The 57,671-nt window shown below is 50.4% G+C and carries 42 protein-coding genes, 5 tRNA genes and 1 riboswitch; of the genes, 44 read left to right on the top strand and 3 right to left on the bottom strand.

Going from position 1 to position 57,671, the window contains the following annotated elements:
• Positions 1–15: 15 nt before the first annotated feature.
• The 33 genes from QOL74_RS12550 (at position 16) to QOL74_RS12390 (ending at position 40,090) form a co-directional block, all read left to right on the top strand.
• Positions 16–426: a hypothetical protein gene (locus QOL74_RS12550; RefSeq protein ID WP_283409835.1), complete on the top strand. Its 411-nt coding sequence runs from the start codon at positions 16–18 to the stop codon at positions 424–426.
• A 161-nt stretch (positions 427–587) separates the two neighbouring features.
• Positions 588–1,871: a tRNA nucleotidyltransferase/poly(A) polymerase-related protein gene (locus tag QOL74_RS12545; protein WP_283409834.1), complete on the top strand. Its 1,284-nt coding sequence runs from the start codon at positions 588–590 to the stop codon at positions 1,869–1,871.
• Positions 1,872–1,945: 74 nt separating this feature from the next.
• Entirely contained in the window at positions 1,946–3,268 is a 1,323-nt protein-coding gene (locus tag QOL74_RS12540; protein ID WP_283409833.1) for a GGDEF domain-containing response regulator, read from the top strand.
• 194 nt (positions 3,269–3,462) lie between these two features.
• Entirely contained in the window at positions 3,463–5,901 is a 2,439-nt protein-coding gene (locus QOL74_RS12535; protein WP_283409832.1) for an ATP-dependent helicase, read from the top strand.
• A gap of 66 nt (positions 5,902–5,967) precedes the next feature.
• A complete protein-coding gene (gene ligA / locus QOL74_RS12530) occupies positions 5,968–7,977 on the top strand; it encodes an NAD-dependent DNA ligase LigA (protein WP_283409831.1) in 2,010 nt (669 codons plus the stop codon).
• A 70-nt stretch (positions 7,978–8,047) separates the two neighbouring features.
• A complete protein-coding gene (locus tag QOL74_RS12525) occupies positions 8,048–8,353 on the top strand; it encodes a thiamine-binding protein (protein ID WP_283409830.1) in 306 nt (101 codons plus the stop codon).
• The gene (locus tag QOL74_RS12520) at positions 8,325–9,128 is read left to right on the top strand and encodes an ABC transporter permease (protein ID WP_283409829.1); all 804 of its coding nucleotides are present in this window, start codon (positions 8,325–8,327) and stop codon (positions 9,126–9,128) included. Before QOL74_RS12525 ends, QOL74_RS12520 begins: the two co-directional genes overlap by 29 nt.
• Positions 9,125–9,877, top strand: coding sequence for an ABC transporter ATP-binding protein (locus tag QOL74_RS12515; protein ID WP_283409828.1), 753 nt, complete (start codon positions 9,125–9,127; stop codon positions 9,875–9,877). The genes QOL74_RS12520 and QOL74_RS12515 overlap by 4 nt, the downstream gene beginning before the upstream one ends.
• Positions 9,878–9,918: 41 nt before the next feature.
• Complete coding sequence (locus tag QOL74_RS12510; RefSeq protein ID WP_283409827.1) at positions 9,919–10,848, top strand: ketopantoate reductase family protein; 930 nt, start codon at positions 9,919–9,921, stop codon at positions 10,846–10,848.
• A gap of 37 nt (positions 10,849–10,885) precedes the next feature.
• Positions 10,886–11,581: a TIGR01906 family membrane protein gene (locus QOL74_RS12505; protein WP_283409826.1), complete on the top strand. Its 696-nt coding sequence runs from the start codon at positions 10,886–10,888 to the stop codon at positions 11,579–11,581.
• On the top strand, positions 11,578–12,564 hold the full coding sequence (locus QOL74_RS12500) for an AIR synthase family protein (RefSeq protein ID WP_283409825.1): 987 nt from the start codon (positions 11,578–11,580) through the stop codon (positions 12,562–12,564). The genes QOL74_RS12505 and QOL74_RS12500 overlap by 4 nt, the downstream gene beginning before the upstream one ends.
• A gap of 138 nt (positions 12,565–12,702) precedes the next feature.
• Positions 12,703–14,928, top strand: a complete 2,226-nt coding sequence (locus QOL74_RS12495) for an N-acetylmuramoyl-L-alanine amidase family protein (protein WP_283409824.1) — start codon at positions 12,703–12,705, stop codon at positions 14,926–14,928.
• Positions 14,929–14,973: 45 nt separating this feature from the next.
• Positions 14,974–15,495, top strand: a complete 522-nt coding sequence (locus QOL74_RS12490) for a DUF2179 domain-containing protein (RefSeq protein WP_283409823.1) — start codon at positions 14,974–14,976, stop codon at positions 15,493–15,495.
• A 41-nt stretch (positions 15,496–15,536) separates the two neighbouring features.
• Positions 15,537–16,298 (top strand): ribonuclease PH, encoded by a 762-nt coding sequence (rph, locus tag QOL74_RS12485; RefSeq protein WP_283409822.1) that lies wholly within the window; start codon positions 15,537–15,539, stop codon positions 16,296–16,298.
• Complete coding sequence (locus QOL74_RS12480; protein ID WP_283409821.1) at positions 16,295–16,909, top strand: XTP/dITP diphosphatase; 615 nt, start codon at positions 16,295–16,297, stop codon at positions 16,907–16,909. Before rph ends, QOL74_RS12480 begins: the two co-directional genes overlap by 4 nt.
• 18 nt (positions 16,910–16,927) lie before the next feature.
• Positions 16,928–17,437 carry a metallophosphoesterase family protein gene (locus QOL74_RS12475; RefSeq protein ID WP_283409820.1) on the top strand — a complete coding sequence of 170 codons (510 nt, stop codon included), beginning with the start codon at positions 16,928–16,930 and terminating at the stop codon, positions 17,435–17,437.
• Between the two features lie 68 nt (positions 17,438–17,505).
• A tRNA-Gly gene (locus QOL74_RS12470) sits at positions 17,506–17,579 on the top strand.
• Between the two features lie 64 nt (positions 17,580–17,643).
• Positions 17,644–17,719 (top strand) — tRNA-His (locus tag QOL74_RS12465).
• A gap of 4 nt (positions 17,720–17,723) precedes the next feature.
• Positions 17,724–17,799, top strand: a tRNA-Gln gene (locus tag QOL74_RS12460).
• Positions 17,800–17,828: 29 nt separating this feature from the next.
• Positions 17,829–17,903: transfer RNA gene (locus tag QOL74_RS12455), tRNA-Gly, on the top strand.
• 10 nt (positions 17,904–17,913) lie between these two features.
• Positions 17,914–17,990 (top strand) — tRNA-Arg (locus tag QOL74_RS12450).
• Between the two features lie 497 nt (positions 17,991–18,487).
• Positions 18,488–19,519: a S66 peptidase family protein gene (locus QOL74_RS12445; RefSeq protein WP_283409819.1), complete on the top strand. Its 1,032-nt coding sequence runs from the start codon at positions 18,488–18,490 to the stop codon at positions 19,517–19,519.
• Positions 19,516–21,249, top strand: coding sequence for an ABC transporter substrate-binding protein (locus QOL74_RS12440; protein ID WP_283409818.1), 1,734 nt, complete (start codon positions 19,516–19,518; stop codon positions 21,247–21,249). The genes QOL74_RS12445 and QOL74_RS12440 overlap by 4 nt, the downstream gene beginning before the upstream one ends.
• A gap of 144 nt (positions 21,250–21,393) precedes the next feature.
• On the top strand, positions 21,394–22,362 hold the full coding sequence (locus tag QOL74_RS12435; protein WP_283409817.1) for an ABC transporter permease: 969 nt from the start codon (positions 21,394–21,396) through the stop codon (positions 22,360–22,362).
• A gap of 11 nt (positions 22,363–22,373) precedes the next feature.
• Positions 22,374–23,252 (top strand): ABC transporter permease, encoded by an 879-nt coding sequence (locus QOL74_RS12430; protein ID WP_283409816.1) that lies wholly within the window; start codon positions 22,374–22,376, stop codon positions 23,250–23,252.
• Between the two features lie 3 nt (positions 23,253–23,255).
• On the top strand, positions 23,256–24,221 hold the full coding sequence (locus QOL74_RS12425; protein WP_283409815.1) for an ABC transporter ATP-binding protein: 966 nt from the start codon (positions 23,256–23,258) through the stop codon (positions 24,219–24,221).
• On the top strand, positions 24,214–25,230 hold the full coding sequence (locus QOL74_RS12420; RefSeq protein ID WP_283409814.1) for an ABC transporter ATP-binding protein: 1,017 nt from the start codon (positions 24,214–24,216) through the stop codon (positions 25,228–25,230). The genes QOL74_RS12425 and QOL74_RS12420 overlap by 8 nt, the downstream gene beginning before the upstream one ends.
• On the top strand, positions 25,223–26,671 hold the full coding sequence (locus QOL74_RS12415) for a Sapep family Mn(2+)-dependent dipeptidase (RefSeq protein WP_283409813.1): 1,449 nt from the start codon (positions 25,223–25,225) through the stop codon (positions 26,669–26,671). Before QOL74_RS12420 ends, QOL74_RS12415 begins: the two co-directional genes overlap by 8 nt.
• Before the next feature lie 61 nt (positions 26,672–26,732).
• Positions 26,733–27,464 (top strand): DUF1003 domain-containing protein, encoded by a 732-nt coding sequence (locus QOL74_RS12410; protein ID WP_283409812.1) that lies wholly within the window; start codon positions 26,733–26,735, stop codon positions 27,462–27,464.
• Between the two features lie 306 nt (positions 27,465–27,770).
• A complete protein-coding gene (locus QOL74_RS12405) occupies positions 27,771–30,449 on the top strand; it encodes a cation-translocating P-type ATPase (RefSeq protein ID WP_283409811.1) in 2,679 nt (892 codons plus the stop codon).
• Positions 30,450–30,755: 306 nt separating this feature from the next.
• Positions 30,756–34,931 (top strand): PAS domain S-box protein, encoded by a 4,176-nt coding sequence (locus QOL74_RS12400; protein ID WP_283409810.1) that lies wholly within the window; start codon positions 30,756–30,758, stop codon positions 34,929–34,931.
• Between the two features lie 341 nt (positions 34,932–35,272).
• Positions 35,273–36,403 carry a response regulator gene (locus tag QOL74_RS12395; RefSeq protein WP_283409809.1) on the top strand — a complete coding sequence of 377 codons (1,131 nt, stop codon included), beginning with the start codon at positions 35,273–35,275 and terminating at the stop codon, positions 36,401–36,403.
• 15 nt (positions 36,404–36,418) lie between these two features.
• Positions 36,419–40,090, top strand: a complete 3,672-nt coding sequence (locus QOL74_RS12390) for a response regulator (RefSeq protein WP_283409808.1) — start codon at positions 36,419–36,421, stop codon at positions 40,088–40,090.
• A 156-nt stretch (positions 40,091–40,246) separates the two neighbouring features.
• Here QOL74_RS12390 and mscL read toward each other — a convergent pair whose 3' ends face one another.
• Positions 40,247–40,636, bottom strand: coding sequence for a large-conductance mechanosensitive channel protein MscL (mscL, locus tag QOL74_RS12385; protein ID WP_283409807.1), 390 nt, complete (start codon positions 40,634–40,636; stop codon positions 40,247–40,249).
• Positions 40,637–40,753: 117 nt separating this feature from the next.
• Entirely contained in the window at positions 40,754–41,794 is a 1,041-nt protein-coding gene (locus QOL74_RS12380; protein WP_283409806.1) for an oxidoreductase, read from the bottom strand.
• A gap of 525 nt (positions 41,795–42,319) precedes the next feature.
• Between QOL74_RS12380 and QOL74_RS12375 the strand changes: the two genes are divergently transcribed.
• The 10 genes from QOL74_RS12375 to QOL74_RS12330 all read left to right on the top strand — a co-directional run bounded on the left by QOL74_RS12375 (position 42,320) and on the right by QOL74_RS12330 (position 54,811).
• On the top strand, positions 42,320–43,498 hold the full coding sequence (locus QOL74_RS12375; RefSeq protein ID WP_283409805.1) for a sugar ABC transporter substrate-binding protein: 1,179 nt from the start codon (positions 42,320–42,322) through the stop codon (positions 43,496–43,498).
• A gap of 130 nt (positions 43,499–43,628) precedes the next feature.
• Positions 43,629–45,167, top strand: a complete 1,539-nt coding sequence (locus QOL74_RS12370) for an ATP-binding cassette domain-containing protein (RefSeq protein WP_283409804.1) — start codon at positions 43,629–43,631, stop codon at positions 45,165–45,167.
• 28 nt (positions 45,168–45,195) lie between these two features.
• On the top strand, positions 45,196–46,380 hold the full coding sequence (locus QOL74_RS12365) for a sugar ABC transporter permease (RefSeq protein ID WP_283409803.1): 1,185 nt from the start codon (positions 45,196–45,198) through the stop codon (positions 46,378–46,380).
• 290 nt (positions 46,381–46,670) lie between these two features.
• Positions 46,671–47,405: a YczE/YyaS/YitT family protein gene (locus QOL74_RS12360; RefSeq protein WP_283409802.1), complete on the top strand. Its 735-nt coding sequence runs from the start codon at positions 46,671–46,673 to the stop codon at positions 47,403–47,405.
• A gap of 90 nt (positions 47,406–47,495) precedes the next feature.
• Positions 47,496–48,722: a M20 family metallopeptidase gene (locus QOL74_RS12355; protein ID WP_283409801.1), complete on the top strand. Its 1,227-nt coding sequence runs from the start codon at positions 47,496–47,498 to the stop codon at positions 48,720–48,722.
• 110 nt (positions 48,723–48,832) lie between these two features.
• Positions 48,833–50,305 carry an APC family permease gene (locus QOL74_RS12350; protein ID WP_283409800.1) on the top strand — a complete coding sequence of 491 codons (1,473 nt, stop codon included), beginning with the start codon at positions 48,833–48,835 and terminating at the stop codon, positions 50,303–50,305.
• Positions 50,306–50,358: 53 nt separating this feature from the next.
• Positions 50,359–51,000, top strand: coding sequence for a cyclase family protein (locus tag QOL74_RS12345; protein WP_283409799.1), 642 nt, complete (start codon positions 50,359–50,361; stop codon positions 50,998–51,000).
• 295 nt (positions 51,001–51,295) lie between these two features.
• A complete protein-coding gene (locus QOL74_RS12340; protein WP_283409798.1) occupies positions 51,296–52,687 on the top strand; it encodes a methyl-accepting chemotaxis protein in 1,392 nt (463 codons plus the stop codon).
• Between the two features lie 210 nt (positions 52,688–52,897).
• Positions 52,898–53,986: a GGDEF domain-containing protein gene (locus QOL74_RS12335; protein WP_283409797.1), complete on the top strand. Its 1,089-nt coding sequence runs from the start codon at positions 52,898–52,900 to the stop codon at positions 53,984–53,986.
• Between the two features lie 21 nt (positions 53,987–54,007).
• Positions 54,008–54,811: a DUF4412 domain-containing protein gene (locus QOL74_RS12330; protein WP_283409796.1), complete on the top strand. Its 804-nt coding sequence runs from the start codon at positions 54,008–54,010 to the stop codon at positions 54,809–54,811.
• Between the two features lie 106 nt (positions 54,812–54,917).
• Here QOL74_RS12330 and QOL74_RS12325 read toward each other — a convergent pair whose 3' ends face one another.
• A complete protein-coding gene (locus QOL74_RS12325; protein WP_283409795.1) occupies positions 54,918–56,444 on the bottom strand; it encodes a stalk domain-containing protein in 1,527 nt (508 codons plus the stop codon).
• A 157-nt stretch (positions 56,445–56,601) separates the two neighbouring features.
• Positions 56,602–56,691, bottom strand: a riboswitch (cyclic di-GMP riboswitch).
• Between the two features lie 573 nt (positions 56,692–57,264).
• Between QOL74_RS12325 and QOL74_RS12320 the strand changes: the two genes are divergently transcribed.
• Positions 57,265–57,588: a hypothetical protein gene (locus QOL74_RS12320; protein ID WP_283409794.1), complete on the top strand. Its 324-nt coding sequence runs from the start codon at positions 57,265–57,267 to the stop codon at positions 57,586–57,588.
• Positions 57,589–57,671 lie beyond the last annotated feature (83 nt).

Raw genomic sequence — 57,671 nt, 5'->3', positions numbered from 1 at the left:
AAGGAAGTGCTGCCAATGAACACCACCTTATCGTCGCGTCCGGTGACAACGTTTAAATTGATATTGATCCTGTTACTGGTGGTAACGCTGTTCACCTTCGCGGGCTGCCGTCAGGCCGTTGAACCTGAACCGCCTTTAGTGGAAGAACCTGAACCGCAAGATGAAGAAACAGAAGTTCCCGAAGGCGAAGAAACATCAGAGTCAGAGCTGATCCAGGCTGAAGGACGGTACGTGGGGTTCGCAGATGCCCGATCCCTTGAAATTGAATTGGTGAACAGTGAGCATGACTTTATGGTTTTTCAGCTGTCTCAGACAGTACAGGCACAGTTGGAAAACAATGAACCTGAGCCTGGAACACCCGTTGTTATTGTTTTCACACTTTCTGTTCAGGGTCAGCCTGTTATTGAATCGCTGGAAATCAAATAGTTGTATCACATTGACCTGCATGGCAGCTTTCACATCATGTATTAGCATATGTTAAATCGTCATCCTCCCGCAACCTGTTGTCGGGAGGATTTTTTACAATACCGTCGCCTATATGCTGCAAAAAATTGCAGCACATGAGCTCTGGCGCCAGGAGGGTACTAATGAAAACCAATCCCACAGATGCTTCGATACTGATGCCCTTGTTTCGCCATTTGATTGCAGAAGGAGCCACACCGCTGCTGGTGGGCGGGTGTGTGCGTGACCAGTTGCTTCATCGTCAGGTGAAAGACCTTGATGTGGTGATTTTTGGGTTGAATCATGCCCGGCTGCGTGAGGCGCTGGATCCCTTCGGTCAGGTACTCTTCTATGGAAAAAGCTTCCCCATTTACCAGATCAGAGGACTGGCGGTGGAGTTCTCACTGCCACGCACCAACAGTGACGTCGAAACAGCCATGCCGCTGGAAGAGGCTGTTGCCATTGATGCCCGCCATCGTGACTTCACTGTCAACGCCCTCTACCGTCATCCCCTCACCCAACAACTCATGGACCCCCTCTCCGGTTTGGCAGACCTGCAGGCGCGACGGTTACGCATGACCGCGTCCGGCTGTCTGCAAGAAGACCCCCTGCGGGTTTACCGGGCGTACCAGTTGATTTCCAGACTGGGACTCACCATCGAACCTGAAACACTGGCAGCCATGAAATCAACCACTACCAGCCATCTGCCACTGGAGCGAATCATGGAGGAGCTGGATAAATGGTTACTGGCAGAAGACCCGCTGAAAGGCTGGGAAGCCATGCTGGCTACTCATCGACTACCCGTGCCACAGGCCCCAACATCTTTTGAACCGCTTTTTCCGGTGACGGGATGGCGCCATCAAATTCCGGCGGTGCTTGCTGCTGCCCTGCCCCTGCGGCATACCGTTTCCGACAGCCGATTGTTGATGTGGGCTGTGCTCATGGCCCCCATGCTGGCAGCAGAGCGCCTGCCGACCGCTGAGGCAGTTAAAAGAAGGGATACATTGGTTCAATGGTTTCAAAACCTCAGTCGGCATCATGGGCGAACAAACCAGTTGAATGGTCTCTTTCAAGCCTTGAATGATTTTCTCCTTTTATCCCATCAACAGCCGGGTGTGATGCGACTGTGCCTCTTAACTGAGCCCTCCCTGCTGGAAGCCCTGCTTCATGCCCTTCAACCTCTCTGGCATAACAAACATCACCGGTGGGAAATGATGGCTGCCCTCCGACGTTTCCAAAAATGGCGGCCGGAGGCACTCCCCAAGCCCTGCATATCTGGCAATGATTTGAAAGAACTGGATTACCCTGCCGACAGCACCATGGGTACCTGGCTGGCGGTTGCTTATCAAATGCAGCTGGAAGGCGTGGAAAAAGAAGCAATCCTTCATTTTTTTAATTGCTGGAAAAAATCACAAAATGAGTTACAATAGAAGGATACAAGTATGGTATGATAGATCAAACATTTAGGGTAAACGCAAAGCCTTGTGGAGCGGGGGTGTTAAATATGGCCCGGTCAGGAAAAATTTTCATCGTGGAAGACAGTCCCCTGGACGTGCAGATCACAAAAGACGCACTGCTTCAGCGGGGCTATCGTGTCGTGGGAGTGGCTCACTCTGTGGAAGAAGCCATGCCGATGATCATGAAACGAAAACCGGATCTGGTGTTGATGGACATCACGTTAAAAGGTGAAAAGGACGGGATCTGGGCAGCCGGCCAGGTGCAGAACACCCTTGAAATACCGGTGCTGTTTGTATCGGGGCTGCTGAATGAAGATATGATGGCACGTGTTCTGGCGGCAGAGCCCAGTGGCTTTCTGGTGAAACCCTTCAATGAAAAAGAGTTATACATCAACATAGAGCTGGCCCTGTACAAGTCTGAGATGAAACGACAGTTGAGAAAAACTGAAAAACGATTCCGCTCCATGATCCAGGTAATGCCTGACATCCTGATTTTTTTAAATCACGAGGGGGTGCATCTGGAGATGTTCACCTCTGACACATCCCTCCTCATTAAAGATGCTGAATGGCAGAAAGGCCGCCGGTTACATGATGTTTTTCAGGAGGCCCTGGCAGAGACGATTCTGACAGCCATTCACACAGCATTGGAAACTGATGAAATGCAAACCATCGAATACAGGCTTCTCCTCAATGAGAAAGATGTGTATTTCGAGATGCGCATCATAGCCAGCAATGAAAATGAAGTAATGGCCATTGTCCGGGACATCACCCAGCGAAAGCGGACAGAAGAAGAACTCGTCTTTCTTCGTTTTCGAGACCGGCTCACCGGGCTTTATAACCGGGATTTTTTTGAAGAAGAAATTGACAGGCTGGATACCGAACGCCAATATCCCCTGAGCCTGATCTTGTGCGATATCGACGGTCTGAAACTGGTGAATGATGTGCTGGGACACCTGGAAGGCGATAAAGTGGCCGTCAGAATTGCCGATATTTTGAAGGACAGCTGTCGGGAAGAAGATATTATTTGCCGCACCGGCGGTGATGAGTTTACGGTGCTGCTGCCTCAAACTACCGAAGCAGATGCCCGGAAAATCATGCGTCGCATCAAACGTAAATGTGAGGAAGGGATGAAAAAAGGGTGCCTCACCAGCCTTTCCCTGGGAGCCAGCTGTAAAACCTCTCCCGGAAAGAAACGGTCTCAGCTGGTGAAGGAAGCGGATGATGCCATGTACCTGAATAAAATGACCAACCGGGAACAGCGCCTCAATGAGTTGCTGGAAATGATGCGAACGCATCCCCGCTACAATATGGAAGCAGATGAAACATACTGGAACCGAATCAACCGCTACAGAGACGGTGTCAGCAAATAGACATGGTGATTCATCAGACTCCTGACTGCTTCATTCTCAGCATCTTCAAAGACCCTCTCACCGGGGTCTTTTTGTTTGGGACTGATCACGCATTTCACAGGGGGGATGTGCTATACTGTAGTATGGAAAGAATCGCCATTGATGCTGATTGGACAGCAACGTGGATGGCAAAAAAGTGATAAGGAGAGTTGTATATGAGTGAATCATCATGGCAGCAGACTTTTCAAAGACTGCGCAGCCAGTTTATAGAGGCCCAATACCCTCACCTGAATGAAGCCCAGCGAGAGGCGGTGATCCACGTCAAGGGCCCGTCGCTGGTGCTGGCCGGTGCCGGTTCCGGGAAAACCACCATGCTGGTGAACCGCATTGGCCATCTGATCCGCTTTGGCCCGGTCTATGAAAACGAGACATTGCCGGTAAATGTGACAGAAAATAACGTGAAGGAACTGGAGCAGTGGATGACGGCCAATGCCGAAGACCTGGGGGCTCCCCTGCCGCTGCCCCTCTCCCGCCTGCTTGAAAACGAAGGTGTGGACCCTTATCGAATCCTGGCCATCACCTTTACCAATAAAGCCGCCCGGGAAATGAAAGAGCGGGTGCAAAAACGGTTGCAGGGAAGATATGACGCCATGTGGCTCAGCACCTTTCATGCCGCCTGCGCCCGTATGCTGCGCCGGGATATCGAGCGCCTGGGCTACGGGCGTAATTTTGTCATTTACGATACTCAAGACCAGCGAATTCTTATGAAAGAATGCCTGAAAGACCTGAACGTGAATGAAAAGCAATTTGCCCCCGGGATGGTCAGCGGCTGGATCAGCAAACAAAAAGACCAGATGCTGACGCCGGAGGACTGCCTGAAGGCGGCAGGCAGCGACTACTGGAATCGCCAGATGGCACTACTGTATCAACACTACGAGAAAAAGCTGAAAAGCAATAATGCCCTGGATTTTGATGACCTGATTCTCAAAACCCTCGCTCTTTTCAAAGAAGCGCCAGAGGTGCTGGCCTATTATCAGAACCGGTTTCAGTATGTTCTGGTGGATGAGTTTCAGGATACCAACCGACCCCAGTACCTGTGGGTGAAAGCCCTTGCAGGTGCCCACGGCAATCTGTGTGTGGTGGGAGACGACGACCAGTCCATTTATGGCTGGCGCGGTGCCGACATCGGCAATATTCTGGGATTCGAAAAGGATTTCTCCAACACCCGCACGGTGAAGCTGGAACAAAATTACCGCTCCACTGCCACCATTTTGGAGGCGGCAAATACCGTGGTGGGCAACAATAAAATGCGGAAAGACAAAAAGCTGTTCACTGAGGGAGAAACGGGAGAATTGCTGATTTACCGCAGGTGTGGCAACGAATACGAAGAAGCTGCCTATCTTGCCGGTACCATCAGAAAATTACTGGACGAGGGCCACGCCAGCAGTGAAGTGGCGGTGCTGTACCGTACCCATGCCCAGTCCCGCGTACTGGAAGAAGCTCTCCTGAAGCAGCAGATTCCCTACCGCATTTATGGCGGCACCCGGTTCTATGACCGCAAAGAGATTCGCGATATTCTGGCATATCTAAAGGTAATCGAAAACCCCAGTGATGAAATCAACCTGAAGCGCATTGTCAACGTTCCCCGTCGGGGAATTGGCGACAAAACAGTGGAAGCCATGGAAACCGTTGCGGCTGCCAATGAAGTGGCTGTCTTCGATGTTCTTAAAGATCCCCGCCTGTTGCTGGAGGCTGGTGGGCGTGCAGTGAAAAAACTGACAGAGTTCACAGGTTTGCTTCAGGGATGGATTGATCTGAAAAACAGTATCACTGTGACTCAGCTGACCCAGCTGATTTATGATGAAACCGGCCTGGTGGAACAATTAAAACGGGAAAACTCAGTGGAATCAATGGGGCGGGTGGAGAACCTGCTGGAGTTTCTGTCGCTCACCAAAGAATTTGACGAAACCTCAGATGAAAAAACCCTGGAAGCATTTCTGGCAGGCACCTCGCTGGAAGCGGCTGTTGACGGCCTTGATGAAAGTGACACCGGCGTCCTTTTGATGACCCTGCACAGCGCCAAGGGATTGGAGTTTCCCATTGTGTTCATGCCGGGGATGGAAGAAAACATTTTTCCCTCGTCCATGTCCCTGAATGAAGGGAATGAAGAAGAGGAGCGCCGCCTCTGTTACGTGGGAATCACCCGTGCAGAAACAAAACTGTACCTCACCAATGCCCGGCAGCGCACCATTTTTGGACGCCTCAGCACCAATCCCCCCTCCCGGTTTCTGGAAGAAATTCCTGAAACCTGTCTCCATCTGGAGCAGGAGGAAAGTCTGGGGAGCAGTTCTGCACCTGCCCGAAAAGAGCGTTGGGATCGTAACCGCCGACCCGGGCCCCGAATGGGAACCGCCGGTGGTTTTGGAGGAAGCTCGCTGACGGCACCCCCGCCCGCCATACCGGCTGTTTCTGCCGGAGGAGCCGCGTCATCTGGCGGTGACGGTCATCTGCAGGCAGGTGCACAGGTACGGCATCCCGCCTTTGGCAAGGGAACTGTGGTGGCTAAAGAGGGTGAAGTGGTCACCATCGCCTTTCCCGATCAGGGAATCAAAAAAATCACGCTGGGCTATGTGAGTCTGACCATCGAAGGATAAATCATGAACGATCAGTCGAAGCCAGATGCCGATTGACGAGAACGCGAAGACAGGAGTGTGAGACTGTTGGCAGATCAGCAGACCTTGCAAAAGATGCGCCAGCTGGTGGATCAGCTGAACGAGTACAATTACCATTACTATGCCCTGGATAATCCCCAGGTGCCTGACGGCGAGTATGACAGGCTTTATGACGAACTGACAGCTCTTGAAGCTGCCACCGGCACCTGGCTGCCCGACAGCCCCACCCGCCGGGTGGGCACTGAGCCGGTGAGTGCCTTTGAATCCCACCAACACCTGGCGCCGCTGTGGAGTCTGGATAAAGTAAAAACAGAAGAAGAACTCATTAACTGGGAAACCCGCCTGCACCGTCAGCTGGGAGACCTGGCCAATGATTCGCTGGAGTACATGCTGGAGTACAAATATGACGGCCTCACCATCAACCTCACCTACGAGAACGGCCTGTTAGTGCAGGCGGCCACCCGGGGCAATGGCGAAACCGGCGAGGCGATTCTGGCCCAGGTGAAAACCATTGGTGCTGTTCCCCTGTCAATTCCTTACCAGGGTACCCTGGAAGTGCAGGGAGAAGGTGTGATGCGTCTTTCCATTTTTGAAGCCTATAACAAAACAGCTCAAGAGCCTCTGAAAAACCCCCGCAACGGCGCAGCAGGGGCACTTCGAAATCTAAATCCCCAAGTCACCGCTTCAAGACGGCTGGACCTGTTTTGCTACCAGGTGGGATATTGCAGTGACCGGGAATTTGAATCCCACGAAGCCATGCTGGCCTTTCTACGGGAAAACCGCTTTCCGGTGAGTCCGCATCTGAGAAAAGCCGCGGGAATTGAAGCAGTGGCCCGGGAAATCCGCCAGATGGAAGCAGGCATCCCGCAACTGGATGTACTGGTGGACGGGGTGGTGGTGAAACTGAACCGATATGATTTGCGTCAGGAGGCCGGTTTTACAATGAAGTTTCCCCGGTGGGCGGTGGCATTTAAGTTCGAAGCCATGGAAGTCACCACCCGGTTGGAAGACGTGGTGTGGCAAGTGGGCCGAACCGGAAAACTCACACCTGCAGCAGAACTGACACCGGTGGAAGTGGGCGGGGTGACGGTACGCCGGGCCACCCTGAACAATTTCGACGACATTCAGCGCAAAGGCCTGCAAAAAGACTGTCTGGTATGGTTGCGCCGCTCCAATGACGTGATTCCTGAAATCATGGGGGTGGCTGATGAACCGGATGCCGCCTGCAGCCCCATCGAAAAACCGCATCATTGCCCTGCCTGTGGCAGCGAAGTGGTTGAAAAAGGGGCCCACCTGTTTTGTCCCAACACCCTGGCCTGCAAACCCCAGCTGGTGGCAGGCCTGGCCCATTACGCCGGGCGGGACGCCATGGACATCGACGGGTTCAGCGAAAAAACGGCAGCCCTGCTTTTCGATGCCCTGGATTTGCGCAGCATCCACCAGTTATACCGGCTGAAACTGGAAGCATTATTGCCGCTGGAGGGCTTCCAGCAAAAGAAGGCAGAAAACCTGATGCAGGCCATTGAGGCCAGCAAGCACCGTTCTTTGTCACGGTTTTTGTATGCGCTGGGAATCCCCAATGTGGGCAAGCGTACCGCCGGTGATCTGGCAGATCATTACGGCAGCCTTGAAAGGGTCATGGCGGCCACCACAGAAGAACTGGTGGCATTGCCGGAGATTGGCGCCATTGTGGCAGAGAGCATCACCACCTTTTTTGGTGAAGAAAGGGTGCGAGAAGCCATTGACGCGTTGCTACAGTCAGGAGTAACCCCGGAATCGGCGGAAGAATCACCGCCTCATGAAGCCACCGCCTTCACCGGTAAAACCGTGGTGGTCACCGGCAAGCTCAGCACCTTTACCCGCCAGGAAATCAAAGAAACCCTTGCCGCCCTCGGGGCCCGGGTGACCGACAGTGTCAGTGTGAAAACCGACATCCTGCTATATGGCGAAGATGCCGGCAGCAAGTTGACCAAAGCCCAAAAACTCATTGAAAGCGGCAAAAGGTCAGACCTGTTACTCATGGATGAAGCCGCCTTCAGGCGCCTGCTTTCTGAGTAAGCGGTCAGCAACAGCACCCGACACCACTTAACAGAGTCATTTTGATACATCATCGAAGGAGGATATTCACATGAGTCAAGCATCTCTCAGCACCGCCAATGTCAGCTTACAGGTACTGCCCAGTGTTCCACCGGATGACGTTTATCCAGTGGTGGACAGGGTCATTGAAATGATTGCCGCCTCAGGTGTCACCTACGAAGTGGGACCCATGGAAACCACCATGGAGGGCGAGCTGGACACCTTGCTGGACCTGGTGAAGAAAGCCCAGGAACTCTGCATCGAAGCCGGCGCCGGCAGTGTGATGTCCATTGTTAAAATTCACTACAAGCCAAAGGGCGTGACCATCCATGAAAAAGTGGGTAAATATCGGGGATAAAGCCCTTCCCCTGCTGGCAGGCGGGTTGTTGCTGCTTTTCTGGGAAGCAGTGGGGTTTTTCCAGTGGCTGCCTCCCTACCTGCTGCCGCCCCCTTCCCGGGTGATACAGGCACTTGGAAGAGATGCGGGGCTTCTCTGGCAGCACGCCAGGGTAACGCTGACGGCTGCTTCGGTTGGTTTTGGCATTGCCATTGTTGCCGGCGGCAGCCTGGCCCTCCTGTTGGACTACTCCCCGCTGATTCGCCGGGTACTCTACCCTTATCTCATTACGTCTCAAACCATTCCCATCGTCACCCTGGCACCTCTTTTTGCCATGTGGTTTGGGTTTGGACTGCTGCCCAAAATTCTCATCGTCGTGTTGGTCTGCTTTTTTCCGGTGACCGTCAGCCTTCTGGATGGCCTGGCTTCCGTCGATCAGGAACTAATAGACCTGATGCGTTCCATGGGAGCCACCCCCTGGCAACGATACCGCTGGGTCAAACTGCCGGCGGCACTTCCTTCCTTTTTTGCCGGATTAAAGATCTCCGGCACCTACAGTATCATGGGTGCCGTTATTGGTGAATGGATTGGCGGCCGTATGGGTTTGGGAGTTTATATGCTCCGGGTGCGCCAGTCTTTCGCCACCGACAGAGTATTTGCCGTCATTGTGGTGATTGTGGCACTGAGCATTCTGGTGCTGAAGTTAATCCAGTGGCTGGAAAGAAAAGCCATGCCCTGGATGAAAACCGCCTTGCCAACGGAAACACTGCCTGAAGGAGAGGTGGAAAATTCATGAAAGAAACAAAGCTGAAGGTGAATCAGATTAGAAAGGCGTTTCCCAATCTGCCAACCCTTCAGAACATCTCTCTTGAACTGTCGGAAAGCCAGTTTGTTTCAGTGTTGGGCCCCAGCGGATGTGGCAAAAGCACGCTTTTTTCCATTATTGCAGGGCTGGCCTCCCCCGATGCCGGCGAAGTGCTGATCGACGGGCAGTCGGTGACCGGCCGTCCGGGGCGGGTGAGCTTCATGCATCAAAAAGACCTGCTCTTACCCTGGAAATCCATCCTCGACAATGCGGCCCTGCCGTTATTTTTACAAGGCGTTTCCACCGGTGAAGCCCGGGAACGGGCACAACAGTATTTTCATCTTTTTGGTCTGGCAGGCTTCGAAAACTACTATCCCGCCCAGCTTTCCGGCGGCATGCGGCAACGGGCGGCACTATTGCGAACCTTCCTGTTTTCAAAAGACATTCTGCTACTGGATGAACCCTTCGGTGGACTGGATGCCATGACACGCCAATCCATGCAGCACTGGCTCATGGAAGTGGTGCAGGAGCTGAAGGCGTCTGTTTTGCTCATTACCCACGACGTGGATGAAGCCATATGGCTGTCTGACAGGGTATACGTTCTTTCCCGCCGGCCGGCGGTGGTGAAAAAAGTGGTGGAAATTCCGCTGAAACGCCCCCGGCAGATGAACCTTTTCACCGATGCCACGTATATTGCTTTAAAGGAAACCATTTTAGACTGTTTTCAACGGGAAGTATAACGCTAATGAACCAGTGTCACCATCGGAAGGAGAATGGATCGATGAAAATTGCAGTGGTTGGAGCAGGTGCCATGGGATGTCTCTACGGCGGACTGTTGTCAGACGTAGGCAATCAGGTATTTCTGGTGGACGTATGGCAGGAGCACGTGGATGTCATCAATCAAAAAGGTCTCAGCATCAGCGGTGTCAGCGGCGACCGGCGCATCACCTCCATACGCGCCACCACCAGTGCCATGGATGTGGGCATCTGTGACCTGGTGATCATTTTCGTCAAATCCACGGCCACCCGACTGGCGGTGCAGCATGCCCAGCCGCTCATCGGAGCGGATACCCTGGTATTGACGCTTCAAAATGGGCTGGGAAATGCAGAGGTCATCAGCGAATCAGTGGGAGAAGACAAAGTGATCGCAGGCGTAACCGCCCACGGGTCCACGCTGCTGGGGCCGGGCGCTGTTCGTCATGCCGGTCAGGGCCCCACGGTGATAGGCTCCCTGGTACCGCGAAAAGACAATCGTCTGGAAAAAATCTGCACAGCCTTTCAACAGGCGGGTCTGGAAACTGTTGTTGATGACAATGTGATGGGACTGATCTGGGGAAAACTCATGGCGAATATTGGCATCAATGCACTCACCGCCATCACGGGGCTTCAAAATGGTGAGCTGTTACAATATGCCGAGACAGAAGAATTACTGGAAAAAGCCGTTCAGGAAGCCAGAGAAGTGGCGCGGGTCAAGGGCATTACCATTAAAGAGGAAGACCCGGTGGCTTATGTGAAAAGCGTCTGCCGAAAAACGGCAGAAAATCGATCTTCCATGCTTCAGGACATTACCCGGGGCAGCCGGACAGAAATCGACGTCATCAACGGTGCCATTGTGGCAGAAGGTCTTCGGTTGGGCGTTGAAACACCCGTGAACCGGGTACTGACGTTGCTGGTACGAACCATTGAGAAAAAGCCGGCGGTACAAGAATAATAGTTGGCGATAAATGAGTGATACAGGAGGAAGTGACATGACCTGGGGGAAGAGACTGCTATATGTGATTTTGGGCATCTGCCTCACCATCACCGTCTGGGTATCAGCCCTTGAATGGGTCACCTACGATGTGAACCATTACATGACACAGTTTGAAAAACAGGGGTGGGTTCCCCAGGCAGGAATGGACCAGGAGAACCTGGCACATACAGCAGAAGAAATTATACGATACCTGAAAGGTGAAAAAGACGATTTTCAGACGACTGCCGTGAAAGATGGCGTGCTGCAGCCCCTCTATGATGAAAGGGAACGGGTACACATGGAAGATGTGCTGGATCTGTTTAACCAGGCCCGGCTGTTGCGCAGCCTGTCACTGGCAGGGATCCTGCTGATCTCCGGCTGGATGATCCTGAAAGATCCCCGCTGGCAGCATCACTGGCTGCGAACGCTTTTATTTACCGGGCTTGCAAATGTGGATCTGATGATCTTACTGGGACTTCTCATTTGGCTTGATTTCACCAGGTATTTCACCTATTTTCATCTGCTGCTGTTTGACAATGACCTCTGGATTCTTGATCCAACGCGTCATGTGCTCATACAACTGCTGCCGGAAACCTTCTTTATCAACACTGCCATTGCCATCGGCCTCTGGGCCATGGGAACCCTGCTGGCGCTGGGAGTGGCAGGCTGGATTCTGGAAAGACGCCTGAGGAAAGGAGAGACCATGTCATGAAGATCGGCAAAGTACCAGTGGACATACTGAAAAATCTGATCATTGGCCGCATCACCACCCGCCGTGAAGAAGTGCTGGTGGGGTCAGCCGTGGGTGAAGACTGTGCCGTCCTGGATTTTGGCGATGAACTGTGCGTCATCAGCACCGACCCCATCACCGGCGCCGTGGCTGAAATTGGCAGTCTGGCCATCGACATTGCCTGTAATGATATTGCATCCAATGGCGCTGAACCGGTGGCGGTCATGATGACAGTGCTGGCGCCGGAAGGCACCACCGCAGAAGACCTTTCCCAAATCATGGAAGATGCCGCCGGAGCAGCCAAGCGGATCAATGTGGAAATCATGGGAGGTCATACAGAAATCACCGACGTGGTGAACCGGGTGCTCATCAGCACCGTGGCTCTTGGTAAGCACAGCCGGGATGCCATGGTCACCACCGCAGGTGCGCAGGAAGGTGATGTGGTCTTCATGACCAAATCAGCCGGGCTGGAAGGCACAGCCATTCTGGCTCGCGATATGGAAGATAAATTGAAACAGTACATTCCACTGGAAATCCTGGAGCGAGCCAAAGCACTGAAACACCAGATCAGCGTGGTGCCTGAGGGAATGATCGCCGGAAGAGTGGGTGCCAACAGCATGCACGATGCCACCGAAGGTGGTGTGCTGGGAGCGCTTTGGGAACTGGCAGAAGCTTCTGGAAAGGGGCTTCGAATTGAGCTGGACAACATCCCCGTGCTGCCGGAAACCAGGGCCATCTGCCAGGTGTTTCAGATTGACCCCTACCGGCTGATCTCCAGCGGCGTCATGGTATTAACAGTATCTCCCCGGCGACAGAAAGCCATGGAAGAAGCCCTGTCGGAAGCAGCGATTCCCTGGGCGACACTGGGAACCGTCACACAGGGTGATCGGGTGCTGGTGAAAGACGGCAAAACCCTGCCCATGAACCCGCCGGATGTGGATGAACTCTATAAAGCGCTGGTGTGACGAACCGCCAATGAGGTTACAGCTTCTTTACAGCTTACCTAAATCCGTTGACGCTCCCGGTCAAGAGTGTTATAAAGGAAATGATACACAGAGCAACATTGAGAATCATATTCAAAAAACACGCCGGGAGGCTTATTAATGATGAAACGAATGCTAATGGTGTTAATGGTATTTTTGCTGCTGCTGTCGGCTTTTCCTGTTGCCGTATGGGGAGATGAACCGCAAATTGCCGCAGAAGTGGATGAACGCAAAGTGAATTTGTACACCGTCAACCTGACGCTGGACAACCAATACCTGGCTTCCGACGTGCCGCCGGTGCTGTTTCAGTACCAGGAGCAATACCGTACCCTGGTGCCTGTGGCAGCCATTGCCAGCTATGCAGGTGCAACGGTGAACTGGAACGGTGACACCCAGCAAGTGACCATCGAAAAGGATGATACCACCATTGTGCTCACCATTAACAGCGCTGTGGTGAAGGTGAATGGTGAAGATAAAATTCTCCCCAGTCAGGTACCCGCAAAAATCGTCACCTATCAAAACCGGGGACGCACCATGGTGCCCGTTGCTTTTGTTGGACAGGAACTGGGGTTGGAAGTGGGTTGGGATGAGGCCACCCGCACTGTTAAAATCACCACTCCTGAGCCTGAAGAAACGAACACACCGACACCAGAAACACCTTCACAGGAACAACCGCAAGGGCAGCCGGACAACAGCACGGGTCATTATGGCGAACCCCTGGACTCCAATGGCAACAAGATTGAAGGAACCCTGAAAGATATCAACGTCACCCTTGAAGGCGATGTGCCGGTGATTCGGCTTAAAACCGACAGTAAGGTGGACTATGCCACAGCCCGGTTAACAGAGCCCCACCGACTCATATTCGATTTGAACAATACCCAGCTTCTGATGGATGACCCGGCAAAAGTCAGGGATGATAAGACCGTTCGGGTGACGGCTCCCGGCAACAGTTATTTATCGACAGTCCGTTCATCCCAGTTTGAAATCGATCCACATGTGGTGCGGGTGGTGCTGGACCTGACAGACCCCACCGGCTATCATATGTCCTATGACGAAGCTTCCGGCGAAATGGTGATTCGGCTGGTCAACTACGTGGATGATGTGCGTTTTGAACAGTTTAACACCAAAGACGTACTGGTGATTGAAGGCAGTCACCTGGAAAATTACCACTTGCAAATGGACGGTTCCCGTCGTCTGGAGGTGTTTGTGAAGGAATCCATCCTGAACCCGGGAAGACCCATTGCCGACCGCACCATTGGAGGGCGGGTTATCAACAGCATCCGGGTCAGTGGCGTCGATCCCGATGATAACCGCAGTCTTTCAGAAATGATGGTACGCATTGTGGTAGACCTGAACAAACAAGTGAGTGCCGAAGACATCTATGTGCAGCAGCGAAACGGTCAGTTGATTATACACATGGAAGGCGAACCGGAAACCGGCTATCGCTACGAAGAAACAGGCTGGACCACTTCCCGTCTTACTTTCTTCGGCCAGGGACGAGCGGATTACCAGGTGGCAAAAGAAGTGGGCGGTGAACTCATCAAGGTGACCATGCCCTCAGATAACATGGATATACCCTTTGAACTGCTGGATGTGGATGATGTGATGCTGGAGTTCATCCAAATGACCACCAGCGATGACGGCCGCAATTTGGTGGCCAACATTCACGTAAAACCTGGAGTGGAAGTGGCAACAGGCACCTTGTCAAATGTGCAGGATCTGATTCTTCAGTTTACCAACAGAGACCTGAAATACAGGGAAAAACTGATCGTGATTGATGCAGGACACGGAGGCAGTGACCCGGGAGCCATTTCGCCCAACCTGAAATTGAATGAAAAAGATGTGAATCTTGAAGTAGCGCTGGAAGCCAGAAGACTGCTGGAAGCAGCTGGTTTCCGAGTATACATGACCCGAACCAGTGACGTCTACGTGGGGCTGCAAGACCGTGCCGGCGTGGCTAATCAGCTGGGTGCAGACCTGTTCATCAGCATACACGCCAATGCCGCTGCACGATCAGATCTGAAGGGCGTGGAAACCCTCTACTACCCCAGTGAAGAAAACCCAATGGATTTCCGCAACAACAAGTATCTGGCAGAAATTTTTCAGGATGAAATGGTGCGTACCCTGGGGGCCGCCAGCCACCGGATCAATGCCCGTGACAAATTGGTGGTACTGCGGGAAACCAAAATGCCGGCCATCATTATAGAAATGGGCTTCCTCACCAACCCCGATGAAGAACGGCTGCTGGGCACCAATGAATACCGCCGTCTGGCGGCTCAGGGAATTGTCAACTCCACCATCCGATACTTTGAAGCAAGCTTGACTCATTTATCAACCAGACCATAGCACCCTGTGGTCTGGTTCCTTTTGGAAACAGGAAGGAGAATTATTGTGGAAGGCCTGATCGGCTATCTGTTAATCTTTATGGCAAAGGTATCTGATGTGAGTCTGGCCACCATTCGTATGATCATGGTGGTGAAAGGAAAGCGGATCCACGCGGCAGTCATCGGTTTTTTTGAAGTCAGTATTTGGATTCTGGCAGTGGGATCGGTACTCAGCAATCTTGATGATCCCATTAACGTTATTATGTACGCCTCCGGCTTTGCCACCGGAAACTATGTGGGCATCATGATAGAAGAAAAAATGGCCCTGGGCAGTTTGGTGGTTCAGGTGATCAGTTATAAAAAAGCAGAAGAACTGGTGACCATCCTGCGGGATGAAGGCTATGGGGTTACCGTGGTGGAAGGCTACGGCCGCACCGGTATCAATCACTTGCTCAATGTCACCATCCAGCGAAAACAGCTGGGCCGGCTGAACCAGCTGCTGGACGAACACGATCAAAAGGCCTTTGTCACCGTTATGGACACCCGAGCCATCAGGGGCGGATTTTTCAGCCGCCTGAAACGCAAATAATGCCAACACAAATCCTATCAAATTGAAACGAGGCGACATAGATGCGAATAGACGGAAGAAAAGAGAATCAACTGCGGCCGGTCACCTTTACCCGCAACTTCACCTCCCACGCCATGGGATCAGTACTGACAGAAATGGGCAATACAAAAGTCATTTGCACTGCTTTTGTGGAAGAAAAAGTCCCCTCTTTTCTCAAGGGCAGCGGAAAAGGCTGGATTACCGCCGAATACGCCATGCTTCCCAGTGCCACCCATACCCGAAAGGTAAGAGAATCCACCCGTGGCAAGGTGGAGGGCCGTACCCAGGAAATCCAGCGTCTCATTGGACGTGCACTCCGTTCAGTGGTGGACCTCAGCCAGCTGGGTGAACGCACCATCTGGATCGACTGTGACGTGATTCAGGCTGATGGCGGCACCCGCACCGCTTCCATCACCGGCGCTTTCGTGGCGTTAATGGAGGCACTGATTAAATTGCGGGATGCCAGGCAAATCAAAGAAATCCCTGTGACCCACTACCTGGCAGCTGTCAGTGTGGGGATCGTGGAAGGGGTGCCCCTCCTTGACCTGTGTTATGAAGAAGATTCCGGCGCTTCAGTCGATATGAACATGGTGATGACCGAGCATGAACAAGTGGTGGAAATTCAGGGTTCCGGCGAAGAAGCCACTTTCAGTCTTGAAGAAATGAACACCATGATTGCCCTGGCGCGGGAAGGCATCACGGCCCTCATTGAAGCACAGAAAGAAACAGTTAACGAAATTTACCGGGAAAAACTCATTGCTTCCCAGGGTGGAGGAAAGGCATGAAGCACCTGACAGCCGTCATTGCCACAGGAAACCCCCACAAGCTGGAAGAAATCGGCACCATGCTGGCCGACTTTCACATCACTGTTCGATCCATGAAAGACGTGGGGCTGGCCGGTATGGAGATCGAAGAAACAGGCACTACATTTGAAGAAAATGCTCTGATCAAGGCGCGGCAAGTGATGGCAGAAACCGGCATGCTGGCCCTGGCCGATGATTCCGGCCTCGAAGTGGATGCCCTGGGTGGTGCTCCCGGCGTATATTCCGCTCGCTATGCAGGTGAAGGAGCCACCGACGAAGCCAATAATCAAAAATTGCTGGAAGCCCTTACAGATGTTCCCATGGAGAATCGACAGGGGCGTTTTGTCTGCGCACTGGCGGCTGTTTTTCCCGATGGCCGGGAACTGGTGGTTCGGGGCACGGTCGAAGGCTATATCGACTTTGAACCCATAGGCGCCCATGGGTTTGGCTACGATCCCCTCTTCCTCATCCCCGCCTATCAGCAGACCTTTGGTGAGCTGGGGCCAGTGATCAAAAACAGCATGAGCCACCGGGGCAAAGCCATTGAAGTCATGAAAGAAAAACTGGTGTCGCTGCTGGCAGAAACACCCTGAACCTGGGAGGCTGACATCATGAAGATTGGACTCATAAGTGATACCCACGGCGATTTTCACAGTATGCAGCAGGCGCTTGAGCTGCTCCGAGACACAGACTGCATTCTCCACGCGGGCGATCTTTATCAAGATTCCCGGTGGCTGTCAACCCAAACGCATCAGCAGATCGAAGCAGTCATTGGCAATGGTGACCCGGTAACAGCCGGGCCAGATCACCAACTGTTGAAGCTTGACCACCTGAACATCCTGCTATGCCATGGCCATATCCAGCGGGTGCAGCACAGCCTCACGAGTTTGTACTACTTCGGGCTTGAAAAAACGGCAGATGTGGTGATTTTTGGTCATACCCACGTTCCGCTGGTACTGCAGCAGGGGCTGGTCATCATTAATCCCGGCAGCACCTCGCGACCACGCAGTGAGCACGGTTGTACCTGCGGAATACTGGAGACGGGCACTGATTCAGCAGTCACCTTGCTGAGTCTGACAACCGGCCAGCCGGTTGTATATCAGCCACTTCAATTTCAGTAATTTTGTGCTTGACAATAGAGGCAATCGATGGTAAATTAGTAGATGTGACAAAACGAAGTATCCACATTGCGGGCGTAGTTCAATGGTAGAACTTCAGCCTTCCAAGCTGACCGTGAGGGTTCGATTCCCTTCGCCCGCTCCACTTTATTCAAGCTTATATCATCCAGCTGTCGAGCCAGATTGACAGTGCAGGACACCAACGCGTGGTGGGTGTAGTCAAGTGGTTAAGACGCAGGATTGTGGCTCCTGTATTCGTGGGTTCGAATCCCATCATCCACCCCACCATTGGGATATAGCCAAGTCGGTAAGGCAGCGGACTTTGACTCCGTCATGCGCAGGTTCGAGTCCTGCTATCCCAGCCAAAACCGGCGGGTAATGATCCCGCCAATTTGCGGAAGTGGCTCAGCGGTAGAGCATCGCCTTGCCAAGGCGAGGGTCGCGGGTTCGATTCCCGTCTTCCGCTCCAATATTATTTTGCGGCATTAGCTCAATCGGATAGAGTACCTGACTTCGAATCAGTTGGTTGCAGGTTCGAGTCCTGCATGCCGCGCCAAACTGCATTAAATGATGAAAAAGCAACATCCCTGGTTAACCAGGGATGTTGCTTTTTTCATTAAAATATTCAATGCGGTTGAAAGCCGATCTTCAAAGCAGGTCAGGTTAATCCGTGTTATTTCATTGCTTTCTTTGGGTATATACGTCTTGCCAATCAAATGTGGACATCCCTGTCAAAATACCATCGAGGAGAGGCAAAGGAGATTATTCTGGAGATAATTCTTCTGCCTCTCGGTTTCGTCCATTGAGTGTCAGTCATCATAAGCAGGTACAAGGGACCATAAGCAGGTACAAGGGACCATAAGCAGGTACAAGGGACCATAAGCAGGTACAAGGGACCATAAGCAGGTACAAGGGACCATGCGGGCAGGTGCTAACGAATATAGATAAAAAGGGCTTTTTTTGGCAAAAAAAGTGCGAAAATTCAGATATTTATACCGACGCCACCACTGATTTTCAGCAAAACTGGCAGGTAAACCCATGGGAGGAATGATGATGAAACCGAAAATGCTTCAACCGGGAGATACCATTGGTGTGATTTCCCCGGCAAGCCCTTCATACCGGAACAGTGATGTGATTCGGGGAATTGAAACTCTAAAAAAATGGGGCTATAAGGTTCAGCTATCCAAGAACCTTAACAAGCGCAAAGGCTTTGTGGCCGGTACAGACCTTGAGCGGGCGGAGGATTTCAATGACATGTTTGCCCGAAAGGACATTGATGCTATTTTTATCACACAGGGCGGATATGGGTCTGCCAGAATGCTTAAGTACATCGATTTTGAAGCTGTGCGACAAAACCCTAAAATATTCATAGGGTTCAGCGATATCACTTCCCTGCATCTGGCAATCCTTAAAAAAACCGGACTAATCACCTTCCATGGACCCAGTATGTCACGTTTTAATCCTGAAGAACTCACTGACTATACCAGGGAATCACTTTTCAGAGCCCTGGCACAGCCAGGGCCCATGGGAAAAATCCGCCTGGCAGATGAGAAAAAATACATCGATCTCATTTACCCGGGAAAAGCAGAAGGTATATTAACGGGGGGGAATTTAACGCTGATTTGTGCCACCCTTGGAACACCCTATGAGATCGAAACTGCCGGTAAAATACTTTTTCTCGAAGAGTTGGACACGGAGCCATGGATCATCGATCACATGCTCACGCATTTGTTCAATGCCGGCAAACTGCAAGAGACGGTGGGCATCGTGGTGGGGGAGTGCATCAACTGCCGGCCTAATCAGCATAATCCGGGATACTATGTGGATTTGAGCACCGAAGATCTTTTTCAGGAGTATCTGAAGCCACTGAAAATACCAGCGATATACGGTCTTCCCATCGGGCATACAAAAGACATGGCCACATTGCCCATGGGAATCCGGGCACGGCTTAATGCCGACAAGAAAGAACTGGAAATAATGGAAAGTGCGGTGGAATCATTATCAGCAGAGCATGCAGAGAATCATAAGACCATGGAAAACGAGAGGAAAACCACGAGCAAATCGAAAAAGGAGAATGACCGGTGAAAAGAAAATGGAAAGTGTCCATGGTGATGATCCTCGTCTTGTCAATGATGATGTTGTCAGCTTCTGCCACAGATGCAGGTGCGTCGCCGCAAACCATGCGGATCGGTGTCACGGTGGAGGTGGATTCTCTCAGCCCTTTCATTTCTTACAGCCAGATCGGGTTTGAAGTGTTTCAATTGATATATGACTCTCTGGTGATGCTGGATGAAAACCTGGAAACCGTCCCAGGGCTGGCCCGGGACTGGGAAATCAGTGACGATGAACTGGAGTGGACCTTTCAGCTGCGGGATGATGTGCAGTGGCATGACGGTGTGCCGTTTACCTCAGCAGATGTGAAATTCACCTATGAACTGTTGTTGGAAAATGAGCTGGGCATGTATTCCGGTTACCTGGGAGGCATCACAGAAATCCTCGCCCCCGACGCGACCACCGTGGTGATCAGGACAGAACAGCCGAAAGCCAACATGCTGATGAATGCCTGTCCCATTTTGCCGGCCCATATCTGGTCAGAAGTCACTCCCGACGAATATGACACTTGGCCTAACAGCAGTCCAGTTGGCACCGGCCCCTTTAAATTTCAAGAGTTTCGTCCGGGAGAATATCTGAAACTGGTGGCCAGCGATAACACATTTCACGGGCGTCCCGGCATTGACGAATTGATTTTCGTGCTCTACGCCAACACCGATACCATGGCCCAATCTGTAGTCCTGGGAGAAATCGATGCGGCAACCAACTTCAGCCCAAGTCAACTGGATACCCTGGACAACAATGCAACCATCGACGCCATCGCTGCTGTGGTGATGGGGTTTACGCAGTTGTCTTTTAACAGCTGGGACGATCCATCATCCACCGCACATCCCCTGCTGCAGGAATTTCCTGTGCGTCATGCCATTGAATACAGCATCGACAAACAGCGGATTCTGGATATGGTGTACTCCGGGCAGGGAAGTGTGGGCACCACGTTGGTTCCGCCGGAAGGGTTCTATCACTATGAGCCGTCGGAAAGTGAGCTGCGTGTCTATGATGTGCTGCGGGCCAACCAGGTGCTGGAAGAAGCGGGTTACATGGACCTGAACGGCGACGGCATCCGGGAGGCATCCGACGGGACACCCCTGGATTTTTTACTGACCCTGCGGGCGGATAACGCCGACGAAGTGCAGGCAGGTCAAATGATTGCCGGGATGGTGGCGGAGGCAGGCATCAAGTTCAACATTGAGACGGTGGACGATGGTGCCCTCATCGACAAGATCTATGCCGGTGATTTTGATATGTTCATCTGGGGATGGGGCGCCGATCTTGACCCCACAACCATCCTCAACGTCATGACAACAACCCAGATCGGAAGCATGAGCGATTCCAATTATTCCAATAAAACCTATGACCGGCTGTTTCTGGAACAGCAAACCATCATGGACCCAGATGAGCGGCGTGAAATGGTGTGGGAAATGCAACGAATTCTCTATGAAGAAGCCCCCTATATCATTCTGTTTTATGACAACAGCCTTCAGGCAGTGAACACATCCCGGTGGACAGGATGGACACGGATTCCTGAAGAAGGCGGGTACTTCTTTAACCTGACCAATTATAACTATTTGCATGTGCAGCCTGTGGCCGGTGTTGTCGATGCGGCACCCGACGCCGGTGGCGGCATTGGTTTCGCCGGCATGATTATTGGTGGCCTGATAGTGGCTGGCGTTGCCAGCTTCCTTATGTTCCGGCGGCGAAAATAGTAAACGGTCCATCAGCGGCTCATCAGCAGTTTATCAGAGACAGGGAGCAAAGGGTCGCTGAAGCCGATCCCAGTAATCTGAAGGGCAGTGCATTTAATGAACTTGAGGGAATGAGCTTCAGCATCATCAGAACGGGGTGATTCCGTGAAACGACAATACCTGGCAAAGAAAATCATTCAGTCACTGGTGACCATCTTCTTTGTGCTGGTCTTCAACTATATCCTTTTCCGGGTGATGCCGGGGAATCCTCTGGCTATGATTATGCGCAATCCCCGGGCTTCGCAGGAAGCCATTGAACGAACCAGAGAGCTCTTTGGACTGAACCAGTCCTGGGTGGTACAGTTCTGGATCTATTTGAAGCACCTGTTCACTGGAGATCTGGGTATATCGTTTCTTTACCGTCAACCAGTGACGGAAATCATTGTTGCCCGAATTATTCCCACAGTGTTGATGGTGGGATTGGCACAGATCCTGGCCATCATTGTCGGTGTTTTTCTGGGGGTTATATCCGCCTGGAAAAGAGGGAGCCGGGTCGACGTGGCGGCACTCGGGTTTTCGTTGGTGACTTACTCCATGCCCACCTTCTGGCTGGGTATTATCCTGATTTTTGTGTTCAGTGTCAGTCTGCGCTGGTTTCCCACCTCCGGCATGTTGACGCCGGGACAATCTTTCTCCAGTACCTTTGCCATGGTCAGGGATGCTGCCCGGCATCTGGTGCTGCCGGTATTAACCCTGAGCTTGGTGCTGATTGGAGAATACACACTGACCATGCGAAACACGCTGCTGGATGTGCTTACCGAAGACTATATGACCACCGCCAAAGCAAAAGGTTTCGATGACAACTATCTGATTAAGAAACATGCGCTTCCCAATGCCATGCTCCCCATGATCACTCTGATTGCCATCAATCTGGGGCTGGTCATCGGCGGTACGATCCAGGTGGAGACCATTTTTTCTTGGCCGGGACTGGGCCGGCTGATGTTTGACGCGCTGAAAGCCAGGGATTATCCGCTGCTGCAGGGCATTTTTCTGTTGATCACCCTCAGCGTGATTGTTGCCAACCTCATTGCAGATGTGACCTATGGCTACTTTGACCCTCGTGTGCGTGAATAAAGGAGAATACAATGAGCTCAATTGATGGGGTAATGAGACGGAAAAAGCTAAAGCGGTTCTGGAACGGCTTCAAGAACAACCGGATGGCCACCACCGGAGCAGTGATTCTGGTGTTTTTTTCAGTGGCGGCAGTGATCGGGCCAGTGCTGTTTCCCTATAACCCCATGGAGTTCGGCACTGTGGAAACCATCCTGCAACCACCCAGCACCACCTATTATTTGGGGACGGATAACCTGGGACGGGATATCTTCAGAAACCTGCTCTCCGGTGCCCGAATCTCCCTGATGGTGGGCATTCTGGCAACATTGATCTCCATGTTTCTGGGAACGTCCATCGGAATTATGTCCGGGTATTTCGGCAAAACCATCGACAGCGTCCTCATGCGTGTCACCGATTTTTTTCTGGTGATTCCCTGGCTGCCTCTGGTGCTGGTACTGGTCGCCATACTGGGATCCAGTGTCTGGATCATCATTCTGGTCATTGGGCTCACCAGCTGGGCAGGCACTGCCCGGGTGGTGCGTTCGCAGACCCTGTCGGTGAAGGAACGCCCCTTTATAGAACGGGCACGGGCCATCGGTGCTGACCACAGCACCATTATGATGCACCATATCCTGCCCAATGTATTCCCCCTGGTGTTCGCCAACACCATCCTGGTGACAGCAGTGGCCATCATTTCCGAAACCACCCTGAGTTTTCTTGGGCTGGGCGATCCCACACGGCCCAGCTGGGGCATGATGTTGCACTATGCCTTCCAGTCCGGCGCTGCCAGCTCCGGTGCCTACTGGTTTTTTCTGCCACCGGGGCTGTGTGTGGTGCTGGTGGTGCTGGGCTTCACCTTTTTGGGCTATGCCTTTGACGAAATCCTGAACCCAAAGCTGAGAAGGAGATAAACCATGAAACTGCTGCGCGTGGAAAACCTAAAGACCTATTTTCATATATCGGAAGGGATCGTCAAAGCAGTGGACGATGTCAGCTTTTCTCTGGATGACGGCCAGTGTCTGGGCTTGGTGGGTGAATCAGGTTGTGGAAAAACCACCACAGCTCTGTCCATCAACCGGTTACTGCCGCCGGAAGGCATCATAGAAGGCGGGGAGATCTACCTGGAATCTGTGAAATTAACAGTATTGTCTGATGTGGAAATCCGCAAACATCGCTGGAAAGATGTTTCCATGGTTTTTCAGGGAGCCATGAACGCCATGAATCCGGTGATGAAAATCGGTGAGCAGATAGCTGAAGCGGTGGTGTGGCACCAGCAGGTGACACATCAACAAGCCTGGAACCGTGCAAAAGAGCTCTTTGAACTGGTTGAGCTGGAGCCAGGCCGCATCGGCGGTTACCCCCACGAGTTCAGCGGCGGCATGAAACAGCGGGCTATGATCGCCATGGCCCTCGCCTGTGACCCAAAGCTGGTCATAGGGGATGAACCCACCACGGCCCTGGATGTCATGGTACAGGCACAGATCCTAAACCTGCTGGACAGGCTGCGCAAAACCCTGAAAATGGGGCTGATCATCATCACCCACGACCTGTCCATCCTGGGAGAAACCTGCGACAGGATTGCCGTCATGTATGCCGGAAAAATTGTGGAAATCGGCAGCACAGAGGATGTTTATGACCGGCACATGCATCCTTATACTCACCGGCTGCTCATGGGTTTTCCAAATATTCACCGGCCCAAATTGATGCCAGAACCCATTCCTGGATCACCGCCAGACCTGATACGACCGCCCTCAGGGTGTCGGTTCCATCCCCGTTGTGACTATGCTCAAGAAATATGCCAGGAACAGGAGCCGGGGATGACCACTGCTGGAAACGGCCATTCCTATGCCTGTCATTTCGGGGGTGCTTTCAATGGATAATGTGGTGGAGCTGAAAAACCTGAAAGTAACCTTTGTGGCAAAGCAGTCATTTCTGAAAGAACTGCTGATGAAGGAGCAACCACTGGTCCGTGCCGTTGACGGTGTGAATGTCACCATAAAAAAAGGCGAAATTCTTTCGCTGGTAGGGGAAAGTGGCAGCGGTAAGACCACTCTGGGGAAAGCCATCCTCAACCTGGTAGATATCGCTGATGGAGAAATTCTCTTCCAGAATCAGGTGGTGAATTTTCACCATAAACAGGAAGTCCGTCGGTTCCGTCAAAAAGCCCAGGTGATTTTTCAGGACCCCTACCAGTCGCTGAACCCCAAAAGTTTGATCATCGACATTGTCGCGGAGCCTTTGGAAGTTAACCGACTGATCAAGACAGAAGCAGAACGGAATGAACGGGTGATGAAAGCCCTCCATGATGCCGGCCTTGATCCGCCGGAAAGATATCTTTACCGGTACCCTTATGAGCTCAGCGGAGGCCAGCGCCAGCGAGTGGCCATTGCCAGCGCCCTGATCCTAAACCCGGAATTCATTGTGGCCGATGAGCCGGTCTCCATGCTGGATGTTTCCATTCGTACCGGCATTCTGAAGCTTCTGGTGGAGCTGAAAGAATCCAAGGGTCTGACTTTTCTCTTTATCACCCATGATCTCTCCCTGGCCTGGCTGATTTCTGACCGGATCGCCATCATGTACCTGGGAAAAATCATGGAGATCGGTGAATCAGACACCGTCATCAAGCAGGCAGTCCACCCCTATACCCAGGCACTGCTTGAAGTAATGCCCATTCCGGAGGTCAACCGGCATCGCCAGCGGAAAGTTCTGTCCGGCGAAACGCCCAACCCGACAAACATCCCCGCAGGTTGCCGCTTTCATCCCCGATGCCCGCATGCCTTTGATCGGTGCCGTGAAGAGGAGCCGGTACTACAGGCAGCCAGGTCTAACCACCTGGCTGCCTGCCACCTGATTGAAAAGGAAACCTCACAGGAGAACAGCCATGATTAACCAATTGCTTCAGTGTCTTCAGGCGGAGAAAGATGAAATCATCAGGGATGTGATTCAACTGATCGGATTTCCCAGCGTGACAGGAAGTCGGGTGGAAAACCGCCGGGCACTTTTCTGGCTGTTGGAAAAAGCAGCTCAACAGGGAATGAAGGTTAGCCATACACAAGAGGAAGACTGCGGTGTCATTGAAATTGGCCAGGGAGAAGAGGCCGTCGGCATTCTCACTCATGTGGATGTGGTGGGAGTTGGTGATCGTCACAAATGGCAGACGGATCCCTTTACCGGCGTATATGACGGAAGGTGGATCGTAGGCCGAGGCGCCATGGACGATAAAGGGCCTACCATCGTCATCTATACCATACTCTGGCTGATGAATCAGTTAAATCTGCCCCTGAAAAAAAGGATTCAACTCATCATTGGGACACAAGAAGAAAGCAATTGGGAAGACATGGCTCATTTCCGACAGGCCTTTTCACCGCCGGATTACGGGTTTACACCGGATGGAGCCTTTCCCGTCCACAACATGGAAAAAGGCTATGCCGATGTACAGCTGACCTTTCAGGTGAAGCAGTCACCACGGTTTTGCATCGACGCCCTGAGAGCAGGAGACAGTGAAAATACCATTCCTTCCAGCGGGCTATTGGTGATCAAAACAGATACGGGAGACCAGTGTCGCAGGCTATCCAGGCAGGCTCAACGGGTCATCGGCAGTCGCCAGGCGAAGGCTGTTCCCATGGGAGGCATACCATCATCTGTCAGTGTGAGGTGCGAGGAGAACCGCTTCCAGCTTAATGCGAAAGGCATTTCCAGTCACAGCTCACTGCCCCAAAATGGTGTGAATGCCATTAGCCTGCTCGTGGAAATACTGGCTGAACTGGACCAAAAAGAACAGCTGCTGCACCCGTCCTTCAGGGGGGTGATGGATTTCATCCATCTTTTCAACGGCTGCCATGATGGCTCTACCCTTGGATTTGATAATCGTCTCTGCCTGTACCAGGGAGAGTATATGGGTGAAAACATTGTAGTGCCAACAGTTCTTTTATTTGAAGAAGACAAAGTCAAGCTGAACCTGAACATCCGCCACCGGTACGGCGTCAGCTTACAGGATCTGGAAAGAGAATTTCAGGCATTGACCCAGAAGTACGGGTTCACCTTTCAGATTCGAAACTACCAGGACCCCCTATATGTGTCTCGTCACCTCCCCTTTTTTGAGAAAATGCACCAGGCCTATGAGTATGTTACCGGTCAAAAAAGTGAATTTGCCCTGGCGGATGGTACCTCCTATGCCAAGGCGCTGCCCCAAATGGTTTCATGGGGACCGGTTTTTCCCGGTGAGACAGACACCTGCCACCAGGAAAACGAACGCATTCATATCGAGAGTTTAATGAAAGCGGCGGAGATATACGCCCGGTACCTGGTGGCAGATGCGGTGAAGTCGTAAAATATAACACTACAAAAGAGTTGCCTTCAGGATTATCAATGATTACTAAGGAGGAATCCGCTTGAATGCGAGACAGAAAAGTGATGAACGCTGTGAAATTTGTAATAACTACTTCAAAGTACAACACATGGTAAAAGTTAGAAGCCTGCAACCTTCTTTGTTGCATCGAATTATGCAGGATTATCCGGAGATTAACGAGAGCAGCGTTCTGTGCCTGGAGGATCTTAACCGATTCAGGACGCTGTTGCTGCACGAAATCATTCAGACAGCACGTGGTGATTTGGATGAGACGGAAGAGGCGGCGTTAAAAAGCCTGAGAGAAGGTGAGATCGTTTCGCAAAATGCTGAGGATAGTTACAGTGAAAAACTGACATTTGGTCAAAAGATGGCGGATAGAATGGCCCAGTATGGCGGTAGCTGGTCTTTTATCGGTGTATTTGCACTGATGCTTTTCAGCTGGATTCTGGTCAATACAGTCATATTGATGAACCGGGCATATGATCCATATCCTTTCATCCTGTTGAACTTGATTTTATCCTGTTTGGCAGCCATTCAAGCGCCAGTTATTATGATGAGTCAGAATCGGCAGGAAACGAAAGACCGGTTGCGAGGTCAAAATGATTATCTCGTTAACCTGAAAGCAGAATTGGAAATACGCATTCTGAATCAGAAGCTGGATTACCTGACTCGGGAAGAAATGAGTTCTCTCGAAATACTTGAATTACAGACTGATTTATTGGAAGATATCAGAAAACAGTTGCAGGATTCGTCGGAGTCCGGCTTTTCCCGGTGAGACAGGCATCTGCAGACTGCAGATGTCAGCTTCTTACAATTTTATCTTTTGGCACAGTTCAATGCCTTCCCGCACCAAGGCCACCCGTGGGTTTGTCTGAACACCATTACCGAAGACATGCATCTGGAACATTATTATCTCAAGCCACCAGGATTTAGAAAACCCATTGTGTCTCCACCTTATAGATAAGATGAGAATTTGATAGTGTCTGAATATCTGAACTGGATGACGGTATAAATGGGTATATTAGAAATGACTGCAAAGCTGCATAGTCATAATAAATCCATCTCGGAAGAAGGTTAATACATGTGGTTTTCAGATTCGAAGAAAAAAATTCTGGACGACTTAAAATCAGACGATGTAACAGGGCTGCCACAGGAAGAGGCAGCCCGTCGGCTCACAGAGTATGGTTTCAATAAGCTGAAAGAAAAACCACCCGTAAGTCTGCTGAGTCTGTTTGTTGATCAGCTGAAAAGTGTGATGATCTATGTATTGTTGGCAGCAGTGGTGGTGACAATGGTGATCGGGGAGTACGTGGATGCGGTGATTATTCTCCTGGTCGTAATCCTGAACGCGGGAATTGGCGTGTTTCAGGCACATAAAGCGGAAGAAGCCATCCAATCATTGAAAAGAATGACAGAGGGGAAAACACTGGTCAGGCGTGACGGCGAAGTGAAGGAAATCAGCGCAACAGAACTGGTGCCGGGAGATCTGGTGATATTGGAAGCCGGGCGGCTGGTTCCGGCAGATATGCGCTTGTTAAAGAGCATTAACCTGCAGATTGATGAGTCGGCGCTGACGGGTGAATCGGTTGCCACAGAAAAAACGGTTGATATGATTGCAGCAGAAACCAACCCATCCCTTGGTGATCTGAGCAACATGGCTTTTATGTCCACCACAGTGACCTATGGTCGGGGTGAAGGCATTGTTGTGAGAACAGGCATGGAAACAGAAATCGGAAAAATTGCGGGCATGCTCCATGAAGATCATGAGCCATTGACCCCCCTTCAGAAACGGTTGGAGGAACTGGGGCGTACACTTGGCTTTCTGGCTGTCGGTATTTGTTCGCTTATTTTGGCTATCTCAGTGTTCCAGGGACGGGATATTTTTGAGATGTTTCTGACGGCCATCAGCCTGGCGGTGGCTGCCATTCCAGAAGGGTTACCTGCCATCGTGGCGATCGTACTGGCACTGGGAGTCACCCGAATGTCAAAAGCCAATGCAATTGTACGAAAGCTGCCAGCGGTCGAAACGTTAGGGTCTGTGAGTGTTGTCTGTACAGATAAAACAGGAACCCTGACACAGAACCGGATGACAGTAACCCAATACTACACCGATGAAATGTCGAAAAGGGCAACCAATGAACTGACCGACCCAATGGAGACAAAGGAGCAAGGCAAAACGTCCATGGCAGCTGCTGGCACGGATCTGATGAAAACCCTTGTGCTTTGCGCAGATGCCACATGGGAGAACGGCACAATGACAGGTGATCCCACCGAAGCAGCCGGTCTGGTATGGGCCGGCAAAAATAATATTTCATGGAAAATGTTGACAGAAGCGCATGAGCGGGTTTCAGAAAAACCGTTTGATTCAGAGCGAAAACTCATGTCTACCCTGAATCGTGAAGGTGAGGGGTATAGGGTGCACACCAAAGGTGCGATGGACAATCTGCTTAAAATCTCAAAGTTTGTCCGCAACGGCGAAAGAATTATTCCACTGACCATGGAGATTCAAAAAGAGTTTGAAGCCATGATGGAAAAGATGTCCAATGAAGCGCTGCGGGTGCTGGGAGCGGCCTACAAAGACGTGGAAATACAGATTGCTCCAGAAGAGATGGAGCAGGATTTAGTGTTGCTTGGTTTCGTGGGCATGATTGATCCGCCGCGACCAGAGGTAATTGATTCCATCAACGAAGCAAAAGCCGCCGGCATCACACCGGTGATGATCACCGGCGACCATCAGAACACAGCGGTTGCAATAGGTAAAGAACTGGGAATTGCCGCATCACTTGACCAGAGCATCACTGGTAGAGAAATTGATCAAATGACAGTGGAGGAGTTTAATCAGAACATTCATCAATACCGTGTTTTCGCCCGTGTTTCACCGGAACATAAAGTGAAGATTGTGCAGGCGTTTCAGGCACACGGGCATGTTGTCTCCATGACAGGAGACGGTGTGAACGATGCGCCATCTTTAAAAGCAGCTGATATTGGTGTTGCCATGGGGATCACTGGCACTGATGTTTCAAAGGGCGCCAGTGACATGGTGTTGACAGATGATAATTTTTCAACCATCATTCGTGCTGTGCGGGAAGGGCGAACTATTTACGACAACATTCGAAAATCCGTTCTGTTTCTCTTGACCTGCAATCTGGGTGAGGTCGTTGCTATTTTTGTGGCGATTCTCATTTCGTGGCCGGTGCCGCTACTGCCAACCCAGATTTTATGGATCAACCTGATCACAGACAGCCTTCCGGCTATTGCCCTTGGGTTGGATTCCGAAGAACCGGGACTGATGAATAAACCTCCCCGACCTCCCAGGGAAAGCATCTTTGCTGGTGGTGCAGTGTTTCGCGTGTTATTTGGAGGATTAATGATTGGCACATTGACCCTGGCAGCCTTTTACTGCGGATTATATGAGTATGGATATCATATGAATGCCCGAAACATACCCGTGGAGGTAATGGCCCATGCACGAACAATGGCATTTATGGTGCTGGCCGGCACGCAGCTGTTTTATGCCCTGGCAATGAGAAGTAAAACAAGGTCCATTTTCCAAATTGGTTTGCTCTCCAACCCTTACCTCATTGGCGCCATGCTCACCGGTTTTGCACTGCAGTTGATGGTTGTTTCCGTGCCATTTCTGGCCAGGGCATTTCAGTTGCAGATGCTCTCTGGTTTTCATTGGGCACTGGTCTTATTATTTGCGGTTATTCCTCTGGGCGTTAGTGAAATGTACAAATTGATCCGCAGGGCAATGGAATAACCTGCTACACCAAACCCCTTGTCTTCATCGTATTTTGTCTACAGTCTGACCGATCCGCTGAGCGGGTCGGTTTTTTAGCAGGTGGCTGTTGACGCTGAAAGTGCCAGAAATTTCAGAAATTTCTTGCAAAATCACGGTGTTTATGGTATACTTATCTGTCACGCAACAGGAATTAACACGTGTTCAGGAAATGGTGAAAAACCCCTGTCTCCCCAAAAACGCCACAGTATGGGTTAAGAAGAGCAAACCACTGCCACCAATGGATGACAGCGGTTGAGGTTCGATAAATGTAAAGGATGAACGGAAATGAAACGAATGAAAGAACTCAAAGTGCAGCAGCATTTGGAGAAACAGCTTCAGACACTTACTTCTGAAATCGAAAACAGTTCCGAGGAAGCCTACCTCCGAAAAATACAGATAGAACTGGCAGAAAAAGCGGCAATGCTTCAGCTGATTACTGACAACATGTTTGACTTAATAGATACAACCACCCCTCAAAAAATAGCGGAAGATATGCGTAACCTCACGGGTGCGGCCTATGTTGTTTTCAACCGGTTTGATGATAAAGGGCTTGACTTTACCACACTGGCCATCACCGGCACCTCAGAGAATCTGTTAAAGGTAACTGAAATAATGGGATTTAACCCCATTAACAAAAAGTGGCCCCATGATCCGGTCCGTCAGGCCAAGATCCAGAATGAAACCCTGGCCACATTTGATAGTATGGAAGCTTTAACGGGAAAGGTTCTTCCGATTCCGTTGATCCGTCTGATTGAAAAAGCATTTAATATTGGTCCGGTGAACTTGGTTAAAATCATGAAGAAAGAGCTAATGTTAGGAGATTTCACTCTGATCATGCCCAGGGGCGGCCAGTTAAAAAATCCGGAACTGGCGATCTTGTATGCGACACAGGTGGGATTATATCTGGACCGGGAGAATGTCATGCACCGATTGCAGCAGGAGCGGGATCTCTTTGTCTCGGGTCCGGTTTTGACCATTGCCTGGAACCCGCATGACGCAGGCAATGTTCTGCAGGTTTCCGAAAACGTAGTGGAAATACTGGGGTACACTCCCGAAGAAATGGTGGATGACACTTTTAACTATGACAATCTGATTCATCCGGGAGATGTGGAAAGGGTTCGCGCCGAATCGGTTGCGTATCGGAAGCAGAAGATCAAAAATTTCAACCAGTCCTACCGTCTGAAAACCAAATACGGTACGTACCACTGGTTTTATGACCAGACCCGGTGCATCATCGATTCTGAAGGGGAAATTCTGGAACACCGTGGGTATCTGATGGACCAGACACCGTTGAAAGAAGCACAGGAGTTGCTGGCGAAAGAACGGCAGCGGTTGGCAGACATTATTAAAGGTACCCGGGTGGGCACCTGGGAGTGGAACGTGCAGACCGGAAAGACGACGTTAAATGAGCGGTGGGCCGAAATGGTGGGATACACCCTGGCAGAACTGGAACCAACCAGCATTAACACCAGGAACCGCTTTGTCCATCCGGATGACTTGCAGGCTTCCGAAGCCCAGTTGCAGGAAGTGTTCAGCCATCAGCGAGACCACTACGACATTGAATACCGTATGAAACATCGGGATGGCCACTGGGTCTGGGTGCAGGACCGGGGAAACGTCATTTCCTGGACAGCAGACGACATACCACTTTTGATGAGCGGCACCCATACAGATATTACTGAAAAAAAACTGGTGGAAAAGGCCCTTGAAGAAAGCGAAAAAGCGTATCGGGCCTATACAGAGCAATCGCCACTGGCCATTTTTGTTACCGATAGAGCTGGAAAGTATCTGCGGGCAAATCCGGCAGCCTGCACCTTAACGGGCTATACAGAGGAAGAATTAATAAAACTGACCATTAATGATCTGACACCACCGGAGTTCAAAGACCAGGACCAAGCCCGAATAAACGAAGCAGAAGAAAAAGGCACTGTCGCTGCAGAATTCATTGGGCTCAAAAAAAATGGTGAACGCTATTGGGGCCGCATCCACATTTCCATCATTAACGAAAACGAAATCATGGGGATTGTGGAAGATATTTCTGAGCGCAAGGAAATGGAAGTAACGTTGGCGTCCAAGCAAAAGGAGTTGGAAACATATTTCACCTCCAGTCTGGACTTGCTTTGCATCGCCAACACAAACGGCACCTTCATCCGCTTAAACCCGGAATGGGAAAAAGTGCTGGGGTATTCTCTGGAAGAGCTGGAAGGAAAAAAGTTTCTGGATTATGTTCATCCGGAAGATTTACCGGCTACCATGGAAGTGATTCAGAACCTGAAAAACCAGGAGGAAGTCAGCAGTTTTACCAACCGGTACCGTTGCGCCGACAACACCTATCGCTGGATTGAATGGCGGTCAAGACCGGTGGGAGAAGTGATGTATTCTGTGGCGCGGGACGTCACAAAAAAGTTCAAGCAGGAAGAAAAACTGCTGGAATTTACTGCCATGCTGGAAATGAAAAACCTGGAGTTGGATGTGGCCGCTCACCAGGCAGAGCAGGCCAGCCGAACCAAGAGCCAATTCTTGGCCAACATGAGCCACGAAATACGTACCCCGATGAACGGTATCCTGGGGTTTTTACAGTTGCTGCAAGAAACTAAAACAGACAAGCAGCAGGCCACCTACATCAACTACATCAAAACCTCCAGCGAAATTTTGCTGAGCCTCATCAACGATATTCTTGACCTGAGTAAAATCGAATCAGGAAAAATGGAACTGGAAACCATCCCCTTCGACCTGCGTTCAGCCCTTGAAGCCGCCGTGATTCCCCAGGCACACCGGGCTCACAGCAAAAATCTGGAGCTGCATCTCTTAATGCGCCCCTGTCTGCCCTTCCAGGTGAAAGGAGATCCAACCCGGCTCAGGCAAATTGTCACCAATTTGGTGAGCAACGCCGTGAAATTCACAGAAATCGGAAATATTGCCGTGGAATGCAGTCAGATAAATGAAAGTGATACCGTCAGTACCGTTGAAATTCAGGTGAGAGACACCGGCATCGGTATTTCTGAAGAAGCGGTCAGCCGTCTCTTTGAATCTTTCACCCAGGCAGACGCTTCCAATACCCGGGAATACGGCGGCAGCGGTCTGGGTCTTGCCATCAGCCGCGATCTGGCACACCTGATGAAGGGCACCATCACTGTAGCCAGCTCTCCCGGAGAAGGAAGCACCTTCACTCTGACCCTTCCACTTGAAAAAGACCGAACGCCCTTACCTCAGCTGGCCAGTCACCAGGTATTAAAAGGTAAGCACATCATGGTGGTGGATGATGATGGGTCAAACCGGGAGATCATCCGCACCTACCTGGAAGAAGCCGGTTGCCGGGTGACAGAGAGCGCGCGAGGCACCCAGGCACTGGAACAGATTATCACAAAGACAGCCAACCGTGAAAACATTCACTGCGCCCTGCTGGACCAGCAGATGCCTGGTATGGCGGGAGAAGCCATGGCCTTTGCCTTGAAAGCCATACCAGACACCAAAGATATTCCCTTGTGCCTCCTGACCTCTGTCATGGAACCTGGCAGTGCTAAAACAGCAAGTGATATAGGCTTCAGCGCTTACCTGACCAAACCCCTCAGCCGGCGTGATCTGCTGGACACCGTGGCCAGTCTGGTGACGGGATTGAAAAGACACCAAACCCCATCCCTCATCACCCGCCACAGTCTCAGGGAAGCCCACGACAATGAGCGGATCAAGGTGCTGGTGGTGGACGACCAGCCAGTCAATCAGGCTTTGGCAGTGCAGTTGCTGCAAAATCGGGGCATGAGCTGTGACGTGGCTCAAAATGGCCTGGAAGCTATCGAAGCCTGCCGGCAAAAAAATTACGACTTGGTGTTAATGGACATTCAGATGCCCGTGATGGATGGCCTGGAAGCCACCCGACAGATTCGGCAACTGAAAGGGATCAAACAGCCCCGAATTGTCGCCATGACCGCCCACGCCATGAAAGAAGATGAAACCAGATGCCTGAAAGCCGGCATGAACGCCTACCTGGCCAAACCGCTGGACTTTATGGAAATCAACGTCCTGCTCCAGGAAGATGTCAACATGACCATTAAAAAAGAGGATGAAGGGCTTTCGCCGGGTCCGACGGAAGCAACTGAACCTGAAGCCGCGCTTGCCAGTAGTCCGGGTATTCGGTCAAAAATCATACAAAATCTGATGAAAGAAACCGATTTTGACGGAGCGTCCACAGAAACACTGCTGAAACAGGGAACGGATGCCTGGTTGGAATTGGCTGATGAGATGGCATCTGCCCTTGAAGTAGAAGACTGGAAAGCAATCAAGCATAAACTTCACAACTTCACCGGGTCGGCCGCTAATCTGCGGGCAGTGATATTTAAAGAACTGACTTCGCAAGCAAAAGTACAGGTCGCCGCAAAAGACCGAGAAAAACTGGGCGAGACACTGGCTGAAATTCGGACCATTCTTGACCGTATGAAAGCTGAAGAGTCACAGATGAAGTGAAATGTGACAACCTTCGAATAGATTGATTGCAGGTTCAAGTTCTGCATGTACGTCATATCTACCAACGTTTTCAAGTGTTGGTAGATTTTATTTTGCGAATAGTGTCATGAAAGTGTCGGGTATGCCTTCAGATACTTTGACAAAATATCAGGCGGAGACCATGAATCATGATTTGCCAGTTTGTCGACGCCACGCCCAGGCTGTTGGATTTGCAATAAACATGAATGGATAAGTAGATGTTGGATCTGCCGGAATATTTCGATTAAAACACATGAATTGAGGTATAATGAAGACTAAATGAACGATAAATTAAGTTGATTTACAGAAGAGAGTGAAATGAGGTGTCAGAACTGAAGAAACCAACAATTCTTATTGTGGATGACAATCCCAACAATCTTACCATTTTAAATGAGCTACTAAGCCCTGCCTATCATGTCCGTGCATGTAAAAGTGGCTTGTCAGCATTGAAAAACGCCTCAATAGATCCTGTTCCCGACCTGATTCTCCTTGATATTATGATGCCGGAAATGGACGGCTATGAAACGTTACAGCGTCTTAAGAAAAATCCTGTTCATAAAGAAATTCCTGTTATTTTCATCTCTGGCCTTGACGGCAGCATCGACGAAGAGCGGGGATTTCAAATGGGTGCGGTTGATTACATCATAAAACCATTCATATCGTCCATCGTATTAAAACGGGTGAATGTGCATCTTGAATTAAAACAGGCAAGAGATCAATTGAAAAGCCAGAAAGAATGGCTGGAGATGGAAGTTGCCCGTCGTATTCGGGAAAATGTAATCATTCAGGATATTACACTCAGCATGATTTCCCAACTGGCTGAAACCCGGGATGTTGATACAGCTCACCATATCACGCGAACACAAAAGTATGTGGAGATTTTAGCCAATTGCATGAAAGAAATTTTCAAATATCAGGAAGTACTCAACGACAACTATATTGCCAGAATGGTTAAAGCAGCGCCGTTACATGACATTGGAAAAATTGGCATTCCTGACCATATTCTTTTAAAGCCAGGTAAACTGACGGCTGAAGAATTTGAAATCATGAAGAAACACTCGGCCATCGGAGGTGATGCCATTCGAAACGCCATCAGACAAGTGGTGGAAATCAACTCTGTCATCAGCGACCAGTTTAAACCACAAGCACTTCTATTTCTGGAAGAAGCTGAAACCATTGCTCGTTTTCATCATGAGAAGTGGGATGGTACTGGGTATCCTCTGGGACTTAAGGGAGACAAAATTCCTCTTGCAGCTCAGTTAATGGCATTGGCGGATGTGTTTGATGCAGTGACGGCACCAAGAGTCTATAAAGAAACCTGGACGATGGAACAGGCCATGAAAATGATTATACAGCAAAAAGGAAAACACTTTGCCCCCGATGTGGTGGGCGCTTTTGAAGTGGAGAAGGAGGCTTTCAAAAGGGTACTGCGTGAGGTTGCAGATGAAGCGTAAAGGGGAGGTGTAATCATGGCTGTCTTAACAGATCAAGCGCTGAATATCAGCGAGAGTGACTTGCGTCACATATTGGAGTATGCGCCATTTCCCATCATTATACTTCGGGAAGAGGATGGCATTTTTTGTTATGGAAACCGAAATGCAAGATCATACTTTGGAATCGACGCAGACGGTGGAACCGATCAAAACGCAGATGCCCTTTTTCTTCACTTTCAAGATCGCCAGAAATTATCAAACATGCTGGAAGGCCAAGATGCGATCAGTGATTATGAGATGCCCCTGTATAGTCGGAAGGGCCGGCAATATTGGGTGTTACTGTCAGCCTCTCATGTGACATATGACCAGCAGGCGGCCATCCTGGTTTCTGTTAACGATATCAGCAAACGAAAAGAGATGGAGAAGCATATTGAAAAGCAACGTGATCTTCTTGATTTGCATCAGCGCCTAATGGGAGAAATCATTAAACTGCAAATATCGACAGGCCATCATTTAAAGGAGTTTGTTTCAGGGGTGACCGAGTTGTTGGGGACACAGCTGAAATCAGGTCGCATATCAGTTTGGCAATACCAGGAAAACGAAAAAGTACTGTCGTGTTTGGATCTTTATGAATCAACCCAAAAATCACATGTTACTATGGATGATCTTGACACAGGCACCTATCCAGCATTATTCAAGTACCTGGAAACCAACCGATGCATTCGAACGGAAGATGCACTCAAGAATCCTGTTACAAAGCAATATGCAGAGCAATACCTGAAGCCTGCGAAAAATCATTCATTGTTGTTTTGCCACATTGTTTCCGCAGGCAAAAAACTGGGGCTTATTGCATTTGAAAACATAAACGGGCAGCAGGCTTGCCTGACCGAAGAAATGATATTTTGCAATCAGGTGGCTGATCAGTTGGGATTGGCCATGATGGCACAAGACAGGGAGAAATTAACTGAGGAACTGCAGCAAAGTGAAGCAAATCTAACCAGGGCTCAAAAAGTCTCTCAAACAGGCCACTGGCGTGTGGATTTGAAGAGTAGTCAAATGGTGTGGTCAGATGAATCGTGCCGCATCTACGGGCTTGATCCTGGAACGTCTGTTAGCCTTGAGTTGTTCAAGAGTTTTATTCATCCGGATGACAAGAAAATTGTTGATAGCGCGGTTTTGGGATCTCTGGAAGGCATCCCCTTTTGTATCAATCATCGAATCATTGTCAATGGACAAATCAAGTGGGTGGAGGGCAGGGCAGAAATAGAGTTTGATGAAGAAGGGAATCCTTCCATTAGTGTGGGCACAGTGCAGGATGTCACAGAAAAGCATCTTATTATGAGAGAACTGGAAGAATATCGGACTCATCTTGAGAAAATGGTGGAACAACGCACCTGTGAACTTGAAGAGGCAAAGGCAGCAGCTGAAACAGCCAGTCAGGCCAAAAGCACTTTTCTTTCCAACATGAGCCACGAACTCAGAACGCCCATGAATGCCATTATCGGATACGCTCACCTGATCAAACGAGATCCGCTTTCCATCAGACAAATGGATCAACTGGATAAACTGACCATTGCGTCAAAAAACTTGTTGCAAATTATCAACGATGTGCTTGACTTGTCAAAAATTGAAGCCAATAAGTTAACGTTGGATATTCATGAATTTGAACCTGCCAGAATGGTTGACAATATTTGCAGCATGGTTGCCAATCAAATTGATAAAAAAGAACTTGATTTGGTCGTGGACCTGGATCATATCCCTTTTATGTTGAAAGGAGATGGGGTCAGACTGGGGCAAATACTGCTCAATCTGGTTAATAATGCGATTAAATTCACTGATTCAGGAAGCATTAAAATCAGGGGGAGGATCACGGGCAAAGAAAACGATGATAACGCACGAATAAGGTTGCGTTTTGAGGTGGAAGACAGCGGCATTGGCATGACGGAAAAACAGATGAACCGTTTGTTTCGGGAGTTTGAACAGGCAGATGAATCGACTACCCGGCGCTATGGCGGCACTGGTTTAGGGCTGGCAATCTGCAAGAAACTCACAGATCTCATGGGTGGACACATTGGTGTGACAAGTGTACCTGGAAAAGGAAGCCTTTTTTGGATCGAAATACCCTTTGAAAAATCATATTGTTACTTTGAAATGCCGGCAGAGTACCGAATACTTTCCGGGCTGAGAACCTTAGTCATTGATGACTCTGAAGAGGCAAGAGAAATCATGCATATCATGTTGGAAAACTTAGGGATGGAAGTTGAAACAGTTGAATCCGGCTATCGGGGAATTGAACGATTGACTCAGGCAGATGCACAGAACGAACCTTTTCACCTCATAGTGGTCGATTTGAAAATGCCGGGCCTGGACGGTGTCGATACCGTTATGCTGGCACAATCCCATCATTTGTCCCAGCCTCCCCAATACCTGATGATCACAGCTTACGGCTATGAAATTAAAGAACACGAGCTTCAGCGTGCTAAAATCGATCACGTGTTATTAAAACCCATCACACCTTCTCGCCTTTTTGATGCTCTTAATCAATTACTGTACCAAACAGATGCAGTGCCAAAGGGACGCCAGGCAGTTGGTCAACAAGGGAGCTATGAATGTGCACTTCGGGAACAAAGCAGGGGAAACGTGTTAATGGTGGAAGACAATCAAATCATTCAGGAAGTGAACGCACAACTTTTACAGAATGTGGGATTAAATCATAAAACAGTACAAAATGGCTTGGAAGCAGTTAGTGAAGCAATTTCGGGTGAATATGACATGATACTGATGGATGTGCAGATGCCGGTGATGGATGGCCTGGAAGCTACGCGACGTATTCGTGAGCACGAATCCTGCCGGAAGCTTCCCATCATTGCCATGACGGCCAGCGCTTTTGATAAGGATGTCAGAAAATGCCTTGAAGCCGGCATGAACGACCACCTTGCAAAGCCGGTGGATCCAGAAGATTTATACAAAATGCTGTTGAAATGGTTGCCCGGTAGTGGCTTGGAAAATAGTACCCACCAGGAGGTTTCAGAAGCAACCTGTGAAACGGTCATCAAAAACAATCAACAAAAACAGGCCTCCGCCTCAGAAATCAACTTTCTGAAGAAGTTGAAAAATAATAAGGGGTTGGATATGAAGCATGGAATCAGATCTGTTGGAGGCGATCATCGAATCCTGGTGAAATTACTCAATCAGTTTATCGAGCATGGAGGAAGTGATGTCTGCAGCCTGAGAGAGTACATACTGAATGAACAGTATAATCAGGTACTGAACATGGCACACAGCTACAAAGGAATATCGGGAAGCCTGGGACTGAAAGCCTTGCATCAGGCTGTGCAAGAATTGGAAGAAAGCCTGCGCATGAGCAGCGACACTGAAAAATGGAAAGCAAAAGCAGAACAAATGCATCACTTGCTGCAACAATCAATTGAATGGCTTCAACCTGCACTGCATCTTGAAGAGGAAGAAAATGCCGGGACATTTCAAAAGCTTGATGCCAATACACTAAATAATGAAATTGAGCAATTAATTAAACTCCTAAAACAGAACAACACCTTGTCAATACAGCAATTCGACAACATTAAGGATCACCTGGCAGATGCTCATCTGATTGAAGAGAGTCAGCTGGCACAAATCCGCTCATATATCGAGCGATTTGATTACGAAGAGGCGCTCATTCTGTTTCAGAACCTGCAAAAAAACGAATAATGGCAGATACACCACATGTATTTTCCCGTGGTAGCCCTGACAGCATGCATCAAAATTGGAGAATATCAGAGAAAACGCCCGGTACTGAAATCAGGACTATTTCAGTATTCCGGGCGCAGGATTCCTTGAAGATGTTTCTCATTCAGATGCGCTGGTTCACTGCCGGTTTTCCTTCAAAAGGTCTCGAATTTCCTGAAGCAGCACTTCTTCGGGTGAGGGTTCCGGTACCGGAGCAGGTGCGTCCGCTTCTTTCCTTTTGAAGCGATTGATTTGTTGCACGGCGATAAAAATCACAAAGGCAACGACGGCAAAATCCACCAGTGTTTGAATAAAAAGACCCGCCATGATTTCGCTCCCATTAACGGTGACAGCCAACTCTGAAAAATTGGGAATGCCAAAAACTGCAGCAATCAGAGGCATCACCAGATCGTTGACGAAGGACGCAACAATCTTTCCAAAGGCACCGGCGATGATCACCGCCACTGCCAGATCAATCACATTTCCTTTTACTGCAAAAGCTTTAAACTCGGCAAAAAACTTTTTCATAGGGCACCTCCAATTTAAAATTAAGGCAGTGGCTGATTCATGATGACATTTGCGGTGTTTGCATCCCACCCTCCAATAACGATTAATGAGCATAAAGGTGTTAAAAAATGTAAATACTCAACTGGTGGCGATTTTTACCCTGCATCCCCTTTCATGACTTTCACGGGCGTTTTCAATAAGTTGAATCACCTGTTTGCCTTCCTGGGCCGTGACTGGCAGAGGAGCACCCTTGAGAATGGCTGCAGCCAGAGCTTCGTAAAAGGCGTGGTAGTTTCCCGGCAGGGCGGTAACATGTCGACGTTCATCAATGGTATGCAATGTGCCCCACTGGCTTTCCGGCTCCTGTCCCCATGAGTCGTTTTTTTTGCGCATGCCCGCCCGAAGTGCTGCTTCCTGCACATCAAGACCGTATTTGACATAGGATCCCCGGGTGCCATGCACGGCAAACCGGGGCAGCGGTTCTTTCACCAGGGGGCGTGACAACAGCGTCACCTTCAGTTGCGGGTAGTCCAGGATGATTTCAAAATGGTCGTCAGCCTGCCCGCTTCGCAGGGAACGTATATCGGCAAAAAGACTTTCAGGCATACCGAAGAGAGCCAGGGCCTGATCTATGAGATGTGAACCCAAGTCGTACAAGATACCTGAACCGGGCTGCGGCTGTTCCCGCCAGGCGTCAGGATTCAAGTCTGGCCGAAACCGGTCATAGGCAGCTTCAAAAAGGCGAATTTCCCCCAGGGAACCGCCTGAAAGCACTTGCTTCAAGGTCAAAAAATCACTGTCAAACCGCCGGTTATGGTAGACGGTCAGCAACCGTTGGGTTCGCTGGGCCGTTTCCATCAGATCAGCCGCCTCTGCAACAGAAACAGTAAATGGCTTTTCCACCACCACGTGCTTGCCTGCCAAAAGGGCCTTCCTGGCCAGGGCGTGGTGAAATCGATTGGGAGTGGCAATGACCACCAAATCAATGGTTTTCAGTGAAATAAGTTGATCAGCATCAGTAAACACTCTGGCAGAAGGAAAGTGTTTGGCAGCCAGGAGCTGTTTGGCAGAGTCGCTGGTGGCAATTCCCTGAACCTGAAAGGCGGGAAGCGTCTCCAACAATGCTCCGTGAAAAATCTGACCGGAGAGCCCGTATCCTACAATACCCACCTGAATCATCTGCATCGCCTCGCTTTTATTGATTTCTCAAGCTCTTAAGCTCTTAAGCTCTTAAGCTCTTAAGCTCTTAAGCTCTCAAGCTATATTAACTGCTCAAATTCTAAAGTTCTTGATCTTGTGGATTCTTGGATGTGCAGACTCGAGAAGAACTTTAACACTCATCCAGCCAAATCCAACAAATTTTCAGCAGATATTCATTCGTTCATTACCCCTAAATGGCATTTGAAATCAGCAGAAGACACATCTGTCAATAAAATGAAATGATGAATAAAATCAATGGAAGCGGGTATGATGATGGTGGAAACTCAAAAAGATCGCGGAATCTCAAAAAGTTCAGGAATTAATAGCTGAGGAATCGTAACGCTGGTTCGCCGGAAACAGGAAACCATTGGAGGTGGTTCATTTGGCGCCATAACCTGAGCAGAGGATAACAGAAAGAGCGTCTATTGACAGTTTCAAAAGTCGGAATATTCCGATTTAACCTGAACGTTTTAACGGAAAGTGTCTAAGGAAGGGGTTAGATGTATGTATACAAACAGAAAAATGATGGCGATTTTGGTTGCATTTCTTTTGGGATTAACCCTCCTCTCAGGCTGCACCCCGGCCAGTGAACCGGCAGCCCCCAGTGAGCCGGCAGAACCGGCAGAACCGGCAGAACCGGCTGCTCCCAGCGAGCCATCTGCCAGCACTGGTCCTGAGGTGGGCATTGTTCTTCCCACCAGAGATGAACCCCGTTGGGTTCAGGATGAAACCCGGTTTAATGAAGCATTGGCAGATAGTGATTACTCTGTGGAAATTCTCTTCAGCCAGGGTTCTTCCTCCAACGAACTGCAAAACGTGGAATCTCTGCTCACCAAGGGCATCAAAGTGCTGATCATTTGCCCCCATGACGGCGATGCGGCGGCAGCAGCAGCAGACGCTGCCCGGGCCGAAGGGGTGACGGTTATTTCCTATGACCGTCTCATCACTGGAACCGAATCCGTTGATTACTATGTCACATTTGACTCCATTGCCGTGGGAGCCGCTCAGGGGCAATACCTGGTGGATCAAGCCCAGGGAAGTGACAATCCGTTGTATCTTTATGCTGGTGCAGCGTCCGACAACAATGCCTTCCTGTTCTTTGAAGGTGCATGGAATGTGCTGCAGCCCAAAGTGGCAGACGGCACCTTCCGAATCATCAACTCTTCCGAGGCCGTTAATCTTCAAGACAAGGCCACACTTACCCGTGATGAAATGGGTCGCATCATCAACCAGGTCACCACCAACTGGGATTTCAATGAAGCCCGCAATAAAGCAGAATCTCACCTGACTTCAGCCGGTGCTGCTGATAAAGGCGATGTCTACATCCTGGCACCCAACGACGGTACTGCCCGCTCCATTGCCGATACCTTCGCCACCGACGGCGATGTGACCAGCTTTGTTGTCACAGGGCAGGATGCCGAAATTGCTTCGGTTCAGTACATCATTGATGGCCGTCAGTCCATGACTGTTTTTAAGGATGTCCGGTCGTTGGTAAAAGATTCCATTGAAATGGCCCTGGCAGTACTGGATGGCCAGACACCTGACACCACCGGCAGCTATGATAACGGCGTCACCGATGTACCTGCCAAGCAGACAGAGGTCATTGTGGTTGACCAGGATAATGTGCAGGCAGCCCTCATCGATTCCGGCTACTATGAAGCTTCTCAGTTTACCGGGTTGTAAAGAGCGGCTTTCGGGCTAAAGTGAAAACCTTTGCCCATGGCAGTGATCAAGAGAATAGTGGAGGCAGACTGCTTTCACTATTCTCTTATGCCATTGGTGAAAGACCACTGATCAGCAGAGGTGAGTGAAGATGGACAAGACAACCCAACAATCGCCCTATATACTTGAAATGAAAGACATCACCAAGGAATTTCCAGGAGTGAAAGCCCTCGATAAGGTTAACTTCAGAGTTAAAAGAGGCGAAATACACTGCCTGGTGGGAGAAAACGGCGCAGGAAAATCCACATTGATGAAAGTCTTGTCGGGGGTATGGCCCCATGGCAGTTACAGTGGTGACATTCTCCTGAACGGCAGTGTGCAAACCTTTTATCATACCCAGGATAGCGAAAAGGCAGGCATCGCCATTATTTACCAGGAACTGGCCCTCATCCCGGAATTATCAGTCTATGAAAATATATTCCTGGGTCATGAGATTCACAAAAGGGGCCTGGTTGACTGGAACGAAACCATCATTAAATCAGGGGAACTGCTGGAACGGGTGCGCCTGAAGGTGAATCCAGAAGTGAAAGTCAAAGAGCTGGGAGTGGGCAAACAGCAACTGGTGGAAATTGCCAAAGCTTTCAGCAAGAACATTGACCTGCTGATTCTCGACGAACCCACCGCTGCCCTCAACGACGATGACTCAGAAAATCTGATGATGCTGCTGAAGGAACTGAAAGCCGAAGGCATCACTTCCATTATGATCTCTCACAAGCTGCGGGAAGTCATTAAAATTGCCGATACGGTGACGGTGATTCGGGACGGCCAGACCATTTGCTCCCTTGATGCCGCTGCCGGCGAAGTAACAGAACAGGCACTGATTCGCAACATGGTGGGGCGGGCCATCCACGATATCTTTCCCAAACGCGCCCCCAAAGAGCGCGGTGAAGTGGTGCTGGAAGTGAAAAACTGGAATGCCTATGATCCGGCTGCAGGTCGTTCCATCTTGAAGGAAATGAACTTAAAGGTTCACAAAGGCGAGGTGGTGGGAGTCGCCGGGCTCATAGGTGCCGGTCGCACTGAGTTGGCATACAGCCTTTTTGGGAATCCCCGCCACTATCAGATCAGTGGACAGCTCTTCATGTATGGCCAGGCGGTGACCTTCCGCCAGCCCCGGGAAGCCATTCAGGCAGGGTTGGCCTATGTCACCGAAGACCGGAAGCGGGAGGGCCTGATTCTCATACAGGACGTGAAAAACAATCTCTCCCTTGCCAATCTTAAAAAGCTTTCCCGGCGGGGCGTCGTGAATGAAAATGATGAAATCAACACAGCGGTCCAATACAAAAATGCCCTGACCATTAAAACACCGTCACTGGAACAAACCATCGGCAACCTCAGCGGCGGCAATCAGCAAAAGGTTTCCATCGGAAAATGGCTCTTCACAGAGCCTAAAATACTGATTCTCGACGAACCCACCAGAGGCATTGACGTGGGTGCCAAGTACGAAATCTACACCATCATGAATAAACTAATAGACCAAGGCTTGAGCATTATCATGATTTCATCGGAACTGCCGGAGGTGCTGAGCATGAGTGACAGAATCTATGTGGTGTCAGAAGGGCGCATCACCGGTGAAGTGAATGCCGCTGAAGCCACCCAGGACAAAATCATGGAACTGGCCACCATGTAGTGGTTGATTTCGGGGTAGGAGGTCGCCTATGAACTTCTTTAATGAGCTGAAAACCATACTGAAAAAAAACATCCGCACCTATGGGATGTTCATTGCACTCTTTGTGATTATGTTCACCTTTTCCCTGCTCACCAACGGGGTCTTCATGTCACCGCGCAATATCAGCAACCTGATCAACTCCATGGGATACATTGCCGTGCTGGCGGTGGGCATGACACTGGTCATTGTCATTCGGCACATCGACCTTTCCGTGGGTTTTTTGGCCGGATTTCTGGGCGCAGTGGCAGCCATCCTCATTACCCGCACCAATCTACCTCTTCCCCTGGTGATTGTTGCAGTGCTGCTGCTGGGCGGTCTGGTGGGTCTGGTGAACGGTATTCTGGTGGCGCGGCTTAACATTCCCGCCTTTGTGGTGGGGCTGGCAGGCATGATGATCTTTCGGGGTGCCCTGCTGCAGGTCACCAGCCGCACAGGCACCATCATCGTTCCCAGCCGCCAGTTCAACGCCATTGGCAACGGGTTTATTCCCGACATCAACATTCTGCCGGGCTATCATTTTGTCACTTTGCTTGTTGGCGCCCTGGCCATTGCCGCCTTTGTGCTGATGGAAATCCGCAACCGAAACACCAAAATCCGGTACAATTTTGAAATTCCCTCCCTGCCCATTTTTGTGGCAAAGCTGCTGTTCATATCCTTTCTCATTGGCTATGTCACCCGCATTCTGGCCATGTACAACGGGCTTTCATGGACAGTGGTGATCGTGCTGATCGTGGTAACCATTTATCACTTTATCACCAACAGAACAGTGCTGGGCCGGTACATCTACGCCGTGGGAGGCAACCCGGAGGCCGCTGCCCTTTCGGGGATCGATGTCAACAAAATCACCTATTTTGTCTTCGCCTCCATGAGCATGCTGGCGGCCCTCTCCGGCATTCTCTATACCTCCCGGCTCCAGTCGGCCACCACCACTGCCGGCACTCTCTTTGAGCTGGATGCCATTGCAGCCGCCTATGTGGGCGGGGTTTCCGCCGCCGGAGGCGTGGGAAAAGTCACCGGCTCCATCATTGGCGCACTGGTGATGGCTTCCCTCACCAGTGGTATGAACCTCATGGGTGTGGGAATCAGCTATCAGTACATGATCAGGGGCGGTATTCTAGTCATCGCCGTCATCTTTGATGTCATGACCCGCAACCGCTTTGCCGGAGGTCACTAATTCTTAAAATACCTTCGAAACCATTTTCGAAATCATTGCCCATCACCACTGAAAAACAGCCTTCAGCCTTTTCTGAGAGGCTGTTTTTCATGTGCTGTCAACCCATCAGCGATCATGAGCTTGCATAGGCAAATCAGGGTGAAAGTGGTACAATAAGACGATAAACGGTGAACAAACGACAACCGCTGTCGAGCTGGCCGGTGATTCACCCCAAACAGATGAACAGACAGGCTTTACAGGCTTATGGGTGGCCTTTATCAACCTAAATACACGATATAAGGAACGAGTCTATGGCAGTTCAGGAAAAAACACAACCATTAGCCGCTGAAATGGCGGTGCCGGTGTCGACGCCGGGCATCCAACTCTGGTTGCGGCGAGTCAGCATTTATGTGCTGGGGATGTTTCTGCTGGCCCTGGGAGTCTCATTCTCCATTAAATCCAGTTTGGGCGTCTCCCCCATGAACTCATTGCCCTATGTGATCAGCCGCATCATCAACGTGGATATGGGCATCATCACCACCCTGATTTTTTCCAGCTATGTGGTCATTCAAATTTTACTGCTACGCCGAAACTTCAAACTGAAAAACCTGTTTCAGGTACTGGTGGCCAGCCTCTTTGGCACTTTTGTGTCGCTCACCAACCGGCTGCTGGTTTTCCCCGCCCCCGAAAGCTACCTGCTGCAACTATCCCTGCTGGCAGTCAGTCTGATTCTCATTGGTCTGGGCATCATGTTCTATTTGGTGGGTGATTTGGTGCCGCAGCCGCCGGAAGGTCTGGTGATGACCATCGCCACAAAAATCGACCGACCCTTTTCAAGCGTCAAGGTCATTTTTGACTGTGTCATCGTTTCGGCTGCCTTATTGCTTTCATTTCTGTCGGGCAACGGCATGATGGGCGTTCGGGAAGGCACCCTGATAGCGGCCCTTGGCATCGGCCGGGTGATTGGCCTCTTTTCCCGGTGGTTCCGCCCCGCGCTAATGACATTTTGTCACGGAAAAAACTGCACAGCCCAAAATATCAAGTAGGACCAATAGGATCAATAAGAATCGGCAGTATTACACCATGCAGAGCAACAATCAACAGTCAAAAAAACGACAGTCAAAAGGAGAACTCACATGGATCGCACATTACCCCTTGAAATGAATGACACAACAGCACCCCGGGAAACAAAGGCCCCCCGGCAGAAGGTGACGGAACTGCTGAAGACATACGGTGATCAACTGGTGAGTCTCAGCCATACCATCCATGAAACACCAGAGCTGGCCTTCCAGGAGCATCTGGCGTCTGAAAAGACGGCACTGCTGCTGGAACAGGAAGGGTTTCAGGTGAACCGGGGGATCGGCGGTATGACAACATCAATTAAAGCGGTGTACGACAGCGGTAAACCCGGGCCCACCGTGGCGTTTCTGGCAGAGTACGATGCCCTGCCGGAAATCGGCCATGCCTGCGGTCATAATCTCATTGCTGCCAGTGCCGTTGGAGCTGCCCTGGTACTCAGCCGCCTGATACGGGAAACCGGTGGTCGGGTGGTGCTCATGGGAACCCCGGCAGAAGAAGGCGGCGGCGGCAAAATACTGCTCCTGAAAGCGGGTGCCTTTGACGATGTGGATTTTTCACTCATGATCCACCCCTCCAACCAGTCGGTCATCGGCCGGGGGAGCACCGCCTGCTGTGAGCTGGTGATGACTTTTGGCGGGCAGACCGCCCACTCCTCTAAGCCGGAACAGGGCATCAACGCCCTGCGTCCGCTCCTGCAGGTGTTCAATGCCATTGATGAACGACAGGCCAAGTGGCCCTCAAAAGTGAAAGTCAACGGCATCATCACTGCCGGCGGCACCGCGTCCAACGTCATTGTGGATGAAGCCTGCGGCAAGTTTCTCATTCGCGGCGAAACCCGGGAAGAAGTGGTGATGGTGATGGAAGAGTTGAAACAGGTGGCCGAAGAAGAAGCGGCCAAAGTCGGGGCCACTTTCCATTCTGATCACGACGAACCCTACAGCGAACGGTACCCCAACCTGGTGCTGGAAGAACGGTTTAAACTGCACCTGGCTGTTGAGGGAATCCCCATGGGCTATGCCGACCCCCATGAACCCACCGGTTCCTCAGATGTGGGTAACGTTTCCCGGGCCATGCCCACCATCCACCCCTATGTGGCCATTGCGTCAGAAACGGTGGTCGGTCACACCCGGGAGTTTGCTGCTGCCAGCGCCTCTCTCCGGGGCGACGATGCCATGCTGAAAAGTGTTGCGGCCCTTGCCCTCACCGGCTGGGAAATTCTGGCGGTGCCCGAAGTTCGGGAGGCGGCCATGGATGAGTTTCGCCGGGTGGTATCCAAGAACTAATCAATGATCATGCCATTGATCACAACAATGATCATGACTTTAATCAGAGCATTCATCTTAAGACAGCTAACTGGAAGAGCTGATAAGGAATCAATGGCAGGAGGATTCAGATGAATGAGCAGCGGTACAGTTTAAGCAAGGTACTCTCGCGAACCGACGTGCTGGCACTGGCCTTTGGCACCATGATTGGCTGGGGATGGGTGATGCTGGCTGGCTATTGGGTGGCAGAAGCGGGCATCGCAGGGGCCATTCTGGCTTTTATTCTGGGAACCACCATGTGTATTTTGGTGGGTCTCACCTATGCAGAGCTTACCCCTGCCCTGCCCCTGGCTGGCGGAGAGATGGTGTTCGCCTATCGGGGTCTGGGATATAAATGGGGCTGGGTGACCGCCTGGGCCATTTGCCTGGCGTATCTTGGCGTGGCCGCCTGGGAGGGAATTGCCATTTCAACGGCCATCAATTACCTCTACCCCCTGCCTGAAACAGGCTATCTGTGGACGGTGGCAGGGTACGATGTGCATCTGTCATGGGCTATCGTCGGCATAGTTTTTGCCATTGCCCTCCACTACCTCAACTACATTGGCACGAAACCCTCCGCCATTTTTCAGATCATGGCCACCACCGGGCTTCTGCTGTCGGGCATTGCCTTCTTCTTTGGCAGCGTCTCCTTCGGCAATACAGAATACATGGTGCCGGTATTCACCGGCGGCGCCGGCATCATTTCCGTACTCCTCATGGCACCGGCCATGTTTGTCGGGTTTGATGTGATTCCCCAGTCGGCAGAAGAAATGAAAATTCCCCTGAATCAGATTGCCGGCATTCTGGTCATTTCCATTATGATGGCAGCGGTCTGGTACATCATCATGATCGTGGGCATCAGCATGGCTGCACCGCCGGCAGTGCGTGAAGCGGCTTCCGTTCCAGTGGCCGATGCCATGACCTATGCCTACGGCTCCCCTCTCTTTGGAAAAATGCTGATTCTGGGTGCCATGTGCGGTATTCTCTCCAGCTGGAACGGCTTTATCGTTGGCGGCACCCGGGTGCTCTTTGCCATGGGGCGGGCCAAAATGCTGCCTCAGATCTTCGGCAGCCTGCACCCCGTCTACAAAACCCCCACGGCAGCCATCCTGTTATCAGGCGGCATCTGCTGTCTGGCACCTTTTCTGGGGCGCAATGCCCTGATCTGGTTTGTGAATGCCAGTGCCTTCGGAACGGTGGTGGCCTATTTCATGGTATCCATCTCTTTTATGATGATTCGAAAAAAAGAACCCAATCTTGAGCGCCCTTTCTTGATCAAGAAGGGAAAACTCATGGGGGTTCTCGCCGTAATTACCTCCGGTCTCTTCATCACCCTGTACCTTCCCGTCGGGCCCGGATCCCTGGCCTGGCCCCATGAATGGATGCTGATATTCGGCTGGGCACTCATCGGATTTGTGCTGGCCGTCTGGGCCAAAAGAAGCTATCCGGATGTTTCAGATCAAGACCGGGAGTATCTGATTTTTGGTGAAAAATACGCCCGTGCTTCTCTTAAGTATGAAGGGGCCGCCCTCCAGGCTTCCAAAGGTGAAACTGGTTCCGGATAAACACAGCGAGTATCACAGGGGATATCACCTCAACCAGCAAAGGAGGCAATGCCATGAAGGTCATCGATTTGTCCCATGCCATTGAAAAGGGCATGCCCATTTTTCCCGGCGACCCGGAACCATCCATAGAAAGCGCCTTCACCCACGAACAAGACAGCTTTCATGTCAACCGACTCCTGCTGGGAAGCCACACCGGCACCCACATCGATGCCCCCTATCATATCGACCCTTTGGGTGACCCCATTGACACCATCCCCATTCATCGCTTTGTAGGCATGGGGGTTAAAGTGGTGCTCACCCAGTTGAAAGCTGAGACCCCCATCACCCCGGTCATGCTGGCACCAAGCCTTCAAGAGGCTGTTCCCGGCGATTTTCTCATCATCCACACGGGCTGGGACCATTATTTTCATCATCACGATCACTACCAGCGGCACCCCTACCTCACACCAGAGGCGGCACAAATGGTGGTGGAAAAACAGATGTCACTGATTGCCATTGATGCCCTGAATGTGGACCCCACTCGAAAAGAAATCTACCCAGCCCATGAAATCCTCATGAAAAACAACTGCCTCATTGTCGAAAATCTTTGCAGATTAGATCAGATTAAAGAAACCAGAGGCCTCTACGCGTTTCTCCCCCTTAAACTGAAGGGAGCTGACGGTTCTCCCGTTCGCGGAATCTACCTGCAACTGTGATCTTTACCAGCCTCCTAACGGGGGCTTTTTTATGTGGCTAAAAAACCTGCTCCAAGACATCTCATAAATATGTCGAAAATAGGTCATTTGGATTATTTTCTTCTCCGTCAACGAATTAAGTATTCAATTACCAAAACAACCCTTGCCAATATGATCATTTCAAGATAGAATGATTTTATAAATGAAGTTAGGAATAACTAACAAGAACAATTATCAATTCCATAAAATGACATTCTGGCATACGCATCATCATCGGCAAGATGCCAAATGTACAAGTATAAAGGGGGTGTCTGAGATGTTTTTCAAGGATAAAAAGCCAGCAGCAGAGAAAACAACAAAAGTACCGGCAACAACATCATCCACAAAGGCAATGATAGAGGCAATACAGGCTGCCACGGGCGGTCAGTGTGTCAAAATCAGCCCGGAAGACTGCAGTTCCAAGGAACTGGCAGATCTCTGGAACCATTTTATGGAAACAATTTCAAAAGAGCGTCAGGCAGCGGTATTGCAGGTGAACAGCCTGGTGCAGGAAGTTACCCGTATGGATTCAGTGCGGGAAATGATTCAGAGTGTCACCCAGCAAACCGACTCTCTTCATACCATGTTGGCCAACAGTGAAGAGTTGGGCGCCTCCATTGAAGAAGTTGCCAACATTTCCAGTGAGGTTTCTGACCAGACCAGTGCCACCAACGCCAAGGTTCAGGAGAGTGTGGCTCAAATGAACCAGTCCATGGAATTTGTCACCCAGTCTTTTGAAGAGGTGAAACGCATTGATGGTGAAATTCAGCAGGTGAAACTGAAAACCCAGGATATTGATCAAATCATAGATATCGTCAAAGGCATTGCCGAGCAAACCAATCTGTTGGCACTCAACGCCGCTATTGAGGCTGCCCGGGCCGGTGAACAGGGACGGGGCTTTGCCGTGGTGGCCGATGAAGTGCGCAAACTGGCCGAGCACACCAAAGACTCGGTGGGAAAAGTTCAAATGAGCATTTCCGAGTTACAGCATCACATCGATGACACGTCCAAAAGCATGACCCTCACTGCCTCCAAGCTGGACAGCGGCAAACAAATCGTTGAAGAAGCCGTTAAATCCATCAGCGATATCAGTGATTCAGTCACTTTGGTGAATGACCACACCATGCAGGTGGCCGCCAACATGCAAGAGCAGTCTGCCGTCACAGAAACCCTCAACGAAAACATGTCCCAGATTTCCCAGGCATCCGACTTCTTGTCAGGCACCTGTGATCACACCGGCCGGGCCATTTTCAATACCAGCAAAAAAATGGATGATTTGCGCCTCACCCTCTTGTACCACAGCAGCTGCCTCACCGATACCGAACTCATTGAAGTCTACAAGACAGACCATCTTCTTTGGCGCTGGCGGGTATACAACATGCTGATGGGTTACGAACAGGTGGATGAACGAATGATTGGCAACTACCATGACTGCCGCCTGGGCAAATGGTATTACAGTGTGGGCGATGAAACTCTGAAAAAGCACCCTGCTTTTAAAGGGATGGATGCCCCCCATATGCATCTTCATCAGGTGGCGAAAAAAGCCTCCGATGCCTACAAGGCGGGTAATATGAAAGAAGCTGAAAACTGCCTGCATAAAATGGATGAATATTCAAAAGAAGTCTTCCGCTGCCTTGATGAAATGCGCGGTGCCTTTCATAAAAAATAAGACAACTGAAGAAGAAGTCAAAACCCAGTATCGATTTAAAGCCCTCTCCGGGGCTTTTTTCTTTTTTGAGTCAAGTCCAAAATCATGATTTGCCAACCCATCCTTTCGACAGGATTGCCGTTCTCGACAGCTTTTATTATGACATGATGAATAATTCGTCAAAATTAGGGCATAAAGCCTACGTGATGTTAGAAACAGGGAGTGAGTGCCATGCCGACACAGAAAAAGTTCATCCATCACCAACTTTTCCGCATTACCCTGCTGTACTGTATCGGGGTGGCAGTGATCAGCATGGCCGGCAATCTGGCGGCAGGACTTCCCATGAATCTGAACATCAAATGGCTGGTGCTGCTGACCTGCTCGTTGCTGGCATTGGTCTTTCGTCGGAAAATCCGTCATAAAACCAGGTTACATACCGCTTTCTTTCTGATACTGATCCTCTATTTCACCCCCATGGGGTTCATTGAATCAGGGGGAAGTGCCAATAATGCCCTGGGGTATGTGATGCTGGCTGCTGTTCTCATCGGGTACATCTTTCGGGGGCGGCGTCGTGTGGTGCTCTTTTTACTGCTGCTGGCTGTTTTTCAGGGGCTGCTGATTCTAGAGTACAGCTACCCCCAGTTCATTGGACAACATGCAGCTTTTGCCATTTTTATGGATCGAATCATTCAAACACCTGTGATTCTGGGCTCCATGTTTCTCGTCGTCAGGCACTACACCCAGGCCTATGAAGAAACCCACCAGCAGCTGGAGCAGGCGATGATTACCGATAAGCTCACAGGTCTTTACAACCGCAGCAAAACAGAAGAAGTGCTTGAAATGGAAATGGAACGCTACCGGCGAAGCGGTAATGCCTTCAGTATCATCATGATCGATGTGGATCACTTCAAAACCATTAACGACACCTTTGGGCATCCTGTGGGAGACGAAGTGCTGGTGCAGTTTGCCTGGCTGATGAAGTCCAACGTGCGCAAGCTGGATACCACCGGGCGCTGGGGAGGCGAAGAGTTTATGGTGATTCTTCCTGAAACCGTCCTTTCTCAGGCCGGTCAGGTAGGGGAAAAAATTCGCCACGCCATTGAACAAGATCTTCAGGTGGAAGATCGACAAGTCACCGTTAGTGCAGGCGTGGCAGTGGTTCAGTCTGCCGATACAGTCCCCTCGCTGGTAAATCGTGCCGATCAGGCTTTGTATCAGGCAAAAGATGCCGGCAGAAACCAGGTGATGCCGTCAATCAGGCCAAAATCCCCTGATTTAACCGGTGCCGAAACGGGAATAGGCACAATAAGCATCAAATAATAACGAAAGAAGATGAGTGTGATGAAAAAATTCTTTTTCAACCAACAGCATTCCCGATGGATCCTCGCCCTGTTGCTTGTGCTGATGTTGTTGCTGACGGCCTGTGGCGGTGGCGGTTCTGCACCGGCTGAAACCGGCGAAGCAGAAGCACCACCTGCGCAAACCGCTGAATCAGAAACCTCCCAGGAACCAGAAACCGACCCCGAGACGCCGGTATCCTCCGGCGAAACCATGAGCGAAAGCCAAATCGCAGCCCTCTTCAGCGGCGGCAGGGAAATGAGCGAAGTCTCCTACGAAATGAACATCACCGGCCCCACCATGGACACCATGAAAACCCGCATCTGGCTGAAAGGCGAGCGGATGCGCAGCGAAAGTGAAGCCATGGGCATCAACTTCATTATGATCTACGACACCGAAGCCGTCTACACCCTTGATCCCCAGGAGAAAACCGCCATGAAAATGCCCGTTGACATGGGAATGGATGGCACCATGGAACCCATCACCGCAGAAGACCTGACAGAAGATATCGATACCGAAACCATGGAATACCTGGGAACAGAAATGGTCAACGGCATTCAGTGCCATGTGGTGCAAACCGTCGACAGTGAGAGCGGCGTTCAGATGAAAATGTGGCTGCATACCGATTACGGGTTCCCCATGAAAATGGAAGGCCAGGGCAATAATCCTGAAGACCAGTTTTTGATGGAGGTCACCAACTTCCAAACTGGTGGCATCTCCAACGATCTTTTCGTTGTTCCCGCCGATTACGAAATCATGGACTTCAGCGAAATGTTCCAGGGGCTGCCTGCCATACCAGGTTCCTGAATACCCAACCAACAGATCTGATGCATGACAAAAGCGGATGAGTGATCATCCGCTTTTACATGCAATTTCACCGGGCAGGCTGCTCAGGTTGATGTCATCAACGTTGCTAAGGTGCAGGATAAACGATGATAACCTCCTGACCCACCGGCTCCCAGTCAACACTGCTGCCAAGATTCTCAGCAACAAACCGCAGGGGAAGCATGGTTCTGCCGGGAGGAATAATCACCGGAGTCACCTGGGCATTATTGGCGTCAATCTGCTGCATCACACCGTTTACCCGGGCACTGTTCCGGTTAATCCACAACTCGATGGTGGTTTCATTGAACTGAATGGTCACCCGCTGATCGCCGGCATCCCAGCCCACGGTGGCACCCAGTGCCTCTGCCACATAACGAATGGGCAAAAGGGTTCTGCCGCCGCTGATAATGGGGGATGTATCCATGGTTTCCAGTGAATCATTCACAAAGTAATCAGACTGATTAATGAAGAAGCGAATCACAATGCCCTCACCCGATGGTGCCGATGGTGTTGAAGGCGGCAGTCCCGGGGTTTCAGGCTGTGGTTCCGGCTCTCCAGGTACTTCGGGTTCTTCCATTTCTCCAGGTTCCTCTGGCTCCTCAGCTTCAGGGTCAGCAACCTGCTCTATGATGCCACCCATCTCATTGCTGTAAGCAGAAAAACCATTGGCATTCCGCGCCCGCACCCGATACAGGTATAAGGTGTCGAACATGACATTCTCGTCCACATAAACTGTGACATTGGCGCCCACTTCAGCAATCTCATCGAAATTGCCGCCATTCACCTGGCGTTCAATGTGAAAGGCCTGCTCATTGCCCGCATTATCTGTCCAGCTTAAGGCAAAGGCCGGGCTGTCGGCAGCTTCCGCTATCAGATCAGTGGGAGCGGCAGGTGCATTGGCCGGCGGAGGTGCCAGCCCCAAAGCCTGCGTTGTGGCCGCCGCCTCATTTGAAAAGGCAGAATTTCCCATGCCATTATATGCCCTAACCCGGTAAGTGTAGTTGGTCATGGCGCTCAGGCCGGTATCTGCAAACTGAGTGGTGTTGGCATCCAGCACAGCTATTTCATTAAAGCCCCCGGCCTGGTTGGTCACCCTGCGTTCCACCTTGTAGCCCGTTTCATTGGTGGCATTGTCTTGCCATGTAAGGTTAATGGATGATGCAGAAACGGCACTTGCCGCCAAATCAGTGGGAGCCGGCGGCACGGCAATCAGGTTTAAATCCTGAGGACCCAATGCCTTAAAAACGGTGAAGTTGCCGCTGTTGTTGGTGTACCAGGCCTCATTGTTGGGTGACCACCGCACCCGAATTCTTCCCTGATTGGTCACCTGGTCAGGCACCGTCCAGTTGTAACTGGTACCCATGACAGAGGTGACATAAGTCCAGTTGGTGCCGCCATTGGCCGAGAAATAGATTTGCGTGGTTCCCCCGGCCGAAGATTTCTGCCAGGTAATGGACTGGTTGCTGCCAACCTGAAAACTTTCCCCGCCCGTTGGCGAAGTCAGGTTGACAAAAGGTTGCGGTGCCAGCTGCAGATCATTGGCGGTGACACTGCCGCTCACCAGCACAAGCACCATCATCAAAACAGTGACTGCTACAATAATGCGTTTTTTCAATGAATTTCCTCCTCACTTTGCTCGATGCTTTCCATCAGCCGATGATCAGCCACAAGCATCCTCCTTTCTGATAACAAATCAATACTTCCTTCCTCCAAAAACGTCTCCCGCCGGTTAAAAGCTGCTGTTGAACACAAAAAAAGCCCGGAGTTCCGCTCGGGGCAGTTGGACGATCATTGCATCTGGCGATACGGCAGACTCCAAAACTTTGCGTCCCAACCTTTCGATTGGTTTGCCCATGGTTACTGATTCACTCATCCTTACAAATAACCGGGTTCTTACTGGGCGGGAGAAAACTGCACTGGGTGCCGCAATACATATGTATTTGAATTCGATAATCATTCGCGATATGTGTTAATTTTACCCAGATCATCCGGCTTAAACCACATCTTCAGTTCAATTCATGAAAAAAGTTCAGAAAAAACAAAAAAAGAGAGAAAAATGCCTTCACAGGTCGAATCGCTATTATATAATGGAAGAAGTAAGTTAACCATGAGCATCAGAACAGAGAGAAGATCACCTGCCAACTTAAAATACCACTGAAATGCCAACGACGGGAGTGACCACAGCTGCCGTTCTTCAAATAACTTGCTAACTTCTTTAAAGCTATTTCGTCAGTCAATCTCATTGTAGAGTAAAGATGATGGAAGCAGTGCTGACCGGATAGGCTGTGTTTTGGGCGGAGATACTAAATGACAACAAAAAGAAAGCAAATGGAATCGAAAGTGATCACACTACATGACCGCCATACAAAGAAGGAAGAACAATATTCATAAGAGTTCAGTCATGTATTTCTTTTTGAATTTTTTGGAGGATCATAATGGGCGAAACGAAAACGCAAAAAGAGTTTAAAAGAGCGATAAAAGAATTAGAAAATGATGGTTACACTTTCAAGAATCCCAGAACAAGAACAGTCCGATTTGAGGATAAAAAGTCCGCATTCGGCAGATATTCCATTGGAGGTGCTATTTTCATCTTATGGAATATTTTTGCGATTTCAACCTGGGTATTGCCTCGATTTGGGATATACCCCATGCAATATTTTCAGCAGCCGTCTGTTTTTACGAATCAGATCCCAGGTATAGCCAGTCCAATAAATACACCACAAAAAAATGCGACTATTGGTTCTAATTGCCTATGCTAATCTGATAGTGAGCCAAAAACATACTTTGTGCTGATGAAAAAGTGAGCCACTCCTCAAAATCACCAGATTCCTTGTGCTGATGA

It is taken from the genome of Anoxynatronum buryatiense (assembly GCF_900182905.1).
Taxonomy (GTDB): Bacteria; Bacillota; Clostridia; order Peptostreptococcales; family Tindalliaceae; genus Anoxynatronum; species Anoxynatronum buryatiense.
The sequence above is the reverse complement of the archived record's forward strand: the minus strand, read 5'-3'. Positions and strand labels throughout refer to the sequence as shown.

Coding starts and splice junctions, on each gene's coding strand:
- QOL74_RS12480 (WP_283409821.1), top strand. CDS start 16,295: ATGAAGCACCTGACAGCCGTCATTGCCACAGGAAACCCCCACAAGCTG.
- QOL74_RS12365 (WP_283409803.1), top strand. CDS start 45,196: ATGAACTTCTTTAATGAGCTGAAAACCATACTGAAAAAAAACATCCGC.
- QOL74_RS12515 (WP_283409828.1), top strand. CDS start 9,125: ATGAAAGAAACAAAGCTGAAGGTGAATCAGATTAGAAAGGCGTTTCCC.
- QOL74_RS12550 (WP_283409835.1), top strand. CDS start 16: ATGAACACCACCTTATCGTCGCGTCCGGTGACAACGTTTAAATTGATA.
- QOL74_RS12330 (WP_283409796.1), top strand. CDS start 54,008: ATGAAAAAATTCTTTTTCAACCAACAGCATTCCCGATGGATCCTCGCC.
- QOL74_RS12445 (WP_283409819.1), top strand. CDS start 18,488: ATGAAACCGAAAATGCTTCAACCGGGAGATACCATTGGTGTGATTTCC.
- QOL74_RS12500 (WP_283409825.1), top strand. CDS start 11,578: ATGAAGATCGGCAAAGTACCAGTGGACATACTGAAAAATCTGATCATT.
- QOL74_RS12340 (WP_283409798.1), top strand. CDS start 51,296: ATGTTTTTCAAGGATAAAAAGCCAGCAGCAGAGAAAACAACAAAAGTA.
- QOL74_RS12345 (WP_283409799.1), top strand. CDS start 50,359: ATGAAGGTCATCGATTTGTCCCATGCCATTGAAAAGGGCATGCCCATT.
- mscL (WP_283409807.1), bottom strand. CDS start 40,636: ATGAAAAAGTTTTTTGCCGAGTTTAAAGCTTTTGCAGTAAAAGGAAAT.
- QOL74_RS12425 (WP_283409815.1), top strand. CDS start 23,256: ATGAAACTGCTGCGCGTGGAAAACCTAAAGACCTATTTTCATATATCG.
- QOL74_RS12350 (WP_283409800.1), top strand. CDS start 48,833: ATGAATGAGCAGCGGTACAGTTTAAGCAAGGTACTCTCGCGAACCGAC.
- QOL74_RS12405 (WP_283409811.1), top strand. CDS start 27,771: ATGTGGTTTTCAGATTCGAAGAAAAAAATTCTGGACGACTTAAAATCA.
- QOL74_RS12475 (WP_283409820.1), top strand. CDS start 16,928: ATGAAGATTGGACTCATAAGTGATACCCACGGCGATTTTCACAGTATG.
- QOL74_RS12370 (WP_283409804.1), top strand. CDS start 43,629: ATGGACAAGACAACCCAACAATCGCCCTATATACTTGAAATGAAAGAC.
- QOL74_RS12400 (WP_283409810.1), top strand. CDS start 30,756: ATGAAACGAATGAAAGAACTCAAAGTGCAGCAGCATTTGGAGAAACAG.
- QOL74_RS12335 (WP_283409797.1), top strand. CDS start 52,898: ATGCCGACACAGAAAAAGTTCATCCATCACCAACTTTTCCGCATTACC.
- QOL74_RS12380 (WP_283409806.1), bottom strand. CDS start 41,794: ATGATTCAGGTGGGTATTGTAGGATACGGGCTCTCCGGTCAGATTTTT.
- QOL74_RS12430 (WP_283409816.1), top strand. CDS start 22,374: ATGAGCTCAATTGATGGGGTAATGAGACGGAAAAAGCTAAAGCGGTTC.
- QOL74_RS12320 (WP_283409794.1), top strand. CDS start 57,265: ATGGGCGAAACGAAAACGCAAAAAGAGTTTAAAAGAGCGATAAAAGAA.
- QOL74_RS12495 (WP_283409824.1), top strand. CDS start 12,703: ATGATGAAACGAATGCTAATGGTGTTAATGGTATTTTTGCTGCTGCTG.
- QOL74_RS12510 (WP_283409827.1), top strand. CDS start 9,919: ATGAAAATTGCAGTGGTTGGAGCAGGTGCCATGGGATGTCTCTACGGC.
- QOL74_RS12375 (WP_283409805.1), top strand. CDS start 42,320: ATGTATACAAACAGAAAAATGATGGCGATTTTGGTTGCATTTCTTTTG.
- rph (WP_283409822.1), top strand. CDS start 15,537: ATGCGAATAGACGGAAGAAAAGAGAATCAACTGCGGCCGGTCACCTTT.
- QOL74_RS12545 (WP_283409834.1), top strand. CDS start 588: ATGAAAACCAATCCCACAGATGCTTCGATACTGATGCCCTTGTTTCGC.
- QOL74_RS12540 (WP_283409833.1), top strand. CDS start 1,946: ATGGCCCGGTCAGGAAAAATTTTCATCGTGGAAGACAGTCCCCTGGAC.
- QOL74_RS12520 (WP_283409829.1), top strand. CDS start 8,325: ATGAAAAAGTGGGTAAATATCGGGGATAAAGCCCTTCCCCTGCTGGCA.
- QOL74_RS12355 (WP_283409801.1), top strand. CDS start 47,496: ATGGATCGCACATTACCCCTTGAAATGAATGACACAACAGCACCCCGG.
- QOL74_RS12525 (WP_283409830.1), top strand. CDS start 8,048: ATGAGTCAAGCATCTCTCAGCACCGCCAATGTCAGCTTACAGGTACTG.
- QOL74_RS12535 (WP_283409832.1), top strand. CDS start 3,463: ATGAGTGAATCATCATGGCAGCAGACTTTTCAAAGACTGCGCAGCCAG.
- QOL74_RS12415 (WP_283409813.1), top strand. CDS start 25,223: ATGATTAACCAATTGCTTCAGTGTCTTCAGGCGGAGAAAGATGAAATC.
- QOL74_RS12505 (WP_283409826.1), top strand. CDS start 10,886: ATGACCTGGGGGAAGAGACTGCTATATGTGATTTTGGGCATCTGCCTC.
- QOL74_RS12360 (WP_283409802.1), top strand. CDS start 46,671: ATGGCAGTTCAGGAAAAAACACAACCATTAGCCGCTGAAATGGCGGTG.
- QOL74_RS12390 (WP_283409808.1), top strand. CDS start 36,419: ATGGCTGTCTTAACAGATCAAGCGCTGAATATCAGCGAGAGTGACTTG.
- QOL74_RS12420 (WP_283409814.1), top strand. CDS start 24,214: ATGGATAATGTGGTGGAGCTGAAAAACCTGAAAGTAACCTTTGTGGCA.